Genomic DNA, 57186 nt, shown 5'->3' with positions numbered 1-57186 from the left:
CTCCACCAGCAGGTCGTCGCGCAACGTGCAGCAGATGCACCCGTTGGTCATCTCGACCAGGCGTTCCTCGGTGCGCGAAAGCGCCGCTCGGCCGCCCCGTACGAGAGCCGCGTCGATGTTGATCTCGCTCATGTCGTTGACGATGACCGCCACCCGCAGCCCCTCACGATTGCCGAGCACGTGATTGAGCAGCGTGGTCTTCCCCGCCCCGAGGAAGCCGGACAGCACGGTCACCGGCAGCCGGTCGTGCAGCATCCCCGTTCCTCTCAGCCTTCGGGGCGCAGCAGCCCGCGCTCATACGCCCGGACCAGCTTCTGCGGCACGAGGTGACGCACGCCGTCGACCGTGACCGGTACCAGCGCCGGTGTGGCGGCCTTCCACTGGGCGCGGCGGTGACGGGTGTTGCTGCGGGACATCTTCCGCTTGGGGACGGCCATGGGGCTCCTCCTTGGCTAGGTGGGGAAGAACTTACATGAAAATGGATCCCATTACGAATAGCGGTCGTCGAGGGCCATGGCGACCGGGGCGACGGGTGAGGCCTCGATGTCCTGCGTGAATCGGGCGTGGTGACCACGGCGCCACGGCGTGTACGGGCGCGGAGTGCGCGATAGCCGAAGAGGGGCACTCCGTCCCGGCTTTCCGTGTTTTGCTCCGCGAGCGTCGTCCTCCGCTGTACCTCTGACACCACGCGTCGAGACAAGGGGGGACGCATGCACCGCGCAAGGCGCTGGACCGTCACGGTGTTGGCCGGGGCAGGCTCGTTCGTGATCTGTCTATGGGCGGCCCGGGCCGCACCCTTCGGCTTCCTCCCCAGGGCGGAGGCCGACCGGTGGCTGGTGGCGACGGCGTTCGCGACGACAGTCGCCACCCTCGTCGGAGCGGGGGCCGGCTGGTGGGCGGGAGCGGGGGGCACGGGGCGACCCGCTCCCGTCCCCCCGGACAACCCCTCGCCGGTGGCCCGGCCCCGGCTCCGGAGGGGAGGGCGAGCGGTACGGCAGAGCGCCAGGGCGTCCGATGCCGCCCGTGTCACACAGGTGGCGGGGCACCGAAGTCCCGGGCACGACGTGACCGAGGAACGCCCCGGCAAGGTGACGCAGCGCGCCACCGCATCGGGCCGGGCCCGTGTCACCCAAGTCGGCGGGAGCGACGGCACGACAGGTCCCGAGCGTGGGGATCGGTAGGAGCAGGGCCGCGCGGTCACAGACCGCCACGGCCTCAGGACAGGGCCATGTGATCCAGGTCAGCGGCACCGGCAACACCGTCTGTGCGTCGGCGCCCGCGGATCCGGCGCCGATGCTGCGGCTCCCCGCGAAGCCGGCGTATCTGGCGGGCCGGGAGAAGGAAGCCGAGGACGTGCTGGCGCTGCTTGCCCCCGCGTCCCGTACGCGTGCCGCCACCGTCGTCTCGGTGCTCTCCGGGTTGCCGGGGATCGGCAAGACCGCTCTGGCCCTCCATGTCGCCCATCGAGCCGTGGAGAAGGGATGGTTCCCGGGCGGCGCGATCTTCTTCCACCTGCGGGGGTACGACCCGGCCGGCCCGGTCGACTCGCAGGAGGCCGTCGGCACGCTGGCGCGAGCCCTGTGTGTGGACGACGCGGTGCCACCGGACGAGCAGGCCGGCCTCTGCCACGCCGTGCTCAACCGGCTCGCTGACGAAGGCAGGGCGGTGCTGCTGGTCGCCGACGACGCGTCGAGCGCCGCGCAGATCGGACCCCTCGTGCCACCCCGTTGCGAGCACCGGCTGCTGGTGACCTCCCGGCACCTGCTCACCGGCCCTTCGCTGCGCGCTCGGCTCGTCGACCTGGACGAGCTCACGCCACGCGGCGCCGTCGATCTGATCACTGAAGCACTCAGGCACGCCCGTCCCGACGATCCGCGCCTCCGGGAGGCCGACGCCCTGACCGAACTGGCCGGGCACTGCGGCCATCATCCGCTCGCACTCCAGATCGCCGCTTGCCTGCTGACGACCGACGCGGGCCGGCCCGTGGCCGCACTCACCGCCGAACTGGCGGACGCCCACACCCGTCTCGACGTACTGCGCTACGAGGACGGCGGGCACACGACCGCGGTTCAGGCCGCCTTCCACCTCTCCTACCAGCGGTTGCTTCCGCACCACCGCCAGTTGTTCCGGCAACTCGCGCTGAGCCCCGGCCCGGACGTCGGCACGGACGCGGCAGCGGCCCTCTGGGGACAGTCACGGACCCGCACCCGGAACGGCCTTGCCGCGCTCGCCCGGGCCGGACTGCTGGCGGAACAGCCAGTGGGCTCAGGACGCTGGCGCATGCACGACCTCCTCGGGGTCTACGCCGCCGGACTGGCCGAACGGGACAGCGCCAAATGGCGCAGCGACGCCTTCACCCGCCTGCTGCACCACTGCCGAAAACTCGTACGGGCGGCCAACGCACACCTGCACACCTGTGACGACGACCCCTTGCCGGACGACTTCCGGGACCGCCCGCACGCCGTGCACTGGCTGGAGGAGGAACGGGCCAACCTCATCGCGCTGATCACACGGGCCGCGGCCACCGGACATGCGCGCGCGGTCCTCGATCTGCAGGAACATCTCTGGCTGTTCCTGGTCAGCAGGCGCAGTTACGCCGCCGAAGCCGTGACCGTCGCACAACACGCCGTCGACTGCGCCCGCGAGATCGGCCATCCTTGCTGCGAGGCCACCGCTCTCAACCATCTGAGCCAAGTCCTCCCCGACTGCGGAAGGCCGGACGAGGCGGTGCGGGCCGCTGCCAGGAGCCTGGACATCAGCCGGACACGCGATGACCGCAAGGGCCAGGCCGCGGCCTTGACCAGTCTCGGTGCCTCCCTGCAGCGCGCCGGCAGGTCCGAGGACGCTGTGAAAGCCCACACCGAGAGCCTGTCCCTCAGCCGGGAACTCGACGATCAGCGCTGCATCGGCAAGGCACTCATGGGTCTGGCCGACACGCTGTACGAGACACAGAGGTACGAGGAGGCCGCCGAGGTGTTCACCGAGGCCGTGCGGCATTTCGCCACGCTGGGCGACTGGCATGCCGAGGGCCTCCAACTCATGCGCCTCGGCGACGCGTTGTTCGCAACACAGAGGCGCCCCGAAGCCGTCGACACATACCGTCGCGCACTCGTCCTCTACCAGGAGCGCGGCGACGGGCACCACCAGGCCATCGCCTTGCAGCTCTTGTGGTCGGTGAGCGACATGAGCCCGGAGGAGGCGGTGGACAACTACGAGCAACTCGTGGCCGTCTGCCGCAAGGTGTGCGACCGCGCCCTGGAGTCCGTGGCGTTGAACGCCCTGGGCAGCAGACTCCGGCAGCTCGACCGGTACGAGGAGGCCGTCGCGGCCCACCGCGAGGCGGCGGCGATCCACGAGGAGCGTGACGAGGAAGACCTGCTGATCAGTGTGCTGGACAACCTGGGTGGCGCGCTGCGTGCGGCGGGACGCATCACGGAAGCCGCCGAGGTGCACGAACGCGAGATCGCGTTGTTCCGGGCCCGCGGTGACCGGCACAAGGAGGCGGAGGCCCTGGAACGTCTCGCCACGACGCTGAGGCAGGGACGCCGTCGGCCGGAGGCGGTGGAGGCCGGCGTCAGAGCGGTCGCCGTCTACCGCGATCTGGAGGACACATGGTGCGAGAGCAGAGCACTCGACGACCTGGGCCTGCCCGTCAAGGACACACCGCGAGCCGCCGACACCATGGCCCGGTACACCTGGATCCTGGTCGGCCTGCCCCCGAACGCCGAGCTCGGCCAGGAAACCAGGATTCTCATCGCCCTCGCACTCACGCAACAGCGAGTGGGCCGCGTGGTCATGGCCTTCTGGTCGTGGATGACCCTGGCCCATGCGATGGTGAGGCGTCTCGACGAGGACGACGACCAGGCTCTGCGCCAGTACTTCCGCTTCTTGAAGGACCTGCTGAAGGACAGGTTCCGTCGATCGGCCAAGTGATCCCGGTCGCCCGCTACGGGATCGGGAACTCCAGCTCGGGCCGGTCCCAGGCCACCGCGGGAGGGTTGGCTGCGACGACGCCGGTGGGCCGCGCGCCCACGCTGCGGTAAAAGCCCTCGGCCGGAGGGTGCGACACCACCCGGACCCGGTCCAGGCCCGCCGCGCGCGCCTCGGACTTCATGTGCTCGATGAGCAGCCGCCCGATGCCCCTGCCCTGCACCGCGTCCTGGACGAAGAGCAGATCCAGCTCCGGCGGCACGAGTACGAGCGAGTAGAAGCCCAGTACCAGACCCGCGGAATCGCCGGCGTCGACGGCCACGTAGACCTGGTGGGTCTCGATGTAGTCGGACCCGACGCGGTAGCCCGCGACCATCGCCGAGTAGACGCCCTCGTAGGCACGCGACCCGCGCACGAGTCGCGTAAGCCGCTTCGCGTCCCGGGCGACAGCCCGTCGAATGACGATGTCGCCGCGTGTGGACGTAATGCTCGACCGCATGTGGAGCATGTTACGCGTCGGGGGAGCCCGGAGCCTCCGCGGGCCGGCGCGGGACAGTCCGTGGCATGCGGCGACAGCCGGTCGGACGTAGAGGGCGGACGGATGATCAAGGAAGGTCAGCTGGCCGGCGGGCATGATCGGGCAGTGGACGACGTCACTGGCGGATGGTGGCCGCCCCGTGGTCGGCTGAGGACCCAAAACGAGGGTGCGCAGACGAATGGCCGGGAAGAATGGCCGCCATGACGTACGAAGGCTCCTCCATCGACCCGGCCAAGCCCAGCATCGCCCGCGTCTACGACTATCTGCTCGGCGGCAAGGACAACTACGCCGTGGACCGTGAGATCGGCGACGTGTTCAAGCGCGACCTGCCCGGTTCGGTGGCCATCGCCTTCGCCAACCGCGCCGCCCTGACCCGGGCGGTCCGGGAGATCGCGAAGACCACCGGCATTCGGCAGTTCATCGACTTGGGCAGTGGCCTGCCGACCTCGGACAACGTGCACCAGGTCGCGCAACGGCACGCTCCCGATTCCCGGGTCGTCTATGTCGACATCGACGACCAAGTGCTGGTCCACGGCCGCGCACTGCTGGAGGACAACGACCGGACCCGCGTCATCGCGGTCGACGTGCGCGACCCCGAAGGCATCCGCACGCACCCCGCCACGCTCGAGATGATCGATTTCGCTCGCCCCGTCGCCGTCATACTCAGCGCCATCCTCCACCACGTCAACGATGACGAGGACCCGGCCGGCATCGTCCGCTACTGGCGGGACCACGTCCCCTCCGGAAGCCACTTCTTCATCAGCCACTTCCGCTCCGGCGACAACCCGGAGACCGTGGAGGCCGAGAAGGTCCTCCAGAAGACGTTCGGCCGCGGCCGGTGGCGCACGGATGCGGAAATCGCCTCCCTGCTGGAGGGCCTGGAGATCCTCGACCCCGGGATCGTCCCCGCGTCCCTGTGGCGTCCCGACGAGCCCGACAACCCGTGGAACGGTGACGCAAGGCGAGAGCTCACGGTCTGGGAACACCTCATTGTCGCCGGACTGGCCCGGAAGGCGTAGACGCGGTTCCCGGGCGGCGCTTGCCGGGTGGTCTGCGCAGCCGACCGCAGCATCGCCCGCCGGCCCGGCGAAGTGCCTGGGCATAAACGACCACCACCGGGGTGCGGTCCGTCGTGCGCCTGACGGAGTCGGGCACCGTCTGCTGCGCATGCTCAGCCAACTGCTGAGCGGGCAGCGTGAGTTGTATGTGGTGGCAGAGCCGGGGATGCTGGCATGTCACATGCTGCGCGATCTGCCGGACAAGGGGGGAGTCCATGGTCGCCGTACGGGGGAGCGACGTTCTTGAGGCGTCGCAGGTGCGGATCCACTCGTCTGCCGGCCGGGTGATCGGCGCCGGGTTCCTCGTCGCCGCCGATGTGGTGTGCACCTGTGCCCATGTCGTCGCGCGGGCGCTCGGGGAATCGGACGGAGCGGAGCAGGCGCCGCCGCGCAAGCCGGTGGACCTCGACTTTCCGCTGCTGGCCGGACGTCCCAGGGCACGGGCGACCGTCGTGTCCTGGAGGGCCGGCGGGGCCGATGTCGCGCTGCTGAGGCTCGACGCGGCGGTCGAGGGCGGGAGGCCGGTGCAGCTCGTCGACGGGACGGGGGTGTGGGGGCACACGTTCCGCGCGTTCGGCTACCCGGCTCGCGCTGACGACGGAGTGTGGGCCGCGGGCACGTTGCGCGCGGGGCAGGGCTCGGGCTGGCTTCAGATGGAGGCCCAGGAACCGGGGCCGCGCATCGAGGAAGGGTTCAGCGGGTCGCCGGTCTGGGACGACGCGCAGGAGGGCGTCGTCGGGATGACGGTGGCCGCGCAACGAGGTGACCGCACGGCGTATCTGTTGCCCTCGGCCGAGCTGATCGACGAGCGGGCGCTGCCGCCGGTGTGCCCGTTCAAGGGGCTCGAGGCGTTCACGGAGGACGACGCGGAGTTCTTCCACGGCCGCGACAGCGACATCGCCCGCGTGTACACGGCCGTGCGACGGCGGCCGGTGACTCTGGTGGCGGGGCCCTCGGGGTGTGGGAAGTCCTCCCTCGTACGGGCGGGGGTGCTGGCCCGGCTACGGGCTGAGGGGGTGAGTGTGTCCGTGCTGCGGCCCGTGCCCGGGGTGCGGGCGGCGGCCGTGCTGGCTCGGGGACTGATCGGAGTCCTGGAGCCGGGGCTCGACGAGGTCGGACGGCTCACGAAGGCCGAGGAGCTGGCCGGACTCCTCGAAGGCGCCCGCGATCTCCCCGCCGAACTGCGCGGCAGACTCCTCGCCCGTGGCGGGACGGCGGAACACGTCATCTTCGTCGATCAGCTCGAGGAGCTCGCAGTCGCCGACCCGGCAGCCGCACGCGACCTGTTCGGCCTGCTCACCGCATTGGCGGGCACCGAGGGCAGGGCCGTGTTGCGGGTCGTCGCCACCGTGCGGCCCGATTCCCTCGAGGTGCTGGTGACGGCGGGCACCTCCGACCTCGTCAGCGACGCCGTGCAGTTCCTTGCAGCGCTGGCAGCCGAGGACCTCGAACGGGCAGTGACCGCGCCCGTCGACGCCGTGCCGGGACTGTGGTTCGAGCCGGGGCTGCCGGAGCGGATCGTCGCGGACGCGGGCCATGAGCCCGGACGGATGCCGCTGGTCCAGTTCGCCCTGACCGAGCTGTGGAAGCGGCGCACCCGCTCGATGCTCACCCACGCCGCCTACGACGACCTGGGCGGCGCGGTGGGTGCTCTGGCCGCTTACGCGGATGCCGCACTCGATGATCTGACGCAGGCTCAGCAGGACCTGGCCCGGCGGCTGTTCGTGCAGCTGGCCCGGCCCGGTGACGGTGAGACCTTCTCCCGCAGGCCCACCAGGCCCACTGACCTCGCCCCCGAACTCCTCGCCCTGGCACACAGGCTGGCCCCCACCAAACTCGTGGTGTTCTCCCTCGCCTCGCGTGGCGACGAGCGAGAGGAGATCCTCGACCTGGCGCACGAGGCGCTGACCCGGCTCTGGCCGCGCCTGAGGCAATGGCTTGTCGACTCCCGGGACCTACGCCTGTGGCAGGAACAGGTGCGGGCCGACCTGCGTCGCTGGCAGGCACACAACCGCGAGCCCGCTCGCCTGCTGAGCGGAACCGACCTGGCCGAGGCGGCCCGCAGACTGGCCGAGCACGCCGAGGACATCTCCGCAGCCGAGCGTGGCTACATCCAGCTGAGCCGCCGCCACGCCAGGCGCGGCGCCCGCCTCCGGCAGGCCGCCGTCGGGGCCCTGGCCGTTCTCACGGCGCTCGCTGTCGTACTGGCACTGTCCACCTACCAGAGCCTGAGGAAAACCGAGGAGCAGTTGCGCAAGCAAGCCGCGGGCCTGCTCGCCCAGGCTGCGGAGGACCGCCCCGGCAGCGATCCGGCCACCGCGTTACAGCTCGCCCTGGCCGCGTACGAGACCGAGTCGACGCCCCGGACCCGCCAGGCCCTGCTGCACCAGTACACCCGGGGGCAGTACCTGGTGGGCAGCTACCCGTCGGTGTGGCAGGGCCGCGTCACCGGCATGGACGCCACCCCGGACGCCCACACCCTCGTTGTGCAGTCCAAGCCGCGCGCCGGCGACCAGCCGACGTTGACCGTGGTCACGGGCGCACTGCGAGGCAAGCCCCGGGCACGGGAGCTGAACGGCGTCCCGGAAGGCGAGACCGAGGCCACCGCCATCAGCCCTGACGGCCGCCTCTTCGCCGCCGCCATAGGCGCACAGGTGCGCATGTGGCGGCTGAGCGACCCGGAACACCCTTCCGTCCTCGACCTCGGCGGCCATGACGTCCCCGACGGCTTCGCGGCGACCCTGGACTTCAGCAGCGACGGGAAGCGGCTGCTGCTGACGATGAGTGACCGTTCCCCGCAGTGCTACAAGCCGGGCAGGGAGTGCGCCCCCACCTTCGCCGAGGCGTGGCGGGTTCCCTCCGGCGTCCGCCTCGGCGTACCCGACCGGCTCGTCCCGCGGAGAGGGGTGCAGGACGCCGCGTTCACCTCCGACGCGGACACCGTCGCGACGGTCAGCACCATCGGGGAACTGCGCAAGCGCATCGAGGTCAGGGACTTCTCCACCGGCAAGCTGCGGTACACCTCCACCGCCGGTGGAGACGACTACGCGGAGCTCCGAGCCGGCGGTGAGCTCCTCGTCAGGACGGACACCACCTACGTCCAGGCGCTCGACCGCACACCCGGCCGCAAGCGCGAGCTGCCCACCGGCAGGGGAGCAGCGGACGCCACCTCCAGGTACACAGTGGACGGAACAGGACACACGTACAACCCGGGGTTGCAGGAAGCGGACTACGCCGAGCCGGCCCTGACCGATCTGCGCACCGGGCGCACCTACCGCACCCGCGTCCCGACTTCGGGCAGCACTCCCACCGACTACGAGGGAGTCGCCGCGGCGCCGCGCGCCGACGGCGGACTCACCGTCCTCGTGCCCGTCGGCACCACACTGATGGCGGTCCGGGCCGAACCGACGGGCAACGAACGGTTCTCGCAGAACAACGCCGTCGACGAGACGTACTCACTCTCGCCCGACGGGCGCTTCATCGCCCGAACCACCGAACGGCGCCTCGAGATCCTGGACACCTCCCGCACCCGCCACCAGTCGGTACCGCTGCCGGCACCGGCCGAAGCGGCCGACTGGACACCCGTCTGGACCGCCGACTCGAAGCGCATCGCGATCTGGGGCGAGAACGGCGAGCACGACAGCCTCTACCGGTCGTACTCCGTACCAGACCTCACTGAGAGCGTGCCGTTCGATGACGCCGTCCGGAAACCGGGGGACGTGGACAGCGTCGCCCCGCTCCAGGGCAGCGAGATCGCCCTCCTGGCCAAGGACGGCACGCTCACCCGCGTCGACGCCGCCGACGGAACCATGAGCGCCCGGCCTTTCCTCGTCCACCCGACCCCCACGTCCACCGGCTCCATCAACGAGCGCTCCATGAGCGGCCATCTGCTCGCCCGTCCCGGGCACCCCGGTCAGGTCGTCGTGGTCACCAGGAGGGGAGGCGTACGCGGGGAAATCATGGTGTGGGACGTCCGCACCCCCCGCCTCATCACGACCCTGCGGTCGAAATCGACCATCAGCACGCCGCTGGCGTCCTTCACGTCCGTCACCAGCACGCTCGCCTTCGACGCGGACGGTTCGCGCCTGGCCATGCAGAACGCCGACGGGCGCGTACGCGTCTGGGATGTGGACCGCGAGCGGCAGCTCAGTGGTGGCGCGCTCATCTCGTCCGGCGACACCCTGATCGGATTCGGGCCCGGTGGCAGCGTCGTCACGTACGAGTCGGCGAAGCGCCGGGTCTCGATCCGCGACCTGACGCACGGCGGTTCCTCCACCACGCTGGCAGTCTCGGGAGACCACTGGACGGCCGGCCGCGTGAACGACCGGCATCTGAGCATCGACACCGGCGACCTGCGCCAAGCCTTCGACCTGCGCCCTGAAACCCAGTTCCGTACCCTGTGCTCCGCCGCGGGGCGCGACTACACGGCGACTGAACGCAGGCTGCTGCCCGAGGGGGCACCGTCCGAGCCGCCGTGCTAGGCCCCGGGGACCCGGCTGTTCGTGGCCGATGCCGCGCGTCGAGGCCTTCGGCCGTGAGCGGTGTCACAACTCAGCTGTGATCGTTTCGAAGCAGACTGACAGCAGGGGGACGCAGCCTTGGCGGCAGGCGTGTTTGCCCAGAGCGGCAACGATGACGAACGAGGCTCAGCAGGACCTGCCGCATTCACCGCTGATTCTCCGGGCCATTGCGCATGCGCACGACATGCGGCTGGACGCCCTGGCCACGGTCACACGGCCGGGGCGTGTACGACTCGGGGACACCGTTGAGCTGACCTGATGCACCGTCCGGAAGATCGGGGCGCTTTCCCGCGTTGCCCCCGGGTATGAAGATCGGTGAGGCTTCCAGGGTCAGCGGTGTGAGTGCGAGATCGTTGCGGCACTACGAGGACGAGGGCTTGATCGTCCCCGGCCGTTTCAGCAACGGGTTCCGTGACTACTGCCAGTCCACGATCGACCGGGTGCTCGTCATCCGCACCCTGCTGGAGTCCGGGCTGCCTGTCCGGTTGATCAGAGAGCTCCTGCCCCACCTCACAGACGGCTCCGATGCCGGCACCGGCGCTGTGTGCGCGGAGTTCCTGCACGAGGTGCGGAGCCACCGCGATCGGCTCGCTGCTCGCATCGCCGTTCTCAGCGATCAGCAGGCGGCACTCGACACCTACCTGCGCGAGGCCCGCCGTTCTGATCTCTGACCGACGCTTGACCTTGACGCAAGTGTCAGATTTCTACGTTCGCTCCATGGAGATCAACGAGCAGCGGAACACGGCCGAGCAGACGATGCGCGCACTGGTCCAGCGGTCGCACCGGGGACCGCAGGACCTGACCCTTACGACCGATCAGCGTCGCCCCGGCCCCGGGCCCGGTGACTACCTGGTCCGCGTGGGCGCTGCCGGGGTCAACTTCGCTGACGTCATGCAGACCCGTGGGACATACGGGGGAGGCCCTCAGGCCCCCTATGTCGCGGGCTTCGAGGCCGCCGGCGAGATCGTGGGTGTCGGCCCGGACGTCGAGAGTCCGCTGCCGCTCGGTACGCACGTCGTCGGAGCCGGACCGGGGGCCTTCGCGCAGTACATGACGATGCCGGCTGCGGGTGTGCTTCCGGTGCCGTCCGGCTGGAGCGATGCCGCCGCTCTCGGCATGATGTTGAACTGGGCCACGGCCCTGGCGGCGCTGAAGCCGTTGGGCGAGATCAAGCGGGGCGAGGTCGTGCTCGTCCATGCCGCCGCCGGAGGCGTGGGGCAGGCTGCCGTTCGCCTCGCCCGTCACTACGGTGCGCGCGTGATCGCCACAGCGTCACCAGCGAAGCACCACACCGTCGAAGCGCTCGGCGCCGACGAGGTCCTGGACAGCCGACGCCCCGATCTGACCGAGGTGATCACCCGCTCGACCGGCGGTGTCGACCTGGTCCTGGAATCAGTGGGGCAGTCCACGTTCAAGACCAGCCTGTCGGTCACCAAGCCCTTCACCGGACGCATCGTCGTCTTCGGAGCCGCTTCCGGTGACGCCACCCTGACCACACACGACCTGGTCTTCACCCACCAGGTTCAGATCAAGGGCCTGCACATCGGTGCGCTGGCGGTCGCGGCCCCGTCCGTCTACCAGTCGTTGCTCGCCGAGATCGAGGCGCTCATCGCCCACGGCGTGTACCCGCCCGGCACCCCCCGGGTTCATCCTCTGGCTGAGGGGGCGATGCTGCTGCGGCGACTCGAAGCGGGCCAGACCGAGGGCAAGCTCGCCCTCGATCCCTGGAGTTAGGAACGCCCGTGCTTCCACCAACCTCCCGCTTCAGCCAAGAAGGGTCCTGCCGATGCCGGAGGCGGAGGAGAGGGCGTACTGCGTGGGGCCGAAGACGCTGACGCCGCTGGTGCTCAGGCCGCCGGTGGTGCCCCGCAGTTGCCAGATGGCGCCGTTGCCGTAGTCCTCGTAGGGAGCGGAGGCCGCGAGGTCTGCCTTGCCGTCGCGATTGAAGTCGGCGAGGCGGACCTGAGAGCCGAAGACGTCGTTGTTCTCGGCGCTGCCAGGAACACCGGGAGTGTCCTGCGAGTAGCGTGCCGCGCCCGCAGTGGTGAGCCCGTCGGCGCCTCCGCGCAGCACGAGTACGTCGCCACCCCCGAAGGCTCGGCCGAGGTCTTCGCCAGGGACACCGACGGCGAGGTCCTCGCGGTGGTCGCCGTTGAGGTCGCCGATCGACATCGCCGCACCGAACTCGTCCTCCTTCTCGTTGGCACCCGGGACACCGGCGGTGTTCTGGTGGTAGACGCGGCCGGAGGGAGCGAGGCCGCCGTCGAACTGGGGGTTGCCGTAACGGACGGTGACATAGCCGGACCCGTTGCTCGCATCGGCCAGGCCGTTGGGGTTGAGGCGGGGGTTGGACAGGGCGATGGCGAGGTCGTCGCGGCCGTCGCCGTTGAGGTCGCCGGTCGCCACGCGGTCTCCGCCGGCGAGCCGGGCCTGGGCGGTGAAGGAATCGGCATCGGTGGTGCCGACGGCTTGGCCGTAGACGAGGGTGGTCTTCTGCTGGACGACAGCGAGTTCGTCCTTGCCGTCCCCGGTGAAGTCGCCGGCGGCGAGGTGGCCACTGCTGGTGGAATCGGGGCCGTTGACGTCGGTGCCGGCGGGGGCCTTGGTGCGGGAGAAGGCGCCGGTGTACAGCCGCAGAGATGTCTGCCCGCTGACGGCGATGTCCGGGCCGGAGTCGCCGGTGAAGTCGCCCACGACGATGTGCGAGCCGAACAGACGCGAGGGATACGAGGGCCCCGAGGGCAGCGCCAGGGCACTGCTGAACGGTGAGGTGCCGCCCCACAGTACGGTCACCGAACCGTTCCCCGACGCGTCTCCTTCACTGCCGACCAGCAGATCGGCGAACCCGTCGCGGTTGAGATCGCCGCTGGCGAGACTGCTGCCGAAGAAGTCCTGGTATCCGGGCGTGCCGGGGATGTTGGCGGAGTTCTGCGTGATGTAGACGTGCTTGTCGGTCAGACCGCGGGCGGACCCGAAGGTGAGGAGGACGGCACCGGCGCTCTCCTTCCCGCTGATCGTCTTCCCGGGCATGCCGATGGCCAGGTCGCGGTATCCGTCGCCGTTGAAGTCGTCGGCCCACTTGGACCCGGCGGCGACGGCCTGGTCGGCCGAGGCCGCCACCAGACTGCCGGTCAGACAAGCGGCGAGGGCCGCTGCCACGGCAAGACGGACTGAGTGACGCACGAGAACCCCCTGCTGTATCGCGGACGCCGATGATGTCCGCGACGTGGAAATGATGACTGCTGACCCCGTGTCCGGCGGTTACCGCTCGATCACACGATGCGCAACAAAGAACAGACGCCCCACTGGCGCCGAAGGTTGTATCGCCTTCCGGCACTGTCTTCCGCGTCATTCGGTGCCAGGAGCCGTATGACGACTTCCTTCGTGGTAGCCGTCTGGCTGGGATTCTTTGACGCGGCGGGCCGGGCCTGGCACGACGCCGACGAAAAGGATGTCGCCGGGTTCGGGTTCTGGCGGATGACCGACGAGGCCGACGTCCGGCGCGTGGCCGGCGGGACGGTGCTGGACGACCTGATCGCGATCAGCGCGTTCTACCGCTGGGCCGGTCCCGGTTCGGAGTGAGCGATCCGGTGGCCCGACGGCAGGTTCCCGGCCCTGAGCCGGGCACGGTGACGGAGTCGTTCGAGGCCGGCCCGTGCCCTTCTCAGCTTTGTTGCCGGCGAGGCAACAATGCGAACGCGCTCTCCGCGATCGAGGTCAGGCGGGCGGGACTGTGGCCGGACGCGCCTACGACATCGATCCCGCGGACGATGGTCAGCAGAAGGTACGCAAGGTCGTCAGGATCCGCGTCGGGGTCGATGTCGCCGCTGCGCTGCGCCGCTCGCACACACTCGGCCACCGACGTCGCGACCGCGGAGAAGCAGGCGTTGGCCATGCGTTCCACCTCGGGGTCGGAGGCGCCGAGTTCCATGGCCATCTTGGCGGCGAAGCAGGCCGCCGCCGCCCGGTCGGGGGCGGGGGGTACATCGTCGGCGAGTGGCACCCCGTGGACGGCCCGGAGCAAGAACCCGCGCAGTCGTTCCAGGGCGCCCTCGTCCGGTCCTGCGAGCGCCTCTACCGCCACGGCCAGCCGGGCGGAGTACCTGCCCATCGCCTGCAGCAGCACGCCGTGCTTGCCGTCGAAGGCGGCATAGAGGCTGCCGCGGCCCAGGCCGGTGGCGGCGCTGATGTCGTCGACGCTCGTGCCGTTGTAGCCCGAGGCGCGGAACTGCCGCTCGGCGGCATGGAGGACGTGGTCGGGGTCGAAGCTTCGCGGTCTCGCCATACACAGAAGGTAAGGCCGACCCGCCCTTCTTGACAACTCAGTACAGAACTGCCTAGGTTTTCGACTGTTCAGTACACAACCGGCCTGAGCTCACCGGACAGGCTGCGTGCACGCCTGGCGCGATGGAGAGCAACCCATGCCTCCGCGCCGCCCGGCGTTGCGACACCTTCTGTTGGACTCATGACACAGGTGACCCGGCGACAGCCCTTCGGCGAGGACTCCCCGGCCAGGGGTCCCAGACGGCCGACCGCGTCCGTCATCGGACGGTTCAAGGCAGGCCGACTGGAGGTTCCGATCCGACAACTGCATCTCCGTGAAGTTGAGCGACGGCATGGACGACCCGCTCACGAACGGCCTCGAACGCATCGTCATACCCGGCGCAGGGCACTTCCCGCACCTCGAACAGCCCAAAAGGGTCGCCGAACACACCCAGGGCTTTCTGAACAGCCGACCCCCTCCCCCCCCCCGAACTCGAAGGGCTGACCCAACCATGACTGACAAGGAAAAGCAGGAGGCCATGGCTGTGACGGATCCTCCGTACGCGAGCGACGCACTGGCCGAGGGGACCGTCGACGCGGTGGTGATCGGCGGGGGCGCCGCGGGGCTGAACGGTGCATTGATCCTCGCCCGCTCCCGCCGCTCGGTCGTCGTGATCGACAGTGGCTCCCCGCGCAACGCGCCCGCGGAGGCCGTGCACGGCCTCATCGCCCTGGACGGCACCCCGCCACCCGAGATCCTTCGACGGGGCCGGGAGCAGGTCCGCCAGTACGGCGGACGCGTCGTCCACGGCGAGGTGGTCTCGGCCGAGCCTGCCGCCCCGTCGGCGGACGGGGACCTGCGGTTCACCGTCACCCTGGCCGACGGTCGCGGCATCACCGCCCGCCGCATCCTGGTGGCCACCGGCCTCACCGATGTGCTGCCACAGGTGCCCGGGCTCGCCGAGCACTGGGGGCACAGTGTGGTGCACTGCCCGTACTGCCACGGCTGGGAGGTGCGCGACGAGCCCATCGGCATCCTCGCCACCGGCGCGGCCTCCATCGGCCACGCGTTTCTGTTCCGTCAGCTGACCGAGGACCTGACCTACTTCACCCACGGCACCGACCTGGACGAGGACAGCCGCGCCCGCTTCGCCGCCCGCGGTATCCGCGTCATCGACACCCCGGTCACCGAGGTCGTCAACGACGAGGACGGTGCCCTCGCCGGGGTGCGCCTGGCCGACGGCCAGGTCGTGGCCCGCCGCGTCCTAGCGGTCGGCCCGCGGATGCAGGCCCGCACCCAGGGCCTGGAAGGTCTGGGTCTGCCGGTGCAGGACCTGCCGAACATGGGCCGCGGTTTCGCCTCCGGCCTGGCCGGCGCCACCGAGGTGCCGGGTGTGTGGGTGGCCGGCAATGCCACCGATCCGGTCGCCCAGGTCGGGGCCTCCGCAGCGGCCGGCGCGCTGGCCGGCGCCGACATCAACAGGATGCTGGCCATCGCGGACACCGACGCTGCCCTCCAGGGGATCGCCGAGGGAAGCCCCAAAGCGGCCACACGATGATCTCGAAGCCCTGAGATCTCAGCCGCCCATCACCCCCTCGCCTCACCTTCATCGGTGAGGAAACCAATCAATTTCCAGACGGCTTTCCGTCATGCCCAGCAAGCAAGGGGAAAAATGAGTACCAGCATCGACCGCGGGGCGCCCGCCTCCGGAAAGACAGACTCGGGCCTGCGCGGCTCACATGCCGTGCGCTGGTGGGTGCTGGTCGTCATAGGCATGGCACAGCTCATGGTCATGCTCGATGCGACCGTGGTGAACATCGCGCTGCCCGAGGCGCAGCAAGACCTCGGCTTCAGCGACGGCAGCCGGCAGTGGGTCATCACGGGGTACGCCCTGGCGTTCGGCAGCCTGCTGCTGCTCGGCGGCCGACTCGGTGACCTGTTGGGCCGACGCACCCTCTTCGTGATCGGCTTGGCAGGTTTCGGGGCCGCGTCCGTCGTCGGCGGCGCGGCCGGCAGCTTCGAGATCCTCGTCGCGGCACGGGTCGCCCAAGGCCTCTTCGCCGCGCTGCTCGCGCCCGCGGCGCTCTCACTGCTCAGCGTGACCTTCACCGAACCGTCCGAAAGGGCGAAGGCCTTCGGTATCTTCAGCGCGTTGGGCGGTGCGGGCGGCGCGATCGGGCTGCTGCTCGGCGGCATGCTCACCGAATGGGCGTCGTGGCGCTGGGTGATGTACGTGAACGTCGCCTTCGCGGCCCCCGCCCTGATCGGTGCGTTGCTGCTGCTGGCCAAGCCCGTGATCACCAAGAAGCCCAAACTCGACATCCCGGGCATCGCCGTGGTGAGCGCCGCGCTGTTCGCCGTCGTCTACGGGTTCGCGCACGTAGAGTCCACCAGCTGGACCGACCCGGTCGCCCTCGGCTCCATGATCGTCGGCGTGGTGCTGCTCGCGGTGTTCGTCTGGCTGGAGTCCAGGGTCGCGCATCCGCTGCTGCCGCTGCGCCTCGTGCTGGACCGGACCCGCGGTGGTTCGTTCATGGCGGTGTTCGTCCTGGGCATGGGGATGTTCTCGATCTTCCTGTTCCTGACCTACTACTTCGCGGCCAGCCTCGGCTACTCGCCGATCAAGACCGGCCTGGCGTTCCTGCCGATGGTCGCGGGCGTCGTCGCTTCGTCGACCACGATGCCTTTGCTGGTGCTGCCCAGGGTCGGCCCGAAGATCGTCGTCAGCGCCGGCTTCCTGGTCGCCGCGGCCGGTATGGCCCTGCTGACCCGGCTCGAATTGGACAGCACCTACGCCACTCACATCATGCCCGGCCTGATCCTGCTGGGTCTCGGCATCGGCGGGGTGATGACCACCGCGTTCCAGGGGGCGACCTCAGGCCTGCACCGCGATGACACGGGCGTCGCCTCGGCGCTGATCAACACCGGTCAGCAGGTGGGCGGCTCGATCAGTACGGCGCTACTGACCACCGTTGCCTCGTCGGCCGCGACCGACTACCTGTCTTCGCACAAGCCCGGCGCGCGGGCCGCGGCGCAGGCCGGGGTAGAGGGCTACACGGCCACCCTCGCGTGGGGCTCCGGGTTCTTCGTGGTCGGTGCGGTGATCGCGGCGTTCCTGATCCCCAATCGGGCTCTTGAGCCGTCCGAGGGCGAGCTCGTGATGGCCCACTGAGCCTGGACCCACCCTAAGCGTCAATGGAGTCGACGGTTGTGCTCCAGCAGACGGGGCAGCGTGGGCGTACCCGGGGTCGACGAGCAGACGGAAACCCGCGTGCTCGACGAGGTAGCCGCTGTATGCCAAAGGACACCAGCTGCCATGCCCGGTCGTAGCAGGCATGGGGGAACCATGACTTCGGCCCCACCCCTGGAAGAGGGGCGGGGCCGAAGTCATGCGGTCACGAAGAGGCCGTGTCAGATGCGGGTGCGGTCCCAGCCGGACCAGTGGCCGCTGGTGTAACGCTCGTTGTACCAGCGGTTGCCGTCACCTCCGATGCAGGTGACCGCGAAGAGTTGCGCCGCATGCTCATGGTGCTGCGCGCCGTCGACGACGGCGCCCCGGCCGGCCCGATGCCGGGGCTGGCTCGTCTCTACGAGATGGCCGAACGCGTCCGCGCAGGCTGGGTGTCGGTCGTTCTGAGCGCCGAGGGCACCCCACGCCCGCTCGGCCCCGGTGTCGAACTCTGCGTCTATCGCGTGGTGCAGGAAGCGCTCACCAACGTCCTGAAACACGCGCCCGGCGCGCGTGCCGACGTACGGCTGACGTATGAACCGCACCAGGTGTCCGTTTCGGTCACGGACGACGGACGGGGGGTGATTCCGGACAGAGTACGAACGGACGGCGGGCACGGCTTGCTCGGCATGCGCGAGCGAGCCAAGCTCTACGGCGGGCAGATCAGCGTCGGCCCGCAGGAGCAAGGGGGTTTCGCCGTGCGGCTGACCCTGCCGACCTCCGCGCGAGCCGCAGGGCGGGGGGACGACGCCACCACATGACCACCGTGCTCGTCGTCGACGACCAGTTCCTCATCCGGGCCGGACTCGTGGGGCTGTTGCGCGCCGCACCCGGCATCGAGGTGGTCGGCGAGGCGAGCGACGGTGCGGAGGCCGTCGCGCTGGCCGCCGAGACCGCCCCCGAGGTGATCCTGCCGGACATCCGGATGCCCGGCATGAACGGCATCGAGGCCATCGAACGCATCCTCGCCCAGGCCGCCGAACCGCCGCCCCGGATCCTGGTGCTGACCACCTTCGACCTCGACGAGTACGTGTACGGGGCGCTGCGCGCCGGGGCTTCCGGCTTCCTGCTCAAGGACTCCGGGCCCGAACGGCTGCTCGCCGCGGTGGCCGCGGTCGCCGGTGGCGACGCGCTCTTCGCGCCCAGCGTCACCCGCCGCCTGGTCGAGGCGTACGCCCGCCAGACCGCCGTCGAACAGCCCGTGGACCTGGATCCGTTGACGTCCCGAGAGCTCGAGGTGCTGAGACTGATCGCCCGGGGCCTGTCCAACGGGGAGGTCGCCGACCGCCTCTACATCAGCGAGGCGACCGTCAAGACCCACCTCAACCGCACGATGACCAAGCTGGGACCTGGACAGCAGGGCGCAGGCCGTGGTGGTGGCGTACGAATCGGGGCTTGTCACCCCGGGCGGACGAGCTCGTTAGGACCCGGGCGGCACAAGCGAGCCACCGGCCGGACCGCACTCACCGCTCGCCACCGAAGTGGTCGAGAACCTCGTCGCTGCAGTCATCCGCGCCGACCGTGCCGCGTGCGAAGGCCAGCACGCCGTCGTCCTTGCCTTCCTCCTTGGCCTTGGCCAGCTGCGTCTCGATCCTCGCGATGTACTCGGCGCACTCGGCACTGATGGGCTTCTCGGGCTGCGGGTCCGGCGCGGAGGAGGAGTTCAGCCAGGCGGTGGTGGCGATCCCGACCGCGCACAGCACCGCCCATGCGGCGACCCACGGGTGGCGGCTCGTCCATATCGGCTTGGGCATCCAGGCATCCTATGACCGCGGCGGACCGCCGCGGGACCGTCGTGGTCTCCGGCCCGACGAGTCGAGAGCCCTCCCGATGTGGCGGGACCAGCAGCCGGTGACGCGGGGACGATCGGCCCTGGACCGGCCGAGCCGTTCACCCGAGGATGAGGGCACCCCTCATCAGGAGCATCGAGTGAGAGACGAGATGGCAGATGTACTCCAACGACGGATTTCGTGAGCTGAACCGGCAGGAGTGCCTGCGTCTTCTGACCGGGGTGCCCGTGGGGCGCATCGTGTTCACTCGGCAGGCATTGCCTGCCGTGCTCCCCGTCAATTTCCGCCTGGCCGGCGACGGGGCGGTTCTGCTGTGCACCTCGGTGACGTCCGAGCTGGCGAGCGCGGTCGCGGGGGCGGTGGTGGCCTTCGAGGCCGACCAGTTCGACACGCACACCCAGGCGGGCTGGAGCGTCGTGGTCACCGGCACGGCCACCCTGGTCACCGATCCCGCCGAACACACTCGGCTCCTGCGGGAAGGACCCCGATCATGGGCGCCTGCCCCGCAGGAGGTCTTCGTCCGCGTGGATCCGCAACTGGTGACCGGACGCGCCCTGACCGGCGGACGCACCCTGTACGGGGTCGAACTCTCGTCGTAGTGAAACGGCCAACGAGTCGCCTCGAATCGGCTCGCCGAGGTGGGCCGAACTGCCGAACCTCTCAGCGGGGGCGAGGATGAGAACCGTGGGCAGGCCCATCGTCGTCGGCGTGGACGGTTCCGAATCCAGTCTGCAAGCCGTGGACTGGGCGGCCGACGAAGCCGAGCTGCACGCGGTGCCCTTGCATGTGGTGTACGCGTCACTCTGGCAGCGCTACGAGCGTGCCGTCTTTCCCACGAGCCCGGGCAGGACGGAGCGGATACTCACCGACGTGCTCGTGGTGACTGCGGCCAAACGCGCCGGCCGGCGATGTCCCGGCATGACGATCACCACCGAGGTCGTGCCCGCGGGGCCGGTGCCCGTGCTCCGCCATGCCGCGCACAAGGCCTCCGCGCTCGTCCTCGGCTCCCGTGGTCGTGGGAGCACCGCGGAACTGCTGCTGGGCTCGGTCAGCCTGGCCGTCGCCGGGCGGGCCGACGGTCCGGTGATCGTCGTCCGCGGCGTACCGGACGACCCGGTCACGGCCCGGCTCCATGGCCGTCGCGTCGTTCTGGGAGTGCCCGGCGAACCGGACGGCTCGGCGGCCGTGCGTTTCGCGTTCCGTGAGGCGGACCGGCGTGGCGTTCCACTGGAGGCGGTCCGAGCCTGGCACCCGCATGCCTATGAGACGACCGACCACGCGCTGGTTCCCGGCGAACCCGCCGAGGTGCACCGGCGGCGCGCGGTCGAGGCCTGGGAGACCGCGCTGCGCGCACCTGCCGCGGAGTTCCCGGACGTCGAGGTACGTCAGCGGATCGTCGAGGGCCGCGCCCGCACCGCCCTTATCGACGCATCGGCCCCTGCGGCACTCCTCGTGATCGGCGCTCAGCGTCCCGAGGGACGCCTCGGCCCGCACACCGGCCGTGTGACCCACGCCGTGCTGCACCACGCCGCCTGCCCCGTGGGAGTGGTCCCGTAGCGGACACGGTCGCGCCCCGCGGTCCTCGACGACCAGGGCCCATCGGTCCCAGGTCGGCCCGATCGGCCCCTGGGACGGCGCCACGGGCCGGGGGACGCTCGATGCGTCTGGAAGGCTCCGAGGAGACCGCCCGAACTGCCCGGACCCCGCCTGCGCCGACTCGGCCGAGTCACTCGTGTGGACCGAGTCCCTGGAGGAGGAACCGACATGCAGCACGCCAAGATCGGCTCCGTGATGAGTACGGAAGTGGTGCGGGTCGCGGAAAGGACGTCCGTGGAGGAAGCGGCCCGGATGCTCGCCGCGCACCGCACCGGGCTGTTCGTGGTGGACGAGGACGACCGGGTGATCGGCATCGTGACCGATGCCGACCTGCGGGCTCACGAGGTCGCGGCTCCCGGGTCGGGCGGGTGGCGCCGCTTCCGGTCCGCCACGCTCGCCATCGCCGGCTGGCGGCGCGGAGGCGCGGCACCTCGCACGGCCGGACAGGTGATGAGGGCGCCCCCGGTCCCGGTGCATGCCGAGGACACCGTCGTCGAGGCCGCGCGGGCCATGGCCGGGCGAGATGTGGAGCGGCTGCCCGTCCTGGACGAGGAGGGCCGGTTGGTCGGCGTCCTCGATCCCCGCGACCTGCTTCAGGTCTTCGCACGCTCTGACGAGAACATCCGGGACGAGGTGGTCGACGAGGTGTTCGTGCGTGCCCTGTGGCTGATGCCGCGCAGCGTCGACGTCTCCGTCACCCAGGGCGTGGTCATGCTCGCCGGCGGGCTGGAACTCAGGAGCGAGGCGGAGTTCGCCGTCGCCATGACCTGGCAGATCGACGGGGTGGTCGCGGTCGTCGACCGGCTCACCTGGCGTCTGGACGACACGCGTCTTCGGGCGGACGAGCGGACACTGCGCTGCGCGGCCGACGACTGGCTGCGCGAATTGTGAGAGGAGGGCGGACCGTCATGGTGAAGAACGTGCTGGTCGCGTACGCGACGACGAACGGATCCACCGCGGAGATCGCCGAGTGGGTCGCCGAAGTTCTGCGCAGGGACGGGCTGAGGGCCGAGGCTCTCCCGGCCCGTTCCCTGTCCGGTGTGGCGTCGTACGACGCCGTGGTGGTCGGCGGGGGCTTGTACGCCGGCCGCTGGCACAAGGACGCCCGCCGTTTCGTGCGGCGCCACCGCAAGGCACTGCGCGAACGCCCGCTGTGGTTGTTCAGCAGCGGACCGCTCGACCCGTCGGCGTCGGAGAGGGACCTTCCTCCCGTGCCCGGCGTGAAGAAAGCCATGATCGGCCTCGACGCCACGGAGCACGTCACCTTCGGCGGCTGTCTCAAGGAAGGCGCAAAGGGCTGGGTCGCCCGGATGATCATCCGCAACGGGAAGGGTGGCGACTTCCGCGATGTCGAGCGGATCGAGGCGTGGGCGACACGGGTCGGCCGGGAACTGCGGTCCGACTGACGCCGGCTCGGCGTCACCTGATCACGCTGCTCTCCGGCAACAGGCCGGCCAGGCCCTCCGGCATCTCGGGAAGCACCTCGAAGACCCCGGCCAGTCCGGCGTGCCGCAGAACACGCCGGAGCGCCGGGCTGTCGCTGACCAGGCGCAGCCGCCCGCGCCGCGCCAGGACGCGGTTTCGCACCCGGCACAGCACTCCCAGTCCCGCGCAGTCGATGAAGGACACCGGGCGCAGATCCAGTATCAGGTCGAGGCCGCTGCCACCCGTCAGCGCGTCGAGACGCGTTCTCAGTGCCTGCGCCGTGGCCAGGTCGATCTCGCCGGTCAGCGTCGCGACGTCTGCCCTGCGCTCCGGCGGCTGCGGGAGAACGGACCTGCTGGAGATGTCAGCCATGCTCAGAGCAAAGCCGGGCGGCGGTGCGTGCGACAGGGCCGTTCGGCCCCGCCCGCGAGGCCGCTGGGACCATCGGGGCGCGCGGCAGGGGGCTCGCGCCGTGGACGCGCCCCCGCGCGGGTCGGTGGTGGGGCCGACCGGCCCAAGCGCGCCACACCGATCCGGTCCAAGCTGGAGATGCGGTGCGATCCGGTCGACTCGCCCGCATCAGGAAGGTGGGACGCATGGACGCCCGTGTCTTCCACGGCCCCGGGCAGCCCGCAGGAAAGGAAACGCCGCCGGACCCCACTGTCGAGCAGGCGACCCAGAGGTGAGACCGGGCACCCTGCCCCGCCCCGGCCCGGCCTGTCGGCACCGGTGCGCTCAAGGCCCTGCCGGGTGAGGAACAGCACGAGGAAGCCGTCCCCCACCGGGCGGCACGACGAAGGAGAGAGAGGTGACGGGCCATGACCGATCCGGCCTCGTCGGACGCCATGACAGGGAGCCCCATGGGCGACCTCGGGCGGCGCATCACCCAGCGGCGCACGGAACTCGGCCTGAGCCGGCAGGAGACGGCCGCACAGGCCGGCATGGCACCGGCCTACCTCCAGTACCTGGAGGAGCGTCCCACCGCGGATCCGGGCGCGGGCACGCTGCTCCGGCTGGCCGGAGCGCTGAAGACGACGGTGGGACACCTGACAGGTGGCGACACCCGGCTCCCACCCGGCCTGGGCCAGGCCGCCCGGACCCCTCGCTTCACCGAGCTGACCGAAACGGAATGCCGCTCGCTGCTCTCGACGCACGGGGTGGGGCGTCTTGCCGTACCCGCGGACTCCGGCCCGGTCGTCGTGCCGGTCAACTACAGCGTCGTCGACGGCGAGATCCTCTTCCGCACCGACCCGGGCACGGCCCCGGCACAGGCAGCCGGGCAACGGGTCGCCTTCGAGGTCGACCGCATCGACGAGGCCTTCAGCGAGGGCTGGAGCGTGCTGGTGCGCGGCCCGGCCCGGGTCGTGACCGACGAGGAGGAGGCCGCTCGTCTGGCAGCCCTGGCGTACAGCACGCCCTGGGCGGGAGGCCGGCGTGAGCTGTTGCTGCGCATCGAGCCCGTGGCGGTCACCGGGCGCCGGATCACGGTCTGACGGCAGGAGGGCCGTTGACTCCGGCCCAGGCGTCCGATGCCTGCCGGAGTGCGGTCGTCGACGGATCGCTGTAGGCCCCCCGGGTCACCTTGAGCCACCCCGTGTCATCCAGGGTCACTGCGGGGCGACGCACCGGCCAGGTGGCACTCGACGTCCACCACGCCCTCGACGGCGCGGATCAGACGGGCGGCGACGGGTACGAGGCGGGTGTCCCGGATCCGGCCGGTGAGCGTGACGACCCCGTCCTGGACCTCGACGCGGATGGGGACGAGGGGAGCGGGGAAAAGGTAGCTCACGACCTCGCGGCGGACTTCCTCGGCAAGCTCCTCGTCGGTTCGCAGGAACACCTTGAGCAGGTCCGCCCGGCTGACGATGCCCTTGAGGACGCCCTCGTCGTCGACGACCGGGAGCCGCTTCACCTTGCGCTGCGCCATGACACGGGCGGCCTCCGCGAGCGTGGCGCCTGCGCGCACGGTGACGGCCGGGGCGTTCATCAGCTCCTCGGCGGTCACTCCGCCGGCCTTGGCAAGGTCGGACAGCCGGCGCATCTGGGTGGAGCGGTCCGGGTCGCTGTCGCGGAACTCCTCCTTGGGCAGCAGGTCGGCCTCCGAGACCACCCCGATCACCCTGCCCTCACCCTCGAGGACGGGCAGCGCGCTGACCTTCCACTGCTGCATGGTCCTGACGATGTCCTTGAAGGCGGCGCCGCGGCCGACCGCGACGACGGTGTGGGTCATGACGTCGCCGACGATGTGCGGGCTGCCCTGCATGATCGTGCTCCTTCGCTGATCGGACGGGCACGGCCCGGTTGCTCATACCGGGCTGCCGCTGCCGTAGGGGGCGTACAGGTCGAGCAGCCGGACGCGCGACGCGTGCAGCCGGTGGGCGACCACCCGGCCGACCCAGTCCGCGACGGCGCGGCCGAACTCGGCGTCCCGGGCGCACATCGCCCGCACGGCCTCGGCGTCGAACTCGTAGGCCCGCACCGGGGTCATCGCCTCCGCCCCCAGATGCCAGACGTACGGCGTGAAGTGCCACGACCAGCCGACCAGCTCGCCGTGCCCCAGGGACCCGACGACAGCGGCCCGGCGGCCGGGGACCCGGAGATCGAGCGTGACCGTCCCGGTGCGCACGATCCAGAACCGGTCGGCGCGGCGGCCCTCCTCGAACAGGCGCGAGCCCGCGTCGAAGGACACCTCTCGGGCGACGCTCATCAGTCGCTCCCGATGTCCGGGCGCCAGGCCCGCGGACAGACTGGTGGTGGAGGTCATCGCCAGGCTCCCTTCTGTTGCCGCCCAGTCGGGCGGCGAGTCCGGGGTTGTGACTTCAGCGTGTGCCCGTCCCGGTTCCGGCACCACGGGCCGCCCGGCCCTCGGACGGGGCCGTTGGTCCCCCCCCGGCCGTGTCCCGCGTGGCGGCAGCCCCCTTGCCCGTTCTCCCGGAGCAGCCCGAAGCACGGGCCGGACAGCCCGGGCGGGGCACCGGTCGCCCCTCGCGCCCGGACGTGGCAGATGCGACGGTGAGAGTGGATCTGCACCATGCCCGGGTACGAGGCGGTGGGAACGATGACGAGGAGACTTTCCCTGGTCGGGGGCGCCGACGCGTCGGGGGCTCCCCTGCGTGAGGGCAGCCACGCCACCGCCGCCGGGCCCGGGCCCCGCTCGACGAGCTGCTCCGCGACGCCGCACCGACGGGGCGACGCAGGCCACCGGCTCGGGAGGGCGGCGCACACGCCGCTCCGCCACGCCGCATGCCCCGTGGCGGTCGTGCCGCAGCGCGCCCCGGGGGTGACAGCTCCATGAAGGACAGGTCCTGGGAGTACGAGGGGTACCGTCCCGCGGACGAGCGGCTGCGTGAAGCGCTGTGCACGCTCGGCAACGGCTACTTCGCCACCCGCGGGACACTCCCCGAGTGCACGGCGGACGACGTGCACTACCCCGGCACCTACGTGGCCGGCTGCTACAACCGGCTCACCTCCGACGTCGCCGGACGCCGGGTGGAGAACGAGGACCTGGTCAACCTCCCCAACTGGCTGCCGCTGCGTTTCCGGCTCGGGGGAGGGGAGTGGCTCACACCGGACGCGGCGAACGTCCTGGACCACCGTCAGACCCTCCACCTGAAATCGGGAGTGCTGGAGCGCCGCACCCGTTACGCCCTCGGCGAGGGGAGGGTCCTCGCGGTACGGCAGCAGCGACTGGTGCACATGGGCGACCCGCACATCGCCGCACTGCGCACCGAGCTCACCGCCGAGTCCTTCAACGGCGAACTGGAGGTCCGGGCCGCACTCGACGGGACCGTCGTCAACGCGGGCGTCCCCCGGTACCGGGACCTGGACGGCCACCATCTGACCCATGTGCATACCGGCACAGCCGCGCCCGGCACGGTCTGGCTGCGCTGCCGCACCCGTACCTCGGACATCCGGATCGGCATGGCCGCCCGGCTGACGGCTCCAGGACCGGTCACGGACACCCCCGGCCCCTCGCACGCGGCTCAGCGCGTCATGCTGTCCCTGGCCGTCGGCCGCACGGCAACCGTCGACAAGACCATCGCCCTGCACACCTCACGCGACCCCGCGATCAGTGATCCGTTGCAGGCGGCCGTGGACAGGATGAGCGAGGCACCGGCCTTCGACGAACTGCTCGCATCGCACCGGGTCGCCTGGAGCCAATGGTGGCGCCGGGCCGAACTCGACGTCCCCGGGGAAGCGGGCGCCATCCTGCGGCTGCACCTCTTCCACGTGGTGCAGACGCTCTCCCCGCACACCGCCGACCTGGACGTGGGCGTGCCGGCCCGCGGGCTGCACGGCGAGGCCTACCGGGGCCATGTGTTCTGGGACGAACTGTTCGTCCTGCCCTACCTCAACCTGCATTTCCCCGAGGTCTCCCGCGCCCTGCTCCACTACCGCCACCGGCGACTGGACCGGGCCCGCGCCGCGGCACGGGCCATCGGCCGGCGCGGCGCGCTGTATCCGTGGCAGAGCGGCAGCGACGGACGCGAGGAGACCCAGCGGCTGCACCTCAACCCCCGCTCGGGCCGCTGGCTGCCCGACCACACCCACCTCCAGCATCACGTCGGCTCGGCCATCGCCTACAACGTCTGGCAGTACTGCGAGGCCTGCGGCGACGCCGACTATCTGCACACCGAGGGCGCCGAGATGCTGCTGCAGATCGCGCGCTTCTGGGCCGACTCCGCCACCTGGGACGAGGAGCTGCGACGGCACCGCATCCGGGGCGTGGTCGGACCCGACGAGTACCACGTGATCCACCCCGGCGCCGAGCGGCCGGGCCTCGACGACAACACGTACACCAACGTCACGGCCGCCTGGGTACTCACCCGGGCCCTGGACGTCCTGCGTATCCTGCCCGAACCCCGGCGCCGCGAACTCCTCGAGCGCATCGCCCTGGACGACGGTGAACCGGACCGCTGGGACCACGTCTCCCGTACGCTCCACGTGCCGTTCCACGCCGGAGTCGTCAGCCAGTTCGACGGGTACGGCGAGCTGGCCGAACTCGACTGGGACGGTTACCGCGAGCGCTACGGCGACATCCGGCGCCTGGACCGGATCCTGGAAGCGGAGGGCGACAGCGTCAACCGCTACAAGGCGTCCAAGCAGGCCGACGTGCTGATGCTCGGGTACCTCTTCTCACCGTCCGAACTCCGGCGTCTATTCCACCGGTTGGGACACCGGCTGGAGGACGAGACCTGGCGGCGCACCGTCGACTACTACCTGGCCCGCACCAGCCACGGCTCCACCCTCAGCGGTCTCGTCCACGGCTGGGTCCTGGCCCGGTGCCGACGCTCCGACGCGTGGACGTTCTGCCAGGAGGCCCTGCGCGGCGACATCGCCGACCTCCAGGGCGGCACGACCGGCGAGGGCATCCACCTGGGAGCCATGGCCGGCACCCTCGACCTGGTGCAACGAGGTCTGCCCGGACTGGAGACCCGCGCCGGGGCACTGTGGCTGGACCCGGTGCCGTTGCCCGGGCTGTCGTCGTACGGCTTCTCCCTGCGCTACCAGAGCCATTGGGGCATCAGGCTGCGCCTGACGAGCGGGCAGCTGGAGATCGCCGTACCGCCGTCCGACCTTGCGCCCATCGACGTGGAACTGCCGGACCGTTCGATCGGCGTGCCGCCGGGGGAGACGTGCCGGCTGGTCCTCACCGACGACGGCCATCACCGGACGGACACCGGAAGCTGAGAGCGAGGCGATCGGGCAGGCCGACGCCACGCTCGGACACTTCCTGTGCGTTCGCGGATCCCCTTCCAGCAGGCCACGGCGGGACGGCGTCAGGGGGACTCCCGGGCCGCAGGAGGGGCCGACAGGCCCTGTCGTGCGCCCGATGAGCGGACCAAGGTGGAAAGCGCGGCCCGGTAGGTGTTCCCGGCCCGCACCCCTACCCGGAAGGACTCCCATGTCCGTCGACACCCAGCAGACGTCCGCCGAGCTCACGGAGGAGGAGCTGAAGAAGCTGGACGTCCACTGGCGCGCCGCGAACTACCTGGCGGTCGGCCAGATCTACCTCATGGGCAACCCCCTGCTGACCGAACCGCTGCGTCCCGAACACGTCAAACCGCGGCTGCTCGGACACTGGGGCACCTCTCCTGGCCTGAACCTGGTGCACACCCATCTCAACCGAGTCGTCAAAGCCCGTGACCTGGACGCGCTGTGCATCTGGGGGCCGGGGCACGGCGGACCGGCGGTGCTCGCGAACTCCTGGCTGGAAGGCTCGTACACGCAGACCTACCCGGACGTCACGCGGGACTCGGCAGGCATGGCACGGCTGTTCAAGCAGTTCTCCTTCCCCGGCGGGGTGCCCAGCCACGCCGCCCCGGAGACCCCCGGCTCGATCCACGAGGGCGGAGAGCTCGGTTACGCCCTGTCGCACGCGTACGGCGCCGCTCTGGACAACCCCGGCCTGGTGGTCGCCTGCGTCATCGGCGACGGCGAGGCCGAGACCGGGCCGCTGGCCGCGTCCTGGCACTCCAACAAGTTCCTCGACCCGGTCCACGACGGTGCCGTGCTGCCGATCCTGCACCTCAACGGGTACAAGATCGCCAACCCGACGGTGCTGTCCCGACTGCCCGAGGCCGAGCTGGACGCACTCCTACGGGGATACGGCCATGACCCCGTCCACGTCGCGGGGGACGAACCCATGGCCGTCCACCGCGCGATGGCGCAGGCCATGGACACCGCCCTGGACCGAATCGCCGGGGCTCAGCGCGCCGCCCGTGAGGAGGGAGTGACCGAGCGCCCGCACTGGCCGGTGATCGTGCTGCGCACCCCGAAGGGCTGGACCGGCCCGGCCGAGGTCGACGGCGAGGCCGTCGAAGGCACGTGGCGCGCCCACCAGGTGCCGTTGTCCGGCGTCCGCGACAACCCCGACCATCTGCGGCAACTGGAGTCCTGGCTGCGTTCGTACCGGCCGGAGGAGCTCTTCGACGAGGACGGGGCTCCCCGTCCCGAGGTGCTGGCCTGCGTCCCGGACGGCGCACGGCGGCTCGGCGCAACACCGCACGCCAACGGGGGGCTCTTGCTGCGCGAACTGCCCCTGCCGTCACCGGACACGCACGCCGTCGCGGTCGACAAACCCGGCAGCACCTTGCGCGAACCGACGCGCGTGCTCGGCGACATGCTGCGAGACGTCATGCGGGCCACGGCAGACCGCCGCGATTTCCGCCTGGTCGGCCCGGACGAGACCGCCTCCAACCGGCTTCAGGCCGTCTACGACGCCAGCGGGAAGGCCTGGCAGGCCGGGACCCTGCCCGTGGACGAGCACCTGGACCGGCACGGCCGGGTGATGGAAATCCTGTCCGAACACACCTGTCAGGGATGGCTGGAGGGCTATCTGCTCACCGGCCGGCACGGGCTGTTCTCCTGCTACGAGGCGTTCGTGCACATCGTCGACTCCATGGTCAACCAGCACATCAAGTGGCTGCGCACCTCGCGCGGGCTGCCCTGGCGCGCCCCCATCGCCTCCCTCAACTACCTGCTGACCTCGCATGTGTGGCGGCAGGACCACAACGGCTTCTCCCACCAGGACCCCGGCTTCGTCGACCACGTCCTCAACAAGAGCCCCGAGGTCGTCCGGGTCTACCTCCCGCCGGACGCCAACACCCTGCTGTCCGTCGCTGACCACGCCCTGCGCAGCCGCGACTACGTCAACGTGATCGTCGCCGGGAAGCAGCCCTGCTTCGACTGGCTCTCCATGGACGAGGCCCGGGTCCATTGCGCCCGTGGCGCCGGCATCTGGGAGTGGGCCGGAACCGAGGACGGGACCCGGGAGCCGGACGTGGTGCTGGCCTGCGCGGGCGACGTCCCCACCCAGGAGATCCTCGCCGCCGCACAGTTGCTCCGCCGCCACCTGCCGGATCTGGCGGTGCGCGTGGTCAACGTCGTGGACCTGGCCCGGCTCCTGCCCCGGGAAGAGCACCCGCACGGCATGCCGGACGCGCAGTACGACGCCCTGTTCACCACCGACAAACCGGTCGTCTTCGCCTACCACGGCTATCCGTGGCTGATTCACCGGCTGGCCTACCGCCGCACCGGTCACAAGAACCTGCATGTGCGCGGCTACAAGGAGATCGGCACCACCACGACGCCGTTCGACATGGTGGTGGGCAACGACATGGACCGCTACCGCCTGGTCATGGACGTCATCGACCGGGTACCGGGGCTCGCCGTGCGGGCGGCGGCCGTGCGGCAGCGGATGGTGGACGCCCGCACCCGCCACCACGACTGGATCCGCGTCCACGGCACCGACCTGCCGGAGGTCGCCGACTGGACCTGGGACGGCTGAGCGGCTGCTCGCCGGGTGGTAGCCGGTGTCGCCGGGCGTCACGAAGAGGGAGGATCGAAGGAGGGCGAAACAGGGCCGACCGGCCCTGGCCTTCCGGCCCACGACCGAGGAAGATCCGATTCGTACGCCCGACAGCACCCGGGTACGGACACCGGTACGCAGCGCTGGACAAGGAGCATGAACATGACGGACGGCGAGCAGCCCGGCCACGACGACCGGATCCGGGTCTTCCTGCTGGACGACCACGAGGTCGTACGGCGCGGCGTGCACGACCTGCTGAACGACGAACCGGACATCACCGTGGTCGGTGAGGCCGGCACCGTCGAGCAGGCGCTGGTGCGGGTGCCCGCCCTGCGTCCCCAGGTCGCGATCCTCGACGTCCGCCTGCCCGACGGCGACGGCGTGTCGGTGTGCCGCGAGCTCCGCTCGGGCATGCCCGACCTGGCGTGTCTGATGCTGACTTCCTTCGACGACGAGGAGGCGCTGCTGGACTCCATCATGGCCGGCGCCTCCGGATACGTGCTGAAGCAGATCCAGGGCTCCGACCTGGTCTCCGCCGTGCGCACGGTGGCCCGGGGCCAGTCCCTGCTCGACCCGAGCGCCACCACGAAGCTGATGGCCCGGTTGCGGGGAGGCGGGCAGAAGGAGGAGCCCGACGCCCTTCCCGGGCTGACCGAGCGCGAGCGGGAAATCCTGGCCCTGATCGGGGAAGGGCTGACCAACCGCCAGATCGGCCAGCGCCTCTACCTCGCCGAGAAGACGGTGAAGAACCACATCTCCCGCCTCCTGGCCAAGCTCGGCGTCGAACGACGCGTCCAGGCGGCCGTGATCGCCACCCAGGCCCAGGACCGGCTCAAGGGCGGCAGCTGCTGAGGCCGGGCGGTCCGACGACGACACGGGGCCGCGCCCACCGCTTGCCCGGGTTCCCTCCACAGCGGCCGTCCTGCCTCTGACGGCCGGGACCGGGTCTCCGTCCCGGTCACCTGCCTTGATCTCGTACCGCTCGCCCGCGCGCCCCGATACCGTGGCATCAGTGGGACTGACGGCCCGCGGCACGGTGAGACGACCAGGAGGACCGGGCGTGGAAAGCTCCGCGGAATCGCGGGAGGCACGGGTACGGCTTCCCCAGCTGCGGCTGGACGAGCTGCTGGAGGAGTTGCAGGCCCGCCTGGATGCCGCGCGGGGTACACGGGACCGGGTCCACAGCCTGCTCGAGGCGGTGCTGTCGGTCGGCCGCGAGCTGGACCTGGAGCAGGCGCTGTACAGCATCGTGCAGGCCGCGGCGGTCCTCGTCGACGCCCAGTACGCCGCGCTCGGAGTGATCGGCCCGGACGGCAGACGGCTGTCCGACTTCCTCACGGTCGGTCTCACCGCGGAGCAGATCGCGCGGATCGCCCATTACCCGGAAGGCCACGGCATCCTGGGAGAGCTGATCCGTCACCCCGAGCCGCTGCGACTGACCAAGCTCTCCGAGCACACCGCCTCGTACGGCTTCCCGCTCAACCATCCGCCGATGCACACCTTCCTCGGTGTCCCGATCCGCGTGCGCGACCAGGTTTTCGGCAATCTGTACCTGACCGAGAAGCGAGGCGGAGCGCAGTTCGACGAGGACGACGAGTCGGTTCTGTCCACTCTCGCCGTAGCGGCCGGTGTCGCCATCGACAACGCGCGTCTGTACGAGGAGTCGCGGCGGCGGGAGCGTTGGTTGCAGGCGAGCGCCGAGATCACGCACGCCATCATGTCCGGCAGCGAACGGGACGGCGTCCTGCGCCTGATCGCCGAGCGGGCCATGGACATCACGGGGGCCGCCCTGGCCGTGGTGGCGGTGCCCATGGAAGGCACCGGCACGCTCACGGTGGAGCTGGCCATCGGAGAGGAAGCCGAGACCCACCGCGGGATGGTGCTGCCCGTCGAGAAGAGCCTGATCGGTCAGGCCTTCTCGGAAGCCTCCACGATCACCAGCCCGGACGTCTCCCAGGACGAACGGGTCTCCTCCGGCCCGCGGCGCTTCATCGGCCTCGGCCCTGCCGTGGCCGCACCGATCGGCAGTGGCGAAAGCGTCCGCGGTGTCGTGCTGCTGGTCCGCGAGGCGGGCCAGACCGTGTTCCTCGAGCAGGAGACGGAACCGCTCAAGGCCTTCGCTGCCCAGGCCGCGGTCGCGATGGAACTGGCCGAGCGCCGGCAGGCCGCCGAGCAGATCGCACTCCTGGAGGACCGCGACCGCATCGCCCGGGACCTGCACGACCTGGCGATCCAGCGGCTCTTCGCCACCGGCATGACACTGCAGAGCGCCGGGCGTTTCATCGAGCACCCCGAGGCTTCCGAGCGGGTGGTGCGGGCGGTGGACGACCTGGACGAGACCATCAAGATCATCAGGTCGACGATCTTCGGCCTGCGTTCGCGCGAGAGCGCTGCCGGCACAGGTCTGAGGGCCCGGGCCGTGCGGGCCGTCGGCGAGGCCGCGCCCGTACTGGGCTTCGCCCCGAGCCTGCGCATGGAGGGGCTGCTGGACACCCAGGTGCCGAAGGAGACGGCCGACCACCTGATGGCGGTCCTTTCGGAAGCCCTGACCAATGTCGCCCGGCACGCGCGCGCCGGCCGCGCCGAGGTCGTGCTGGCGACGGACGGCCGTGAGGTGCGGCTGGAGGTGTCCGACAACGGCGTGGGCATCGCGGCCGAGGGCCGCCGCAGCGGGTTGAGCAACATGGCCGAACGCGCCCGGCAGGTGGGCGGCGAACTGGACTGGACCTGCCCGGACGGCGGAGGCACCACGTTGGTCTGGCGGGTCCCGGTGGGTGACAGCGGGGACCGGTGAGCGCGGGGACCGAGCTCGCCGGGGACCGGTGATCGGCAAGGCCGCCGGTCGTCGGGTCGGGGGCCGGCCCCGCAGGAGCTCCGCGCCGATCCTTCCGTCAGCCCGTCTTCCGAGGACACACGGCCGCATCGGAGGACGCGCAGGGATGCCCGGGACGGTCGTCCGCCGTGTGGGGACCAGTGGGCCCCTCCGCACCTGCTCCGAGGAACCGAAGACTCGAGGCGTCCCCCGAGGAGGTTCCACATGACCCGCACCGTCACCGCCGGACTGGACGGCTCGCCGGAGAGCATGGCCGCGGCCGAATGGGCCGCCCGCGAAGCACAGCTGCGCGACCTGCCCCTGCGCCTGGTGAGCGCTTGGGAGTGGCCGCCGTCGGCCTTCGCTCCGACCACCGGGCTCGCCGTGCCGGTCCCGCCGACCGCCCGGCGCGCATGGGCGACACGTTCTGGACGAGGCGCGGGCGCGCGTCGCCGCTCGGCATCCCGGTCTGCGGATCGACGCCGACGAGATACCGGGGCAGCCCGTCCCCGCCCTGCTGAAGGCCGCTTGCGCAGGTCGAGGCCGAGGACGACGTCGCCGTGGGCCGAGGACGCCCGGATGCTGGTGCGCGGCTCCCGCGGTGCGAGCAGGGCCGCCGGATACCTGGTCGGCTCTGTCGCCCTGTCCGTCCTGGCCCGGAGCACACGCCCGGTGGTGCTCGTGCGGGTTGAGGAGCGGCCCGCCGGTGAACCTCGCGCCGACGACCCGACCGCCGGCTCCGGGGCCCACGGCGACGTCGTCCTCGGCCTCGACCTGCGCAAGCCCGACGACACCGTCATCGCGTTCGCGTTCGACGCCGCCGCCCGTCGAGCGGCCGGTCTGCGGGTCGTCCACGGCTGGACGCTGCCGCCCTACCACTACGGCGGGGAGCTCATGCCCGAGCTGAGCGCCGAGACGGCCGCCCGGGTCCGCCACGAGCTGACCGACGTGCTGCGTCCCTGGCAGGAGAAGTTCCCCGAGGTGGAGGTGCGCGCACAGGCCACGGTCGGCGGCGCGAGTGCTCACCTGGTCGACGCCTCGCGCGGCGCGGCGCTGGTGATCGTGGGCCGCCGGGTCCGTCGGGCGCCGGTCGGCCCCCACATCGGGCCCGTGACGCAGGCGTTGCTGCACCACGCCGCCGCCCCGGTGGCGGTCGTCGCACACAACTGACCGCCGTGCCCGACGGCGGGCGGCCGTAGCCGGGACGGTCGGCAGCCGAAACCGCGGTGACGGGCGGTCGTAGCCGGGACGGTCGGCAGCCGCAGCCGCAGCCGCGACGGCCAGCAGCCGCAGTCGCAGCCGGGACGGTCGGCAGCCAAAGCCGCGGGTGGCCGTCCACGGCATGTCCGGCCCCCGGTCGACGGGTCTCTTCTCGTCGCCGGAACGAGGGGAATCCACCGGATGGCGCGCCTCCCACCCCGGCCGGTCATCCGACCCGCTGCGGCCCTGCGCGGTCTCCCACAGCGCTCTCCGCCGTCGCCCGTGCCGTCGCCGACACCCGGCGGACAGGGCCCTTCGGCCCGCGCAGGGGACCAGCGGCCCCTGCCCCGGCGGGCCCGCGGGCGAGACGCTTTCAGCAGATCACCACACCCAGGAGGTGGGCACATGCCCGGCACGATCATCGTAGGTCTGGACGGTTCGCTGGAGAGCCGGGCCGCGGCGGAATGGGCCGCCCGTGAAGCGGCGTTGCGCGGTACTGGCGTGGGGCTGGTCCACGTGTGGCTGCCCCTGCCGGAGCGGATGGCCCAGGCCCCGCTCCTCGGCGCCGAGACCCACCAGCACTGGACCGAACGCGTCCCGCGCGAAGCGGCCGAAGGGCTGCGGCTGCGTCACCCCGGGGTCGGGGTGACGCACGAACAGCGCACCGGAGCCCCGGCCGAAGCCCTCCTGGAGGCCTCCCGCGACGCGGAGTTGCTGGTTCTGGGCTCCCGCGCACTGAGCGGGCTCCCCGGCTTTCTGGTCGGATCCGTCGGCCAGTCCGTCGTCGCCCGCGCCGAGATGCCCGTCGTCCTGGTACGCGCCGGTGAGCAGGCCGCCGACGAGCACCTCAAGGATCCCGTCGGTATCCCGTCCGCCGCGACCGCGTTCCGGCCTGTCGTCCTGGGTCTGGACACCGATAGCCCCGACGAGACCCTGATCGCCTTCGCCTTCGACGAGGCACGGTTGCGCGAGGCCCCGCTGACCGTCGTCCAGGGCTGGAACCTGCCGTCCTCCTACGTCTACAGCCTGGCGGCCGGTGTCGATCCTCGTGACGAGATCACGCGTGAGCGGATCGCCGCGCTCACCGAGGCGCTGCTGCCCTGGCGGGAGAAGTACCCGGATGTCGAAATCACCGAGATCTCCCGCCTGGGCAGCCCCGCCAACCACCTCATCGACGCCTCCCGTGACGCCTCCCTCGTCGTCGTCGGGCGGCGCGTGCGCCGCAACCCGTTCGGCATCCACATCGGTTCCGTGGCCCACGCGGTGCTGCACCACGCCACCGCCCCCGTCGCCGTCGTCGCGCACGCCTGACAAGGCGAGACACGTGAGGAGCATGAGCATGAAGGCAGCTGTCGTCACCGAGTTCGGCGCACCCCTGGTCGTCGAGGAGCGCCCCGATCCTGAACCCGGCCCCGGGCAGGTCCGGATCCGGGTCGAGGCGTCCGGACTATGCCACACCGACATCCACGCCGCGCACGGCGACTGGCCCGTGAAGCCCACTCTGCCGTTCGTGCCCGGGCACGAGGGGGTCGGTCTCGTCGAAAAGCTCGGCGACGGCGTGACCCACCTGGCGGTCGGGCAGCGCGTGGCCGTGCCCTGGCTCGGCAGCGCCTGCGGACGGTGCGAGCACTGCCTGTCCGGCTGGGAGACGCTGTGCGAGAGCCAGGTCAACACCGGCTACGGCTGCGACGGTGGCTACGCCGAGAAGATGCTCGCCCGCGCCGACTTCGCCCAGCCCGTGCCGGACGGTGTCAGCGCCCTCGACGCCGCTCCGCTGACCTGCGCCGGCGTCACCACGTACAAGGCGCTCAAGGTGGCAGGCGTCGGGCCCGCCCAGTTGGTGGCCGTCTCGGGCGTGGGCGGACTCGGCCACCTCGCGGTGCAGTACGCGAAGATCGCCGGAGCGCGGGTCGCCGCCATCGACGTCACCGAGGACAAGCTCCGGCTCGCCCGCGAACTGGGGGCCGACATCGTCATCGACGCCCGGACCCAGGACGTCGGCGCGGAGCTGAAGCGGCACGGCGGCGCCCACATCGCTCTCGCCGTGAACCCGGCCGCCTTCGAAGCGGTCAACTCCGGCCTCCGGCGCGGTGGGAAGCTCGTCATGGTGGCCCTGCCGGCCGACGGCACCATCCGGCTCCCGATCTTCGACACCGTACTCAACGCAACCTCGGTGATCGGTTCCATCGTCGGCACCCGGCAGGATCTCACCGAGGTCTTCCAGCTCCACGCGGCGGGCCGCACGCGGGTCATCAGCGAGACCCGGCCGCTCGCGGCGGTCAACGAATGCATCGACGAGGTACTGCGCGGCCAGGTCAAGGCCCGGATCGTCTTCGACCTCGGAACCGGAGCATGAGGACGATGAACCTGCCCCTGGTCGTCGGTGTCGACGGCTCGGAACCGAGTCTGCGAGCCCTCGACTGGGCCGCCGACGAGGCCGGCTTGCACGGGGTGCCCCTCCGGGTGGTCTACGCCTGCCTGTGGGAGAGGTACGAGGGGACCGCACTCGCGCCCGACCTCGCCGGACCGTCCGGGCACGCGGCCGCCGAGGACATCGTCGGCGTCGCCATGAGCCGTGCCCGGCACCGCCGTGCGGACCTGTCCGTGACGACCGCCGTCGTGCCGGAGGAGCCGGAATACGTCCTCGCACGGGAGAGCCGCAACGCCTCACTCGTCGTCGTGGGCACCCGCGGGCGCGGTGGACTCGCCGACGCGCTGCTGGGTTCCGTCAGCCTGACGGTCGCCACACACGCCCACTGCCCGGTCGTCGTGGTGCGCGGCGACCACCACGACCGGCCCAGGGGCGGACACGCCGACCACATCGTCGTCGGCGTGTCCGACGCTCCCATGAGGGCGGTGCGCGTCGCCTGTGAGGAGGCACGGCGTCGCAAGGCCGTACTGGAGGCCGTGCGGACCTGGCGTCGCCCTTCCCACGAAACAGTCGGTCACCCGCTGCTCACCGGCTCGTCCGAGCTCCCGTACGAGGAACGGGCAGCCAAGGAACTGGACGCCGCCCTCGCCGACGCCCCGCCGGACGTGACCCTGCACCGGCGCACCGCCGAGGGGCACGCCCGGCACGTGCTGCTCGCGGCCTCGCAGAAAGCCGGTCTGCTGGTCATCGGCCGACGCCGCCCCGGGCAGTACGGGCCCCGCCTCGGACGGGTCGCCCACACCGTCCTGCACCACTCCGGTTGCCCGGTGATGGTCGTGCCCGACGGGGCGTGAGAGCGAGCGCCGGCACCAGCACGCCCACACAGTCGCCCAGGCGTCCCGACACGGGCACCATGGCTCAGGCGTCCCGGCGGGCCGCCCCCGGGGTGGAGTCGACCGCCCGGCCCCCCGCGGTGGGGACGTTCGGCCCCGCTCACCGGGTCATGCAGCCCACCTGGCCGACGGATCGCCCAGCATGTCGACCAACCCCTTCGCCGACCACCACGTCGTCTACGCCGTCGTCCTGATCGCCCTCGCGGCCGCAGGCACCGGCGCCACATAGGACTGGGCCGGGCATGGGCACGGCTGCCCTTCGTCAGCCGAAACCGCTGGTTGCTCTGATCAGCGGCCGCAGCCGACCGGGGTACCGCCGCTCACCCGAGGCGTACTCCGGTTCCGCTCGCCGGGTGAGGGACATCCACCGCATCCCGCCGCGTCCCCGCGACCCACGTGGGTCACCGCGGCCGACCCAGCAGGCGGAGGCCTAGGGTGGACCGATCGTCGTTCCCCCTCGGGAGGAGAGCACGTGGAGATCGTCGCTTACGGCGTCCTGGCGGACGAGGAGGTCCTGCTGCGGCAGGCCTTCGACAAGAAGTTCGCCGGCCGCCACGAACTGCGGTGCCTGAGGATGTTCCTGGACCGGGACACCGCGCCCACCGCCGCGGGCCACGAGGTGGTGCTCAGCAGCGTCAACGACACCCTCGACGCCCAGGTACTGCGGGCTCTCGCGGACGGCGGCACCCGGATGATCGCCCAACGGTCCACCGGCTACAACAACATCGACCTGCCCACCGCCGAGACGCTCGGGCTGACCGTTGCCCGCGTCTCGTTCTACTCGCCCTACTCCGTCGCCGAGTTCGCGTGGACACTCGCCCTCGCGGTCAACCGGAGGATCGTCCGGGCGGCCCACCGCACCCGCGAGTTCGACTTCCGGCTCGACGGCCTGATGGGCCGTGACTTCCGGGGCCGCACGGCCGGAGTGGTGGGGACCGGCAAGATCGGCGCGGCTTTCGCCCGCATCGCGCACGGCTTCGGCATGCGGCTGCTGGGCTGGGACATCGCGGAGAATCCCGCATGCACGGCGCTCGGTATGCGGTACGTCCCGCGCGAGGAGCTGTTCGCCGAGTCCGACCTGGTCAGCCTGCACGTGCCGCTGCTCCCGGACACCCACCACCTGGTGGACGCCGAAGCCCTGGCCCTGATGAAGGACGACGCGATCCTGGTCAACTCCAGCCGTGGAGGACTGGTCGACACGGACGCCCTGCTGGCCACGCTTCGCGCGGGGCGGTTCAGCGGTGTCGGCCTGGACGTCTACGAGGAGGAGGCCGGTGTGTTCTTCCTCGACAAGTCCCTGGAGGTGATGACCGACGAACGGCTCGCCCGGTTGATGACCTTCTCCAACGTCCTGGTCACATCGCACCAGGCGTACTTCACCCGCGACGCGGTCGGCCAGATCGCCGAGACCACGGTGTCCAACGTGGACGAGTTCTTCGCGGGCCGCACCGGTGACAACACCCTCGTCCGCCCACCCCGGACCTGAGGCGCCGCCCGGCACGGGCCGGGCCCGCGGCCCCCCGCGGCAGCCAGGAGACGCCCTGCCTCTCGCTGTCCGCCGCTCGGCATCACGCCCCCCGAGCGCGACGCCATCGCACCACAGCAGCGCCCTCCGTGCCGAGCGCGATCGGGCCACCTACCCGGACGGCCGGACACCCGATAGGGCCGGTCGGCCCGGATCACCGCCCACCGCAGGACCCAACCGGCCTGACCTGCTGAGTCCTTGGTCCTCGATCCGGCCGACGGTACCCGTCCGGGAACCGGCCCGCTGATAGACCGGACGAGAGCCCGAGACGCGCGAGCCGAGAGGCCGCACACGCCCGCATCCCTGAGGAGCCCGATGCTTACGCCCGAGTCCGCCGCTGTCGTACGCGCCACCCTGCCCGCCGTGGGCGGTGCCCTCGACGAGATCACCGCCCGCTTCTACCGGACGATGTTCAGCGAGCACCCCGAGCTGCTGGACGGCATGTTCAACCGCGGCAACCAGGCCAGCGGCGACCAGCGCAGGGCACTGGCCGGGTCCATAGCCGGCTTCGCCCGGGCACTGCTCTCCGCCCCCGACGCACGCCCTGACGCCCTGTTGTCCCGGATCGCCCACAAGCACGCGGCGCTCGGCGTCACCGAGGACCAGTACACGGTCGTCCACAAGTACCTCTTCCGCGCGATCGGTGACGTCCTCGGCGATGCGGTCACCCCGGAGGTCGCCGCGGCCTGGGACGAGGTGTACTGGCTGATGGCCGGCGCCCTCATCGCCCGGGAGGCACGGCTCTACCAGGAGGCGGAGGTCGACCCACGGCGGCCCTGGCGGCAGTGGACCGTCGTGGAGCGGCGGGAGGAGACGAACGATGTCGTGTCGTTCCTGCTGCGGCCGTCCGACGGCGAGCCCGTGCCGCCCGCCCGCGCCGGACAGTACGTCAGCGTCCGGGTCCGCATGCCCGACGGCGTCCACCAGATCCGTCAGTACAGCCTGTCGAACGCGCCCGGCGAACAGACACGGCGTATCACCGTCAAGCGAGTGCAGGCCGTGGCCGAGGCCCCGGAGGGCGAGGTGTCCGACCACCTGCACGGCAGCGTCCGTACGGGCGACAAACTCACCCTCTCCGCCCCCTTCGGCGATGTCGTGCTCGACGACACCGACACCCCGCTGGTGCTCATCTCGGCGGGCATCGGCTGCACGCCCATGACCGGCATGCTGGCACACGTCGCGGCCACCGGCGCCACCCGACCGCTGCGGGTGCTCCACGCCGACCGCTCCCCGGCCGACCACGCCCTGCGCGCGGAAACCCATCGGCTTCTCGGCCAACTGCCGGAGGCCCGGGCCCGGTTCTGGTACGAGAGGGACGCCGCCGACGAACCCGGCGCCCGCACCGGCCTGATGGACCTGGCCGCACCGGACCTGCCGGAGAACGCCGATGTCTACCTGTGCGGCCCCGTGCCCTTCATGCGGGCGGTACGCTCCCAGCTCCTCCGGGCCGGCATCCCCGCCCGGCACATCCGGTACGAGGTCTTCGGCCCCGACCTGTGGCTGGCCCACGCGGAAGACTGAGGCCGTCACGGCCTCCGTCTGCGTGGCCGTCAACGGCTGGCGTTCTCCCCTTGCAGCAGGCGGCGAAAGTCGGTGGGTGTCACACCTTTGCGTTGCCGGAAGAAGACGTGGAACGCGGCCGCGTGAGTGTGACGCCTGTCCAGTCCAGGGGCACGCGCTCAGCGGCGGATGACACGCACCCTGCGCAGCCCCATCGCGCAGGCTCCGCAGAAGGCGCCCCAGGCGGCGTTGACGAGGAAGAGCGGGACGATCGCCAGGGGCTGGGCGAGGGGGCCCTGGAGTTCTCCCGTCAGGAGTGGGGAGAGGACGGCGCTCAGGACCAGGGCGGCCAGTGCGTACGCCACGCCGGTGACCACGAGGGTCAGCAGCGGGTCGCGTACGCGGCTGAGACCGACCGCGAGGATCCAGGTCAGCGTGATGGCCAGGGTGAGGAGCACTGGGGTCAGGGGTTTCCCCAGAGCGTCGCTCCAGCCGGCGATGGAGAACAAGGGCCGGACGAGGGCGACGGCGGTCAGGGCGGCTACCAGCGGCCGGTTCACGCCGCGCAGGCGCTCGACGAGCGGGGGAGAGGCTTCTGTGTTCACGGTCCCAGCGTCGGGGGAGGGCAACCGCCCGGGCGTCGGTCTGCGGCGGACACCTGCCGTACCCCACGGGTTGTGGCTCCGGCGCGGTCGCGTACCACGGTGGTTGCGAACCCGCGCGATTCCGCCACGCGAGGGAGGGCGCCGGGGCCGCGGCCGCTTACGCTGGCGGCATGCCCCTCGGTGCTGTCTCACGTCTCCGGCCGCGCCCGCCGCACGGCCGAGCGGCGGATGCCGCCCTGGCCTGCGGGGTCTTCGTGCCGGTGGCGGTGGGCAGTCTGAGGTCGCTCATCGGTGCGCGGGAGGAGTCCTGGCCGGCGACCGCCGCCGGCTGGACTCTGATCGTCGCCGCCTGCGCGGCGCTGCACCTGTGCCGCCGCCGCCCCGTGGCCGTCGCCGCGTTCGTGCTGGCCGCCACGGCCGCCTACTACCTCGTCAGCGTCTACGACGGTCCCCTCATGGTCGCGTTCGTCGTCGCGCTCTACGTGGTCGCCGCCCAGGGCCACCTCCAGGCCGCCATCGCTCTGGCGGCGCTGACCGTGATCGCGACCGGCATCGGCACACTCGCGGGAAACCACGACGTCAACGGCGTCGCCGTGTTCATGCTGACGGGATGGCTGGTCGGAGTGGTCGCACTCGGCTGGGTGCGGCACAACCGCCTGGCCCTCGCCCGGGAGAGCGAGGAGCGCGCCGCGACCGAGGAGCGGCTGCGTATCGCACGTGAACTGCACGATGTCGTCGGCCATCACCTCTCCCTCATCAACGTCCAGTCCGCCGCCGCCCTGCGCCGTCTGAGCAAGAACCCGGCCAAGGGCACACAGAGCGCGCAGGACGCGCTGGGAGCGATCAAGGACACCAGCCGGGACGCCCTGCGGGAGCTCCGGGCGACCCTCGGGGTGCTGAGGCAGGTCGACGAGCGGGCGCCCGTCACGCCGACGGCCGGACTGGCTCGTCTCGACGAGCTGGTGGCCTCCGCACGGCTCGCCGGACTCGACGTCCGTGTGCGATTCAGCGGCGAGCGGGAGCAGTTGCCCACCGAGGTGGACCTGGCCGCCTACCGCATCGTTCAGGAGTCGCTCACCAACGTGAGCCGCCACGCCCACGCGACCGTCGTCACCGTCGGCATCCATCGCGAGGCGCGGCAGGTCACGGTCGAGGTCACCGACAACGGGCGGGGACCGGCGGTCGCCAACGGCGGTACACCGGGCAACGGCATCCGCGGGATGCGCGAGCGGGCCCACGCGCTGGGCGGCGAACTGACCGCAGGACCCGGGCCGCACGGCGGATTCACCGTACGGGGCCGGATCCCCTGCACGAACTCCTCGATGAACGGAGCGCGTTCCCCTTCATGAGCCAGACCGTGATCAAGATCCTTCTGGCGGACGACCAGCGCCTGGTGCGTGCCGGGTTCCGTTCGATCCTCGAGGACGAGGACGACTTCGAGGTGGTCGGTGAGGCGGGCGACGGCGAGCAGGCCGTGACCTCCTGCCGCACGCTGCGCCCCGATGTGGTGCTCATGGACATCCGCATGCCGGGCGTCGACGGTCTTCAGGCGACCCGGCAGATCGCCGGTGACCCTCGCCTCACCGACGTCAAGGTGGTCATCCTGACCACCTTCGACCTGGACGACTACGTGTACGGCGCGCTGCGCGCAGGTGCCACCGGCTTCCTGGTCAAGGACACCGAGCCGGAGGAACTGGTGCACGCCGTGCGGGTGGCAGCGCGTGGCGACGCGCTGATCAGCCCCTCCGTCACACGCCGGCTGATCGCGGAGTTCGCCGTACGGGTCGAGGCACCTGAGCCCGGCCCGCGCCTCAAGGCCCTCACGGACCGCGAGCGTGAGGTCATGGAGCTGGTCGCCGCCGGCCTGACCAACGACGAGATCGCCGCCCGCCTCGTCCTCAGCCCCGCGACGGCCAAGACCCACGTCAGCCGCATCATGACCAAAGTGGGCGCCCGTGACCGCTCCCAACTGGTGGTCCTGGCGTACGAGTCCGGCATGGTCCGCCCAGGCTGGCTGAACGGTCGGTCCCCACGGGCATAGCGGGTGGGCTACCACGGGCATAGCGGGCGGGCCGCCAGGGGTATGGCGGGCCGGCCCCCACTGGCGTAGCCGCCACGCGTGGGCCGGCCGCCACCGGCTGAGCCGGTCGGCCACCGCTGTAGAGCCGAAACGCCGCGACCGGGCAACCCACCAGCGGCGTAGTCCGGGCGCCGAGACCGCAACCGGCGGGGTAGACAGGTGTCCGCCGCAGGCCGATGCGCCGTCGCCCGCCGCAGCCGGACCCTGCGAGACATGGATACACGCTCCCCTGCCCACCCGCCTTCGGCCAAGGCCCCGGCCGCCCTCGTGGGCCTCCTCGCCGGCGGCGCCACCGGCTTCCTGCTGACCGAGACCGTGGGCGCCTTCTCCGCCTTCGTACTCGACCGCGCCCTCGACGTGGCCGGCACCGGCGGCCTGCTGCTGGCCGCCTTCGTCGCCGTACCGTCGATCTGCGCCGTGCTCGGTGCGGTCATCGCCGTCCGCCGCGCCGAGCAGAACCGCCGCTCGCACCACCGAGGCCGGTGAACCCATGTCACCAGCGCGCGACATGATCGCGATCACCGGTCCCACCACCGACCGGGCAGGTGTCTTCGGACGTCTGGCCCTGTGGTCCCAGCGCCACCGCTGGAGCGCTCTGCTCCTGTGGATCCTCGCCGTCGCGGTCATCGCCGTCGGCGCCCGGAGCGCGGGCAGCGCCTACCGCAACGACTTCACCCTGCCCGGCACCGACTCCCAGGCCGCCGCCGACCTGCTGAAGCGGCACGGCTCCGCGCAGGCGGGCGGCAGTGTCCAGATCGTCTTCCAGGACACCGACGGCCTGAGCGGTGATCGCCCGGCCATCGGGCGGACCCTCGACCGGGTGCGTGACCTGCCCGGCGTCGCCGACGTCCGCAGCCCCTACGCGGACGCCTCCGCCGTCTCCGAGGACGGCACCATCGGCTACGCCACCGTCGTCCTGGCCGGTAAGGCGGAGGACGTCCCCGAAGAGGACGTCGCGCGGATCATCGACACCGCCAAGTCGGCCGCTCGGGACGGACTGCGGGTTGAGCTCGGCGGGGACGCGGTGCGCGGCGCCGAGGAGGAGAGCGGCGGGGGCGCCGAAGGCGCGGGCATGCTCGCCGCCCTGGTCATCCTCGTACTGCTCTTCGGATCGGTGGTGGCCGCCGCGCTGCCGCTGGTCACCGCGCTCTTCGCGGTCGGCGGCGCGATCGGCCTGATCATGCTGGCCTCCCACGTCTTCACCGTCGCCGACTTCACTCCGCCGATCATGATGCTCGTCGGCCTCGGTGTCGGCGTCGACTACGCGCTGCTGATTTTCTACCGCTACCGGCACGAACTCATCCGGGGCGCGGACCGGCAGACCGCCACCCAGACCGCCCTGGATGCCGCGGGCCGTACGGTTTTCTTCGCCGGGTGCACCGTCATCATCGCCCTGCTCGGCCTGGTCGCCCTGGGCCTCGGCTCCCTCCAGGGGGTGGCCGTCGCCGTCGCGCTGACCGTCCTGGTCACCATGGCCACCTCGCTGACCCTGCTGCCCGCCCTCCTCGCGCTCGTCGGCGACCGCATCCAGCGACACGTACGCAAACGCTCCGCCAAGGCCCAAGCCAAGGGCAGGGAGGAGGGTGGGCGCTGGCGACGGCTGGCCTCCACCGTGCAGAAGCGCCCCCTGCCCGCCCTGCTGACCGCCGTCGTGGCCCTCCTGGCCCTGTCCGCCCCGGCTCTCGGCATGCGCCTCGGCTTCGCCGACGCGGGCAACGACCCAGCCTCGTCCACCAGCCGAAGGGCCTACGACCTGCTGGCCGAGGGCTTCGGAGCCGGCTTCAACGGTCCGCTGCTCGCGGTCAGCCGGGGTGACGCCGACGCCGCCGAGCAACTGCGGACCACCCTGACCGCTACCGAGGGCATCGCCGCCGCCACACCACCGCTGCCTTCTACGGACGGCACCGTGTTCACCGTCATCGCGTTCCCCACGACCTCACCACAGGACGCGAGCACCGCCGCCCTCGTCCACACCCTGCGCGACGATGTCCTGCCCCGGCTCGCCGAACGCACCGGCGCCGACTACCTGGTCGGCGGGCCCACCGCGGCCGCCCAGGACTTCGCCGACTCCGTCTCGGCCCGGATACCGCTCTTCGTCGCCATCGTCGTCGGTCTGTCCGCGCTGCTGCTCCTGCTGGTCTTCCGTTCCGTCCTGATCCCCCTGAAGGCCGCCCTGCTCAACCTCCTGTCGATCGCCGCCGCGCTCGGCGTGATCACCCTGGTCTTCCAGCACGGCTGGTTCGGGGTACAGCCGGGACCCGTCGAGGCGTTCATCCCTGTGATGATCTTCGCGATCGTCTTCGGGCTCTCCATGGACTACGAGGTGTTCCTCATCTCCCGCATCCATGAGGAATGGGAGCGGACGCGCGACCACTCGCTCGCGGTCCGTGAGGGCCTGGCAGCCACGGGCAAGGTCATCACGGCCGCGGCGGCCATCATGATCGTGGTCTTCGCCGCCTTCGTCCTCAGCCCCGATCGCATGCTCCAGCAGTTCGGTCTCGGCCTCGCGGTCGCCGTCTTCCTCGACGCCGTGGTGATCCGCTGCCTGATCGTCCCGGCCGTGATGCAACTCTTCGGCCCCCGCGCCTGGTGGCTGCCCGCCCCACTGGCCCGACACCTGCCGAGGGTGGCACTGGAACGGCCGACCAACGAGTGACCATCGGAGAGAGGGGGATGATGACTTCCCACGCACAGCGGCCTCTGCCTGCTACGGGCCATGAGGATGCGGTGGCGCGGCTGGAGGCATAGTCACCCGGCCGAGGCGGCCCCGCACCCCCCCCCGCAGGCGGCGGCTCAGGCGGTCAGGGCCTGCTCGGCGGTGGGGTGGCATGTGATGACGGTGTCGAGGCCGACCAGTTGCAGGACGCGGAGGACGGAATGCCGAGCCCCGGCGATACGCACCCACCCGCCGGCGCCGCTCACCTGCCGGTAGGCGGCGACGAAGACGTTGATGCCGCTGGAGTCCATGAAGGTCACACCGCTGAGATCGGCCACGATCCGCGCCGGCACCACCTCGTCCTGGCCCAGCAGGGCTGTGCGCAGCTGGTCCTGGACATCGTGGTCGATCTCGCCGCGCAGGGCCACGACACGGGCCTCGCCGACCACGCGGTGTTCCGCGGTGAGCCCGCGCGGCTGGTGAGCTTGGGAGGTGTGGGCCACGGTTGCCTCGCCAACGATCCAGGCCTGCCCTCGTAGGGCCTCGTACGCAGGTGATTCTGCCCGACCGAGCCCCCGGGATGCACCCACATCACTGCGCACAGCCTCTCGCGCCCGGTCTGGGGAGGCGTCGGCGGTGCCGATGATGACGCCAGATCTGCTCTGCCGCACACCACCGGGCGTTCTGATCGGCTAGGACACCAGTACCAAAGGTGAATCCGGACGGATGCGTAGGCCCCGGGAGCCTGGCGCTGCCAGTCTGCTGGTGAAGAGCGCAGGCGGCGCGGCGCCGGGGGAGGCGCGCGGTGGCGTGCCTGCCCTGGGGGCATGGAGGACCGGGCATGACGGTGCGGCAGTCCACGGACGACACGATGCCCTCCGCCTCGGCTGCTCGCCCGGAACCCACCGTGGCGGGTCCACGGGGGGTGCCGCGGCATGTGGCCTGTGTGATGGACGGCAATGGCAGGTGGGCACAGCAGCGGTCGTTGCCGCGCACGTACGGGCACCGCGCGGCGGAGACGACGGTGATCGACGTCATCGAGGCGGCGCGTTCGGCCGGGGTGGGCTGGCTGAGTCTGTTCGCGTTCTCCACCGAGAACTGGCGCCGCCCGGACACCGAGGTCGCCTTCCTGATGCACCTGGTGCGGCGGGTGGTGCGCAAGCACGCGCCGCTGCTGCACGCCCGGGGTATCCGCTGCCGTTTTCTCGGCATGACCGATCCCCGCATCCCGCCGGAGCTGGGCCGGGACATCGACGACCTGATGACGCTGACCGCACAGAACCGCGGCATGACGTTGACGGTCGCCTTCGACCACGGCGGCCGACGGGACATCGTCGAGTCCGCGCGGTCGCTGATCCGCAGCGGTGTACCGGCCGAGACGGTGACCGAGGAGATGTTCGCCGCTCACCTGCCCATGGCCGACACCCCGGATGTGGACCTGGTCATCCGTACCTCCGGCGAACAGCGCATCTCCAACTTCATGCTCTGGCAGGTCGCCTACGCCGAATGGCTCTTCCCGCCGGTGCTGTGGCCCGACTTCCGCGCACCGGACTTCCTCCGATGCCTGCACACCTACCGGCAACGCGAGCGCCGCTTCGGCGCCGTACCGACGGACGAGAACGGACATCCCGGATCGTGACTACTGCCGACAACCGACAGACCGAGACCGACGACGCCGCCTTCACTCCCCGCGGCGACGGGGACGGTGGCGCTCCCGACGAAGCGTTGTTCGGTCCCGGCTCCGAATTCCACGCGCTCATCAACGATCCGCGCTGGGCGCTGGCCATGGTCCGGGCGACCGTACTGGAGGCCGCACACCCCCAGATCGGCGCCGCTCTGCTGGACAACTCCACGTTCGTCGCCCACCCCTGGCGGCGGCTGAAGAACACCTTCCTCAGCATGCAGCGCATGTTCGGCGCCGACGAGCAGGTGCGCCGACGGGAGGCCGCACGGCTCAACCGCCTGCACGCCCGCTTGCGCGGCACCGGCGCCGGCAACCGCCCCTACGACGCGATGGACCCCGCCGTGCGCGCCTGGGTGGTGGGCACCATGTTCGAAAGCACCGTCACCATGTGCCGGCTCAGCGGACAGCCTCTGGAACAGAAGACGATGGAGCGGCTGTACGTCGAGTTCCGGGCCTACCTGGCCGCCATGGGAGGAGAGGCCGGTCATCTGCCGTCCACCCTCGCCGAGTTCTGGCCCTACTTCGACCGGGTGGTCGAGGAGGAGCTGGAGAACACGGAGGCGATGCGGATCATCCTGTTCAAGCTCTTCGACCACCTGCCGGCGCCGCCGGTGCTCAGCGGGTTTCCCGCACTGTGGGCCACCGGCCGGGCCCTGGCCGGTCCGGCCATCGGAGCGATCACCGTGGCCTCACTGCCCGAACCGTTCCGCCGCAAGGCCGGCCTGCCCGAAATCGCAGGAGCGCAGACTCTGATGCAGGGCGCCTACCTCGCCGCCGGCCTGGCCCGCTTCCTGCCCGACGGCTGGATCCAGGCCGCCGGCATCGTCGACCTGCTCGCAACGTCCCCGCACAGCGACGACCCCCGCGCCCGCACGATCACCGCCCTGGGCGAGCAGATGAAACGCGCCGGCGCCCTCCTGAGGCTCCTCACCCCCCTCCCCACGCAGCCGGAACCCGAGCACACGGGGGATGCGCCGACCCAGTACAGCGCGCAGGAGTTCTTCACCGAGGTCCTCGACCAGACCGGGGACGGCTACCTGGACTGGCCCGACCTCGCCGCGATGGCCCGCGAACTGGCCGGCCGTCTCGACCTCGACGAACCCGAGGAGACCAGGCTCTACAACGCCTACGCCGACTGGTGGCGCGAACTCCAGTCGGCCCTCGATACGGATGGCGACGGACGCGTCAGCGCCCGTGAGTACGCCGCCGCGATCCCTTCTCTGGCCGGCCCCGCACTGATCAGGGTCGCCGAGGTCCTGTTCGACGTGACCGACAAGGACGGCAACCAGAGCATCGACGCCGACGAATACCGGGCCCTGTTCCAGACAGCCTTCCACCGCGACATCGCCACCAGTGGAGGCACGTACGAACGCAGCGCGTTCGTCGGCGAGTTCCTGTCCTTCATGTCCGGACGCCGGCGCACCACCCCCTTCGACCCGTTGCTGGCCCAGGCCTGATCAGGGCGTTGGTGGTCAGCAAGCTGATCACCAACGGCCGCAAGTACGCCCCCGGCCCGGCGTTACTGGATCTGCGGATCCTGGTGACCGGGTCGGAAACGGGAAACGCATCACCGCACGTCGACCCTTGCCGACGACCCCGGCGGAGCCGTCAACGGCCGAGTCCGCTACAGGGAGCGGTCGGTCGGATGCGGCGTTCGGCGATTGGGTGATGTGAGGGGCCGCCCCAGGGCGGTCACCAGTAGTGTCGGCGACCGGCGAACGCGTGTCCCATGGAGCCCATGATCCACAGAATCGCGCCGATGACCGCGAGGACGATGCCGATCGTCCACAGGATGGATATGCCGGTGACGAAGCCGACGACCAGCAAGATGATGCCGAGGATGAGCATGGCGGCCTCCGGTGCTCATGCGGTGGTACTGCCTCCACTGTGAACCCACGGTGCCACGCCGGGCAAGAGCTCGGCATCCTGGACCTGCGGTGGTGGCCGGGACGTGGTGCAGCGGGGAGCGGTGGTCATCGGCTCAGCGAAAGATTCGTGCTGCTGAAGGACGTGACGGCCGGCAAGGCCGCCCAGGCAGGCGGCCTTGCCGACTAGGGCGGTCAGTGCCAGCGCCGCATGATCAGGTGCGGGGCGTGCCGGATGAGCCACGCGCTGAGCAGACCGATGGAGGCGCCGGCGGCGACGTCGCTGGCGTAGTGGGCGCCGGACTGCACCCGTTCGACGGCGACCATGACGGCCGGTACCGCACACGTGATGCCCGCGGCGGGCCAGGTGGGTGCGACGGCGGTCGTGAAGGCTATAGCGGCTGCGGTGTGGCCGGAGGGGAAGGACGAGGAGTCGGGACGGTCATCGACCTCGTCGTGCGGAAACCATTCCTTCGGCGGCCTGGGCCGGTCGGACAGCTGCTTTCCCACGCCGTTGGACACCAACTGCGCCAGCGCCAGCGCCGCTACACCCTGGACAGCCGCCTTCCGGCCACGCCACCCGCCGACGGCAGCCATCACCGCGGCCGCGCCCAACCACAGCTTCGAGCTCTCCGCCGCCTCCTCGATCACTGACAGCACGTGGCCGACGGGAGCGGGAATACGCGTGCCCGCCTGCTGTGTGACGGCCGCGTCGGCCTCGTACATCGTTGTCCGCATGCTCATGATCTGCACATGTCCCCGGGGACGGCAGATCACACCCAAGAGCATCGCTTTGGGCGAGAGCCAGGTGAGCACAGGCCGGTGATCACCAGGCCCGGCTGGTGACGCCTACCGCAGAGCGGGCGGTCTTCGACGTCCCACTTACGGATGTCAGGCGGTTCGACGTACGGCTCGTCCCTCGGGCGGGCGGATGCCGGCGCCGTCGCGCTGGCGGGTCTCGCGGCTGTGCCGTCAAGGTGCGCGGCCGACCGAGCATGAGGAGGGTCCTCATGCTCAGGCTTCCCCGTGGGGACGGCGGTCGCGAACGGCGGGGTCGGACTGCTTCTGAAGCCGGTCTATCCGTGCAGCCAGACCCGTAGTGGACCGACCGGTTCGAAGCCGTGGCGGACGGCAGCCGCTAGGGCGTCACCGTGTTCGTAGCCCACCACTGGCAGAGTGGGGAACAGCCGATGCACCGCGTCCAGGACGACCGGCCAAGCCGCGTCAGGGCCGCCGTCCGGTGCGAAGACATTGGAGATTCCGACCACATGGTCGCTGCGGCTCGCCACCGCCCCGGCGACCACCAGGCCGCTGGCGGACCGTCCGGCGAGCACGAAGGTTGCGGGGTCGTCGAGCAGTTCAGGCCGGAAGAGGCTTGCGTTGCCGTCCCCGCCGTCCCAGGCCAGCGCCCATGCATGCAGTGTGTCCGGGTCGCCCGCCACGTCCCAGGCAAGAGCCGGCGCGACAACGGACGTGCTCGCCGGGCGGTGGATCCACTGCGCCTCGAACAGGACCTCGAAGCCAGCCTCGCTCAGGTCGAGGTCAGCAAAGCTGTCCTTGACGGAGGCGCCCGGCGTGGTGGTGTCGATCCGCGCCACCAGCGCGGCGGGGTCGGCTCCCGGCACGAGTGTCACCGCGTCGGGGTAGTACAGCGGCGTGCGGGCCGGGGCGGTCCAAGCCTGCAGGCCGAACTCGCTCTCCAGACCGTGCGACCGGCTCATCACTGCGCACCACTCGGCGTTGTTGCGGGCGGCGGCCCGAACCTTGAGCTGCTTCGACGTCGTCACGCATGTGGATCATGCCCTGTCCCAGGCCGGTGGTCGAACCCTTTTCCGTACCCGGCAGGAGGGTTGTCTCACCCGAAGGCCCGTCGGCAGGTTCCAGGCGAATCATGTGTACAGACCGCGGACAAGGGGCCCCCGCGTTGAGGGCATGACCTGCCGGACGTTTGTGCCGACGACGACCCTGTCCCTGCTGACGCGGCCCAGGGCCAATGGGCCGGGGTGGCGGCTCGTCGGCAACGGCCGCGGCGAGGGCCGCGACCACGACGGCCCCAACCCTGGTCGGCGGGCCGCTGGATGGCCTGCCGCTGGACATCTACGGGTGGCGGTCCGAGGACGTCGGTGACGGTGTCGCCCTGTCCACCGAACTGCCGCGGTGCCCTGCCTCAAACCCGGCGCCGCGAGCAGTTCGCCATCACATCTCCGGGGCCCGGCGCCTATGGATGCCGCTCCCACGGGGCTGAGAGCGGTCAGGCGGCCTGCACTGCGTCGGGGGTCAGCAGAGCGTCGGTCTCGGTCAGGCGCAGCACGCTCGCAGGCTGGCTTTGCAGGCCGGTGACGAGAAGCCGGCCGCCCTCGGCCAGAAGGCGGCGGCGCAGTTTCAGTAGAAGGTTCAGGCCGACAGAGTCCATGAAGGACACTCCGGACATCTCCAGGTGCAAGGTCTTGCCGTCGAGAGGGATGACCAGCGTCGCTTCTTCGAGAGCGGGGCAGGAGTCGAGATCCATCTCCCCGGCCACGGTGACGACGGTGCGGTCGGAGTGCTGTCGCGTGGTGATGGTGAGGTCGTTCATGGTTCGCCCCTCGTTTCCGGGGGTCGAGCCCATCACACCCCCATATTGGGGGCATCAAGCGCGTGACGTGGGGGCACGCACAGTCGAGCAAGACAACCCGCACCACATCCCGACCACTCGACGCGGCCTTCAGGGGCGGCGCGGGGCCTCCTGCCAAACCAGGCTGGCTGTCCGTCCAACGTCGCACACGCCAGGCATCGGCCGCCAGCATGCGATGGCAAAAGATGCATCCCAGCACGTGTCGATGATGCCCAGCGGGCGGGACAACAGACGAAGCACGAGGAGCGGCAGGCACCACGGCGCGCGGAGGCGGCCCAGCTTGGGGGTGGCGTCGATCGGATGAGCGGGGTGGCCGCGGGAAGAAGGGCTTCAGGCTCGTGCGGGAACGGCACCGTGAAGTGGTTCAACTCTCAGAGCGGGCGCCCGACGATCGGGAGCGCAAAGTCAGGTACGGCTGTCCGGTCTGGACAGCCGCCTCACTCATTCTGCGACGCAATTCCCGCCCGAGCTCCTTGGCGCCCGTGAAGATGGCGTTCACACTGCCAGGAGCGCAATGGCCATTTCGCGCGGGGTATGCCGGTGGGCCCCGGACACTGTCCGGGGCCCACCGATGGCGCGTGTCGGTTCGTGCCGCTGGCCTACCAGCGATACCAACGGCCCTTACGGCCACCGCTGTCCGCGGTGCGGATGACGAAGCCCAGCAGCCAGACCACCAGCACGATCACCGCGATCCACCACAGGGCCTTGAGCGCGAAGCCCGCGCCGAAAAGGATGAGAGCCAGCAGCAGAACGAGAAGCAGGGGAACCATTGTTATCAACCTCCGCCGCTCCTTGTGCCCCCCGAACAGGGAGAACACACGGACGAATTCCCTGGTTTCTTCACCGCGCCTGTGGGAACCGGACTCAGTTCCTCCACGCACATCCACCACCCTCTGGCCGACGGCAACAGGGCAGGGGCTTCCTGCGAGGCCGGTTGAACGCTCCGGTGCGCCCGGCCCTCACGAGACGACATGCCCGCCCGGCGTCCACAGGCCGGTTTCCTTCCGAGGAATGGGCGAGACGCAGCCGCCCGGCACGCTCCGCCACCAAGTTTCCACCAGTTCGCAAACGGGTGATCCCAAGCGCCGGCATCGTCACTCCCGCGGCCGGCGGGAACAACCCCCGTGCAGTGGTTCGTCACCCCCTATCACCGCGTCCAAGCCGCCGACGTTCCCTCAGACTGGCCCGGCCCAGCCACGATCTGACGCACGTCTTCCACACCATCGGTCTCGATCAGACGTTAACGGCGCATACCACCGCCGACGACGCCCACGCGGCGATGCGCGGTTGATCAAGGCCCACACCGCATTCCCGCGGAGCGGGCGGGTACCGGCACTGTGCGCCGATTCGGGCCAGGCACCACCGGCACGACATGCGGGACCCGCCGAACGCACCACCGACCGCCCGCGTTCGGCGCACCACAGCGGGTCTGGGAGGATGGCCGGCGGTCGTCCGTACGGGGTCTACATATCGCACGCGTTCGGGAACCTGCGGGCGGCGAGAGGCGGACAGGTGCGGGCAGCGGCCCGGCGGGCGGGAGAGCGGAGCGGTACGGCACATGCGGGAGTACCCGGAATACCTGGCCGCGGTCGTGTTCGCCACGGGCGGCGTCGTCAACGCCCTGCTGGCACCGCACCGGTTCTCCACCGCCGTCCTGTTCTGCCTCGCGGTGACCTCTGCCGGACTCGGCGTGGCCGCTCGCAGTGCGGCCGCCCACCCGAACATCGCCACCGTCCTCGCCGTCGCCGCCCTGCTCCTTGCGCTCACGCTCGGTCTGCTGTTGCTGGCCGACGGCGTCCTGCTGGTCCGGCGCTACGGACCGCAGGCAGCCCTGCTGGCGACCGGGGCCGCAGGCTGCGCGGTGCTGACGGTGCTCGGCCTCGACGCGGTCTTCCACGCGGTCGGCGGCGAGGCGTTCGGTGCCCTCGTGGTCGCGGTGAACGCGGCCGCGGGATACCTCACTCTGCTCTTCCTGGTCTTCGCCGGCTACGTGTTCGTCCGGGGCCGCAGTACCCCCCTGCCGGAAACCACCCATGTCGTCGTCCTGGGCGCCGGGCTCGACGGCGACCGGCCCGGCCCGCTGCTGACCCGCAGGCTGGAGCGCGCGCTGGCGATCGACGCCGCCCGCGCACCGGAGACGCCTGGTGTGGTGTTCGTCGTCTCGGGCGGCCAGGGCGACGACGAGGTCCGCTCCGAGGCCGACGCGATGGCCGCCTACCTGCGCGGACGCGGAGTGCCCGCCGACCGGATCGTGCGGGAAGACCGCTCCGTCAACACCGGGCAGAACCTCCGCTTCAGCGCGGCCCTCGTGGACGGCACCACTCCCGACCACCGTGCCACGGTGGTCACCAGCGGCTTCCACGTCTACCGCACGACCCTGCTGGCCCGCCGCGTCGGCGTGCCCGTGCACGTCGTGGGCGCGCCGACCTCTCCCGCCTACTGGCTGGCCGCGACACTGCGCGAATTCGCCGCCATCCTGTGGCTGGACCGCTTCCTCCTGGTGGGACTCAGCCTGCTGCTGGCAGTGCCGGTGGCGACGGCGCTCTTCGAGCACTGAAACGCCGACCGCAGCCTTTCCCTCTGGAGCGTGCGCTGCGTCCCCCACCCTGCCGACGACGCCGCCTCTCCCGCAGCTTGCGGGAGAGGCGGCGTCGTCGGCAGGCTGCTTAGGGCAGGTTCGGCAAGCGCCTTGGCTCATCGAACATCCTGATGGTCAACAGCCCCTGGGCAGCGCCCCGGATCCAGTCGCTGCGCCCCCGTCGTTGCTGTCGGTCTGGCCTCGCAGCGCTGATTGGAAGTGCTGTGCCAGTTCCCGCTTGAACACCTCCGTGTCGCCCTCCAGCGCGACCTCGGCCAGCCTCGCGTGCTCGACAGCGATGTCGTGCAGGTCGCTGTAGGAGGGGTGATCGACCAGGAGATAGAGGCGCAGTTTGGTCTCCCAACCGTTCCAGAGGTTGCGCAGCGTCCCGTGTCCCGACAAGTCGTAGAACAGCCTGTGGAACTGAAGGTGCGCATCGACGCTGGCCGGGATGTCGTTCTTCTCGATCGCGCGGTTCAGCTCTTCGATCGTCTGCGTCAACTTGGGCTTCTCGGGCCCCCGGAGCGCTTCAATGGCGAGCTCCGCGGCATAAGGCTCGACGAGCAAGCGGATCGAGGCGATCTCAGCGATCTCCTGAGCGCTGACCTCGACGACGAACGCCCCCCGGAAGGGGACCTTCACGACCAAGCCCTCCTCCTCGAGCCTGGTCAGCGCCTCACGCAACGGGGAACGACTGATCCCGAGATCCGTCGCGATGTCCCTTTCACGCAGTTGTCCACCGGGAGGCACGGTCCCGTCGAGAATGGCTCCGCGCAGCACGCGGTACACACCCTCCGGAGTCGTCGTCCGCTCCAACCCTCCGAACTTGGGGTCCATCCCGGTCACCTCTCTGGTCGGTTGTCGACCACACAGGCTACAGCTCGTGCGCGGCGCACGGCGCCATCGGACGGGACCCCAAGCACGGTGGTGGAGGGCCGTCCGCTCAAGGGCGCGGCAGGCCCAGGAGGACCGGCAGGTCGGCGATGTCGGTGATCCGCTCGTACCCGAGCCACGGCTCGTCGGGCTCGAAGCCTCGGTCCATGTAGACCGTGTGCTTGATGCCGAGGGCGGCGGCCGACCGCAGGTCGTACTTGGGGCTGGCCGAGACGTGCACGATCTCGTCCGGTGCCGCTCCCAGCTTGTCCAGCGTGTACTCGAACGCGCGAAGCCGGGGCTTGTAGACACCCATCTGCTCGGCGGTGATCACGACCTCGAACGGCGCCTTGAGGTTCTCCACCAGCTGCGGCGCGAACGCGTCGTCGCTGTTGGTCACGATCACCAGGGGGTACTCCTCGGCCAGCCTCCTGAGCGCCTCGGTCACTCCCGGGTACGGCGTCCAGGTGGGGATCTCCTCGTACACCGCCTGGCCGTCGCCCTCCCGGTACTCCACGCCGAACCGTGCGCAGGTCCGCACCAGCGCGTCCGTGACGATCCGGTCGAACGGCTTGTACTCGCCCATGCACTCGTCGATCCGGTACATGTTGCCGGCCCGGGTGAAGTCGGCGACGAGCTCCTGCGGCAGCCGGTCTCCCAGCACCCGACGGATCGCGTCGCCGATGCGGAAGTGGATCAGGGTCCCGTTCATGTCGAACGAGATGAACTTGGGCTTGACGTCAAATGCCACGGGGTCCTCCAACGTTAGTTCGGCCTTCGAGCGTCAGCGACGCTTTGAGTGATGGATGGTCGATTGTCGACCACGAATGGATTCGACAGGCCCGGCCGCGAGGGCGGGGGTGCGATCGGGGTATCGCTCGGTCTCTTGTCGATTGTCGACCATATGTGTATGGTCGACAACTGTCAACGGGCCCTCGAACTTCCCCTCAGACCTTCTCCGCCCGGACATCACTGAGGTCGTGCTGCAAGTCGGGACCGGAGCGCGCGGTCTTCGGGCGGCGGTGAGCGAACTTCCTACGGCGGATCTTGAGAGGGCCCGACCCACGTGCGGTCAGAGCCGCTGACGGCACTGGCAGGAGAGAGCAGCGACATGAAGTTCACCCCCTACTGGCTCGACACCGCTCCTGAGGGACCGGACCGGTCCGGGACCGAGATCGGCGGGCGCGTCGGCGTGGCGGTCATCGGTGCAGGGCTGACCGGTCTGTCGGCGGCCCTGCATCTGGCACGCCAGGGTGCTGATGTGCATGT

General features: G+C 70.9%; 49 protein-coding genes and 3 pseudogenes (1 of these 52 only partly in view). 34 read left to right on the top strand and 18 right to left on the bottom strand.

What is annotated here, in order from left to right:
- Nucleotides 1-255, bottom strand: partial view of a GTP-binding protein gene (locus tag AC0665_RS31395; RefSeq protein WP_478706306.1) — the beginning only. Its footprint begins 918 nt before the window's first position; 255 of the gene's 1173 nt are visible here — the first part of the coding sequence; it begins with the start codon at nt 253-255; its stop codon lies off the left edge, out of view.
- Between the two features lie 11 nt (nt 256-266).
- Nucleotides 267-437, bottom strand: coding sequence for a 50S ribosomal protein L32 (gene rpmF, locus AC0665_RS31390; protein WP_478706305.1), 171 nt, complete (start codon nt 435-437; stop codon nt 267-269).
- A 793-nt stretch (nt 438-1230) separates the two neighbouring features.
- On the opposite strand from rpmF, the gene AC0665_RS31385 reads away from it, so the two are divergent.
- Nucleotides 1231-3933 (top strand): tetratricopeptide repeat protein, encoded by a 2703-nt coding sequence (locus AC0665_RS31385; RefSeq protein ID WP_478706304.1) that lies wholly within the window; start codon nt 1231-1233, stop codon nt 3931-3933.
- 13 nt (nt 3934-3946) lie between these two features.
- Here AC0665_RS31385 and AC0665_RS31380 read toward each other — a convergent pair whose 3' ends face one another.
- Nucleotides 3947-4429 carry a GNAT family N-acetyltransferase gene (locus AC0665_RS31380; protein ID WP_478706303.1) on the bottom strand — a complete coding sequence of 161 codons (483 nt, stop codon included), beginning with the start codon at nt 4427-4429 and terminating at the stop codon, nt 3947-3949.
- Nucleotides 4430-4659: 230 nt separating this feature from the next.
- Here AC0665_RS31380 and AC0665_RS31375 point away from each other — a divergent pair, with 230 nt between their 5' ends.
- From AC0665_RS31375 to AC0665_RS31360, 4 genes are all read left to right on the top strand, one after another.
- Nucleotides 4660-5487 carry an SAM-dependent methyltransferase gene (locus tag AC0665_RS31375; RefSeq protein WP_478608841.1) on the top strand — a complete coding sequence of 276 codons (828 nt, stop codon included), beginning with the start codon at nt 4660-4662 and terminating at the stop codon, nt 5485-5487.
- A 254-nt stretch (nt 5488-5741) separates the two neighbouring features.
- Entirely contained in the window at nt 5742-10007 is a 4266-nt protein-coding gene (locus AC0665_RS31370; RefSeq protein WP_478706302.1) for an nSTAND1 domain-containing NTPase, read from the top strand.
- 344 nt (nt 10008-10351) lie between these two features.
- Entirely contained in the window at nt 10352-10717 is a 366-nt protein-coding gene (locus tag AC0665_RS31365) for a MerR family transcriptional regulator (protein ID WP_468412163.1), read from the top strand.
- A gap of 46 nt (nt 10718-10763) precedes the next feature.
- Entirely contained in the window at nt 10764-11780 is a 1017-nt protein-coding gene (locus tag AC0665_RS31360) for an NADPH:quinone oxidoreductase family protein (RefSeq protein ID WP_478706301.1), read from the top strand.
- 30 nt (nt 11781-11810) lie between these two features.
- Here AC0665_RS31360 and AC0665_RS31355 read toward each other — a convergent pair whose 3' ends face one another.
- A complete protein-coding gene (locus tag AC0665_RS31355) occupies nt 11811-13205 on the bottom strand; it encodes an FG-GAP-like repeat-containing protein (protein WP_478706300.1) in 1395 nt (464 codons plus the stop codon).
- Between the two features lie 210 nt (nt 13206-13415).
- Between AC0665_RS31355 and AC0665_RS31350 the strand changes: the two genes are divergently transcribed.
- Nucleotides 13416-13628 carry a hypothetical protein gene (locus AC0665_RS31350; protein WP_478608856.1) on the top strand — a complete coding sequence of 71 codons (213 nt, stop codon included), beginning with the start codon at nt 13416-13418 and terminating at the stop codon, nt 13626-13628.
- Between the two features lie 82 nt (nt 13629-13710).
- Here the strand turns inward: AC0665_RS31350 and AC0665_RS31345 are convergent, their stop codons facing one another.
- Nucleotides 13711-14331, bottom strand: coding sequence for a TetR/AcrR family transcriptional regulator (locus AC0665_RS31345; RefSeq protein WP_468412155.1), 621 nt, complete (start codon nt 14329-14331; stop codon nt 13711-13713).
- Nucleotides 14332-14848: 517 nt separating this feature from the next.
- On the opposite strand from AC0665_RS31345, the gene AC0665_RS31340 reads away from it, so the two are divergent.
- From AC0665_RS31340 to AC0665_RS31325, 4 genes and pseudogenes are all read left to right on the top strand, one after another.
- Nucleotides 14849-15868: an NAD(P)/FAD-dependent oxidoreductase gene (locus AC0665_RS31340; protein WP_478706420.1), complete on the top strand. Its 1020-nt coding sequence runs from the start codon at nt 14849-14851 to the stop codon at nt 15866-15868.
- Between the two features lie 114 nt (nt 15869-15982).
- Nucleotides 15983-17482: an MFS transporter gene (locus tag AC0665_RS31335; protein WP_478608895.1), complete on the top strand. Its 1500-nt coding sequence runs from the start codon at nt 15983-15985 to the stop codon at nt 17480-17482.
- 332 nt (nt 17483-17814) lie between these two features.
- Nucleotides 17815-18300 (top strand): annotated as a pseudogene (locus tag AC0665_RS31330) (sensor histidine kinase); the annotation flags it as partial.
- A pseudogene (locus tag AC0665_RS31325) lies at nt 18297-18963 on the top strand (response regulator). The pseudogenes AC0665_RS31330 and AC0665_RS31325, both read left to right, overlap by 4 nt.
- 39 nt (nt 18964-19002) lie before the next feature.
- Here AC0665_RS31325 and AC0665_RS31320 read toward each other — a convergent pair.
- Nucleotides 19003-19293 (bottom strand): hypothetical protein, encoded by a 291-nt coding sequence (locus tag AC0665_RS31320; protein WP_468639010.1) that lies wholly within the window; start codon nt 19291-19293, stop codon nt 19003-19005.
- 194 nt (nt 19294-19487) lie between these two features.
- On the opposite strand from AC0665_RS31320, the gene AC0665_RS31315 reads away from it, so the two are divergent.
- The 4 genes from AC0665_RS31315 (at nt 19488) to AC0665_RS31300 (ending at nt 22331) form a co-directional block, all read left to right on the top strand.
- On the top strand, nt 19488-19928 hold the full coding sequence (locus AC0665_RS31315) for a pyridoxamine 5'-phosphate oxidase family protein (protein WP_478706299.1): 441 nt from the start codon (nt 19488-19490) through the stop codon (nt 19926-19928).
- Nucleotides 19929-20004: 76 nt separating this feature from the next.
- The gene (locus AC0665_RS31310) at nt 20005-20886 is read left to right on the top strand and encodes a universal stress protein (protein WP_478706298.1); all 882 of its coding nucleotides are present in this window, start codon (nt 20005-20007) and stop codon (nt 20884-20886) included.
- 207 nt (nt 20887-21093) lie between these two features.
- Entirely contained in the window at nt 21094-21816 is a 723-nt protein-coding gene (locus AC0665_RS31305) for a CBS domain-containing protein (RefSeq protein WP_478706297.1), read from the top strand.
- Between the two features lie 17 nt (nt 21817-21833).
- Nucleotides 21834-22331 carry a flavodoxin domain-containing protein gene (locus AC0665_RS31300; RefSeq protein ID WP_468639015.1) on the top strand — a complete coding sequence of 166 codons (498 nt, stop codon included), beginning with the start codon at nt 21834-21836 and terminating at the stop codon, nt 22329-22331.
- Nucleotides 22332-22344: 13 nt separating this feature from the next.
- On the opposite strand, the gene AC0665_RS31295 is transcribed toward AC0665_RS31300, so the two are convergent.
- Entirely contained in the window at nt 22345-22722 is a 378-nt protein-coding gene (locus tag AC0665_RS31295; protein ID WP_478706296.1) for an STAS domain-containing protein, read from the bottom strand.
- A gap of 446 nt (nt 22723-23168) precedes the next feature.
- Between AC0665_RS31295 and AC0665_RS31290 the strand changes: the two genes are divergently transcribed.
- Nucleotides 23169-23843, top strand: coding sequence for a helix-turn-helix domain-containing protein (locus AC0665_RS31290; RefSeq protein WP_468639017.1), 675 nt, complete (start codon nt 23169-23171; stop codon nt 23841-23843).
- 104 nt (nt 23844-23947) lie between these two features.
- On the opposite strand, the gene AC0665_RS31285 is transcribed toward AC0665_RS31290, so the two are convergent.
- Both AC0665_RS31285 and AC0665_RS31280 read right to left on the bottom strand, forming a co-directional pair.
- A complete protein-coding gene (locus AC0665_RS31285; protein ID WP_478706295.1) occupies nt 23948-24613 on the bottom strand; it encodes a CBS domain-containing protein in 666 nt (221 codons plus the stop codon).
- Nucleotides 24614-24655: 42 nt separating this feature from the next.
- Nucleotides 24656-25114, bottom strand: a complete 459-nt coding sequence (locus AC0665_RS31280; protein ID WP_478706294.1) for a Crp/Fnr family transcriptional regulator — start codon at nt 25112-25114, stop codon at nt 24656-24658.
- Nucleotides 25115-25641: 527 nt separating this feature from the next.
- Between AC0665_RS31280 and AC0665_RS31275 the strand changes: the two genes are divergently transcribed.
- The 11 genes and pseudogenes from AC0665_RS31275 to AC0665_RS31225 all read left to right on the top strand — a co-directional run bounded on the left by AC0665_RS31275 (nt 25642) and on the right by AC0665_RS31225 (nt 40983).
- On the top strand, nt 25642-28041 hold the full coding sequence (locus AC0665_RS31275) for a glycoside hydrolase family 65 protein (protein WP_478706293.1): 2400 nt from the start codon (nt 25642-25644) through the stop codon (nt 28039-28041).
- A gap of 214 nt (nt 28042-28255) precedes the next feature.
- Nucleotides 28256-30640 carry a phosphoketolase family protein gene (locus tag AC0665_RS31270; RefSeq protein WP_478706292.1) on the top strand — a complete coding sequence of 795 codons (2385 nt, stop codon included), beginning with the start codon at nt 28256-28258 and terminating at the stop codon, nt 30638-30640.
- Nucleotides 30641-30823: 183 nt separating this feature from the next.
- Complete coding sequence (locus AC0665_RS31265; RefSeq protein WP_478706291.1) at nt 30824-31513, top strand: response regulator; 690 nt, start codon at nt 30824-30826, stop codon at nt 31511-31513.
- Nucleotides 31514-31721: 208 nt separating this feature from the next.
- Nucleotides 31722-33455 carry a sensor histidine kinase gene (locus AC0665_RS31260; RefSeq protein ID WP_478706290.1) on the top strand — a complete coding sequence of 578 codons (1734 nt, stop codon included), beginning with the start codon at nt 31722-31724 and terminating at the stop codon, nt 33453-33455.
- A gap of 243 nt (nt 33456-33698) precedes the next feature.
- A pseudogene (locus AC0665_RS31255) lies at nt 33699-33845 on the top strand (universal stress protein); the annotation flags it as partial.
- Between the two features lie 207 nt (nt 33846-34052).
- On the top strand, nt 34053-34643 hold the full coding sequence (locus AC0665_RS31250; RefSeq protein ID WP_478706419.1) for a universal stress protein: 591 nt from the start codon (nt 34053-34055) through the stop codon (nt 34641-34643).
- A gap of 435 nt (nt 34644-35078) precedes the next feature.
- The gene (locus AC0665_RS31245; protein WP_478706289.1) at nt 35079-35984 is read left to right on the top strand and encodes a universal stress protein; all 906 of its coding nucleotides are present in this window, start codon (nt 35079-35081) and stop codon (nt 35982-35984) included.
- Between the two features lie 28 nt (nt 35985-36012).
- A complete protein-coding gene (locus AC0665_RS31240) occupies nt 36013-37029 on the top strand; it encodes a zinc-dependent alcohol dehydrogenase (RefSeq protein ID WP_478706288.1) in 1017 nt (338 codons plus the stop codon).
- A 5-nt stretch (nt 37030-37034) separates the two neighbouring features.
- On the top strand, nt 37035-37898 hold the full coding sequence (locus AC0665_RS31235; protein ID WP_478706418.1) for a universal stress protein: 864 nt from the start codon (nt 37035-37037) through the stop codon (nt 37896-37898).
- Between the two features lie 511 nt (nt 37899-38409).
- Nucleotides 38410-39423, top strand: coding sequence for a 2-hydroxyacid dehydrogenase (locus AC0665_RS31230; RefSeq protein WP_478706287.1), 1014 nt, complete (start codon nt 38410-38412; stop codon nt 39421-39423).
- A gap of 354 nt (nt 39424-39777) precedes the next feature.
- On the top strand, nt 39778-40983 hold the full coding sequence (locus tag AC0665_RS31225; protein WP_478706286.1) for a globin domain-containing protein: 1206 nt from the start codon (nt 39778-39780) through the stop codon (nt 40981-40983).
- Between the two features lie 158 nt (nt 40984-41141).
- Here AC0665_RS31225 and AC0665_RS31220 read toward each other — a convergent pair whose 3' ends face one another.
- Nucleotides 41142-41567 carry a hypothetical protein gene (locus tag AC0665_RS31220; RefSeq protein WP_468414618.1) on the bottom strand — a complete coding sequence of 142 codons (426 nt, stop codon included), beginning with the start codon at nt 41565-41567 and terminating at the stop codon, nt 41142-41144.
- 170 nt (nt 41568-41737) lie between these two features.
- Here AC0665_RS31220 and AC0665_RS31215 point away from each other — a divergent pair, with 170 nt between their 5' ends.
- The 4 genes from AC0665_RS31215 to AC0665_RS31200 all read left to right on the top strand — a co-directional run bounded on the left by AC0665_RS31215 (nt 41738) and on the right by AC0665_RS31200 (nt 46303).
- Nucleotides 41738-42916 (top strand): sensor histidine kinase, encoded by a 1179-nt coding sequence (locus AC0665_RS31215; RefSeq protein WP_478608862.1) that lies wholly within the window; start codon nt 41738-41740, stop codon nt 42914-42916.
- 8 nt (nt 42917-42924) lie between these two features.
- The gene (locus AC0665_RS31210; protein ID WP_478706417.1) at nt 42925-43608 is read left to right on the top strand and encodes a response regulator; all 684 of its coding nucleotides are present in this window, start codon (nt 42925-42927) and stop codon (nt 43606-43608) included.
- A gap of 252 nt (nt 43609-43860) precedes the next feature.
- The gene (locus AC0665_RS31205; protein WP_478706285.1) at nt 43861-44133 is read left to right on the top strand and encodes a hypothetical protein; all 273 of its coding nucleotides are present in this window, start codon (nt 43861-43863) and stop codon (nt 44131-44133) included.
- A 4-nt stretch (nt 44134-44137) separates the two neighbouring features.
- Entirely contained in the window at nt 44138-46303 is a 2166-nt protein-coding gene (locus AC0665_RS31200) for an MMPL family transporter (protein ID WP_478706284.1), read from the top strand.
- Nucleotides 46304-46440: 137 nt separating this feature from the next.
- Here the strand turns inward: AC0665_RS31200 and AC0665_RS31195 are convergent, their stop codons facing one another.
- The gene (locus AC0665_RS31195) at nt 46441-46806 is read right to left on the bottom strand and encodes an STAS domain-containing protein (protein ID WP_468414610.1); all 366 of its coding nucleotides are present in this window, start codon (nt 46804-46806) and stop codon (nt 46441-46443) included.
- A gap of 368 nt (nt 46807-47174) precedes the next feature.
- On the opposite strand from AC0665_RS31195, the gene uppS reads away from it, so the two are divergent.
- Nucleotides 47175-47942 (top strand): polyprenyl diphosphate synthase, encoded by a 768-nt coding sequence (uppS, locus tag AC0665_RS31190; RefSeq protein WP_468414636.1) that lies wholly within the window; start codon nt 47175-47177, stop codon nt 47940-47942.
- Nucleotides 47864-49444, top strand: a complete 1581-nt coding sequence (locus tag AC0665_RS31185) for an oxygenase MpaB family protein (RefSeq protein ID WP_478608867.1) — start codon at nt 47864-47866, stop codon at nt 49442-49444. Before uppS ends, AC0665_RS31185 begins: the two co-directional genes overlap by 79 nt.
- A gap of 235 nt (nt 49445-49679) precedes the next feature.
- Here the strand turns inward: AC0665_RS31185 and AC0665_RS31180 are convergent, their stop codons facing one another.
- The 5 genes from AC0665_RS31180 to AC0665_RS31160 form a co-directional block, all read right to left on the bottom strand.
- On the bottom strand, nt 49680-49835 hold the full coding sequence (locus tag AC0665_RS31180; protein WP_468414606.1) for a DUF6131 family protein: 156 nt from the start codon (nt 49833-49835) through the stop codon (nt 49680-49682).
- Nucleotides 49836-50047: 212 nt separating this feature from the next.
- Nucleotides 50048-50596: a phosphatase PAP2 family protein gene (locus AC0665_RS31175; RefSeq protein ID WP_468639045.1), complete on the bottom strand. Its 549-nt coding sequence runs from the start codon at nt 50594-50596 to the stop codon at nt 50048-50050.
- A 332-nt stretch (nt 50597-50928) separates the two neighbouring features.
- Nucleotides 50929-51639, bottom strand: a complete 711-nt coding sequence (locus AC0665_RS31170) for a hypothetical protein (RefSeq protein ID WP_478608869.1) — start codon at nt 51637-51639, stop codon at nt 50929-50931.
- A 464-nt stretch (nt 51640-52103) separates the two neighbouring features.
- Nucleotides 52104-52427, bottom strand: a complete 324-nt coding sequence (locus AC0665_RS31165; RefSeq protein ID WP_478608871.1) for an STAS domain-containing protein — start codon at nt 52425-52427, stop codon at nt 52104-52106.
- A 638-nt stretch (nt 52428-53065) separates the two neighbouring features.
- Nucleotides 53066-53236, bottom strand: a complete 171-nt coding sequence (locus tag AC0665_RS31160) for a DUF5670 family protein (RefSeq protein ID WP_364824752.1) — start codon at nt 53234-53236, stop codon at nt 53066-53068.
- Nucleotides 53237-54024: 788 nt separating this feature from the next.
- Here AC0665_RS31160 and AC0665_RS31155 point away from each other — a divergent pair.
- Nucleotides 54025-55023 (top strand): YdcF family protein, encoded by a 999-nt coding sequence (locus tag AC0665_RS31155; protein ID WP_478706283.1) that lies wholly within the window; start codon nt 54025-54027, stop codon nt 55021-55023.
- Nucleotides 55024-55179: 156 nt separating this feature from the next.
- Here AC0665_RS31155 and AC0665_RS31150 read toward each other — a convergent pair whose 3' ends face one another.
- Both AC0665_RS31150 and AC0665_RS31145 read right to left on the bottom strand, forming a co-directional pair.
- Nucleotides 55180-55881: a GntR family transcriptional regulator gene (locus tag AC0665_RS31150; protein WP_468414596.1), complete on the bottom strand. Its 702-nt coding sequence runs from the start codon at nt 55879-55881 to the stop codon at nt 55180-55182.
- Between the two features lie 106 nt (nt 55882-55987).
- On the bottom strand, nt 55988-56668 hold the full coding sequence (locus AC0665_RS31145; RefSeq protein ID WP_468414594.1) for a haloacid dehalogenase type II: 681 nt from the start codon (nt 56666-56668) through the stop codon (nt 55988-55990).
- 360 nt (nt 56669-57028) lie between these two features.
- Between AC0665_RS31145 and AC0665_RS31140 the strand changes: the two genes are divergently transcribed.
- Nucleotides 57029-57186 (top strand): FAD-dependent oxidoreductase (locus tag AC0665_RS31140; protein WP_478706416.1); only part of this gene is annotated, 158 nt, incomplete at its 3' end.

This window comes from Streptomyces sp. NPDC043685 (assembly GCF_056436585.1).
Note: the sequence above shows the minus strand (reverse complement) of the source record. Positions and strands in the feature narration are given on the sequence as shown.

What these genes read in the sequence shown, in the direction of transcription:
- AC0665_RS31235 (WP_478706418.1), top strand. Translation starts at nt 37,035, where the DNA reads ATGAACCTGCCCCTGGTCGTCGGTGTCGACGGCTCGGAACCGAGTCTG.
- AC0665_RS31285 (WP_478706295.1), bottom strand. Translation starts at nt 24,613, where the DNA reads ATGCAGGGCAGCCCGCACATCGTCGGCGACGTCATGACCCACACCGTC.
- AC0665_RS31315 (WP_478706299.1), top strand. Translation starts at nt 19,488, where the DNA reads ATGTACTCCAACGACGGATTTCGTGAGCTGAACCGGCAGGAGTGCCTG.
- AC0665_RS31205 (WP_478706285.1), top strand. Translation starts at nt 43,861, where the DNA reads ATGGATACACGCTCCCCTGCCCACCCGCCTTCGGCCAAGGCCCCGGCC.
- AC0665_RS31350 (WP_478608856.1), top strand. Translation starts at nt 13,416, where the DNA reads ATGACGACTTCCTTCGTGGTAGCCGTCTGGCTGGGATTCTTTGACGCG.
- AC0665_RS31155 (WP_478706283.1), top strand. Translation starts at nt 54,025, where the DNA reads ATGCGGGAGTACCCGGAATACCTGGCCGCGGTCGTGTTCGCCACGGGC.
- AC0665_RS31280 (WP_478706294.1), bottom strand. Translation starts at nt 25,114, where the DNA reads ATGACCTCCACCACCAGTCTGTCCGCGGGCCTGGCGCCCGGACATCGG.
- AC0665_RS31180 (WP_468414606.1), bottom strand. Translation starts at nt 49,835, where the DNA reads ATGCTCATCCTCGGCATCATCTTGCTGGTCGTCGGCTTCGTCACCGGC.
- AC0665_RS31185 (WP_478608867.1), top strand. Translation starts at nt 47,864, where the DNA reads ATGCCTGCACACCTACCGGCAACGCGAGCGCCGCTTCGGCGCCGTACC.
- AC0665_RS31360 (WP_478706301.1), top strand. Translation starts at nt 10,764, where the DNA reads ATGGAGATCAACGAGCAGCGGAACACGGCCGAGCAGACGATGCGCGCA.
- AC0665_RS31175 (WP_468639045.1), bottom strand. Translation starts at nt 50,596, where the DNA reads ATGAGCATGCGGACAACGATGTACGAGGCCGACGCGGCCGTCACACAG.
- AC0665_RS31310 (WP_478706298.1), top strand. Translation starts at nt 20,005, where the DNA reads ATGAGAACCGTGGGCAGGCCCATCGTCGTCGGCGTGGACGGTTCCGAA.
- AC0665_RS31240 (WP_478706288.1), top strand. Translation starts at nt 36,013, where the DNA reads ATGAAGGCAGCTGTCGTCACCGAGTTCGGCGCACCCCTGGTCGTCGAG.
- AC0665_RS31150 (WP_468414596.1), bottom strand. Translation starts at nt 55,881, where the DNA reads ATGGACCCCAAGTTCGGAGGGTTGGAGCGGACGACGACTCCGGAGGGT.
- uppS (WP_468414636.1), top strand. Translation starts at nt 47,175, where the DNA reads ATGCCCTCCGCCTCGGCTGCTCGCCCGGAACCCACCGTGGCGGGTCCA.
- AC0665_RS31340 (WP_478706420.1), top strand. Translation starts at nt 14,849, where the DNA reads ATGGCTGTGACGGATCCTCCGTACGCGAGCGACGCACTGGCCGAGGGG.
- AC0665_RS31370 (WP_478706302.1), top strand. Translation starts at nt 5,742, where the DNA reads ATGGTCGCCGTACGGGGGAGCGACGTTCTTGAGGCGTCGCAGGTGCGG.
- AC0665_RS31200 (WP_478706284.1), top strand. Translation starts at nt 44,138, where the DNA reads ATGTCACCAGCGCGCGACATGATCGCGATCACCGGTCCCACCACCGAC.
- AC0665_RS31265 (WP_478706291.1), top strand. Translation starts at nt 30,824, where the DNA reads ATGACGGACGGCGAGCAGCCCGGCCACGACGACCGGATCCGGGTCTTC.
- AC0665_RS31245 (WP_478706289.1), top strand. Translation starts at nt 35,079, where the DNA reads ATGCCCGGCACGATCATCGTAGGTCTGGACGGTTCGCTGGAGAGCCGG.
- AC0665_RS31305 (WP_478706297.1), top strand. Translation starts at nt 21,094, where the DNA reads ATGCAGCACGCCAAGATCGGCTCCGTGATGAGTACGGAAGTGGTGCGG.
- AC0665_RS31335 (WP_478608895.1), top strand. Translation starts at nt 15,983, where the DNA reads ATGAGTACCAGCATCGACCGCGGGGCGCCCGCCTCCGGAAAGACAGAC.
- AC0665_RS31345 (WP_468412155.1), bottom strand. Translation starts at nt 14,331, where the DNA reads ATGGCGAGACCGCGAAGCTTCGACCCCGACCACGTCCTCCATGCCGCC.
- AC0665_RS31375 (WP_478608841.1), top strand. Translation starts at nt 4,660, where the DNA reads ATGGCCGCCATGACGTACGAAGGCTCCTCCATCGACCCGGCCAAGCCC.
- AC0665_RS31300 (WP_468639015.1), top strand. Translation starts at nt 21,834, where the DNA reads ATGGTGAAGAACGTGCTGGTCGCGTACGCGACGACGAACGGATCCACC.
- AC0665_RS31320 (WP_468639010.1), bottom strand. Translation starts at nt 19,293, where the DNA reads ATGCCCAAGCCGATATGGACGAGCCGCCACCCGTGGGTCGCCGCATGG.
- AC0665_RS31380 (WP_478706303.1), bottom strand. Translation starts at nt 4,429, where the DNA reads ATGCGGTCGAGCATTACGTCCACACGCGGCGACATCGTCATTCGACGG.
- AC0665_RS31165 (WP_478608871.1), bottom strand. Translation starts at nt 52,427, where the DNA reads ATGAACGACCTCACCATCACCACGCGACAGCACTCCGACCGCACCGTC.
- AC0665_RS31290 (WP_468639017.1), top strand. Translation starts at nt 23,169, where the DNA reads ATGACCGATCCGGCCTCGTCGGACGCCATGACAGGGAGCCCCATGGGC.
- AC0665_RS31160 (WP_364824752.1), bottom strand. Translation starts at nt 53,236, where the DNA reads ATGGTTCCCCTGCTTCTCGTTCTGCTGCTGGCTCTCATCCTTTTCGGC.
- AC0665_RS31225 (WP_478706286.1), top strand. Translation starts at nt 39,778, where the DNA reads ATGCTTACGCCCGAGTCCGCCGCTGTCGTACGCGCCACCCTGCCCGCC.
- AC0665_RS31270 (WP_478706292.1), top strand. Translation starts at nt 28,256, where the DNA reads ATGTCCGTCGACACCCAGCAGACGTCCGCCGAGCTCACGGAGGAGGAG.
- AC0665_RS31275 (WP_478706293.1), top strand. Translation starts at nt 25,642, where the DNA reads ATGAAGGACAGGTCCTGGGAGTACGAGGGGTACCGTCCCGCGGACGAG.
- AC0665_RS31365 (WP_468412163.1), top strand. Translation starts at nt 10,352, where the DNA reads ATGAAGATCGGTGAGGCTTCCAGGGTCAGCGGTGTGAGTGCGAGATCG.
- AC0665_RS31295 (WP_478706296.1), bottom strand. Translation starts at nt 22,722, where the DNA reads ATGGCTGACATCTCCAGCAGGTCCGTTCTCCCGCAGCCGCCGGAGCGC.
- AC0665_RS31250 (WP_478706419.1), top strand. Translation starts at nt 34,053, where the DNA reads ATGCTGGTGCGCGGCTCCCGCGGTGCGAGCAGGGCCGCCGGATACCTG.
- rpmF (WP_478706305.1), bottom strand. Translation starts at nt 437, where the DNA reads ATGGCCGTCCCCAAGCGGAAGATGTCCCGCAGCAACACCCGTCACCGC.
- AC0665_RS31215 (WP_478608862.1), top strand. Translation starts at nt 41,738, where the DNA reads ATGCCCCTCGGTGCTGTCTCACGTCTCCGGCCGCGCCCGCCGCACGGC.